The 57,671-nt window shown below is 59.1% G+C and carries 46 protein-coding genes and 2 pseudogenes (1 of these 48 running past the window's edge); 21 read left to right on the forward strand and 27 right to left on the reverse strand.

The window, feature by feature from the left end; translation table 11 throughout:
- The 3 genes and pseudogenes from K290_RS34830 to K290_RS0123840 all read right to left on the reverse strand — a co-directional run.
- Positions 1–192 (reverse strand): annotated as a pseudogene (locus K290_RS34830) (IS66 family transposase); the annotation flags it as partial.
- Between the two features lie 238 nt (positions 193–430).
- Positions 431–1,597, reverse strand: a complete 1,167-nt coding sequence (locus K290_RS0123835; RefSeq protein ID WP_028754183.1) for a M20 aminoacylase family protein — start codon at positions 1,595–1,597, stop codon at positions 431–433.
- Between the two features lie 211 nt (positions 1,598–1,808).
- Entirely contained in the window at positions 1,809–2,735 is a 927-nt protein-coding gene (locus K290_RS0123840; protein WP_028754184.1) for an alpha/beta fold hydrolase, read from the reverse strand.
- 168 nt (positions 2,736–2,903) lie between these two features.
- On the opposite strand from K290_RS0123840, the gene K290_RS0123845 reads away from it, so the two are divergent.
- The 3 genes from K290_RS0123845 to K290_RS0123855 all read left to right on the forward strand — a co-directional run bounded on the left by K290_RS0123845 (position 2,904) and on the right by K290_RS0123855 (position 5,596).
- Complete coding sequence (locus K290_RS0123845) at positions 2,904–3,374, forward strand: winged helix-turn-helix transcriptional regulator (RefSeq protein ID WP_028754185.1); 471 nt, start codon at positions 2,904–2,906, stop codon at positions 3,372–3,374.
- A gap of 195 nt (positions 3,375–3,569) precedes the next feature.
- Positions 3,570–4,832, forward strand: a complete 1,263-nt coding sequence (locus K290_RS0123850) for an adenylate/guanylate cyclase domain-containing protein (RefSeq protein WP_028754186.1) — start codon at positions 3,570–3,572, stop codon at positions 4,830–4,832.
- Between the two features lie 245 nt (positions 4,833–5,077).
- A complete protein-coding gene (locus K290_RS0123855) occupies positions 5,078–5,596 on the forward strand; it encodes a DUF992 domain-containing protein (RefSeq protein WP_028754187.1) in 519 nt (172 codons plus the stop codon).
- 132 nt (positions 5,597–5,728) lie between these two features.
- Here K290_RS0123855 and K290_RS0123860 read toward each other — a convergent pair whose 3' ends face one another.
- The 4 genes from K290_RS0123860 to K290_RS0123875 form a co-directional block, all read right to left on the reverse strand.
- On the reverse strand, positions 5,729–8,911 hold the full coding sequence (locus K290_RS0123860; RefSeq protein ID WP_028754188.1) for an ATP-binding protein: 3,183 nt from the start codon (positions 8,909–8,911) through the stop codon (positions 5,729–5,731).
- A gap of 116 nt (positions 8,912–9,027) precedes the next feature.
- Entirely contained in the window at positions 9,028–11,040 is a 2,013-nt protein-coding gene (locus tag K290_RS34835) for a hypothetical protein (protein WP_154668656.1), read from the reverse strand.
- Positions 11,041–11,162: 122 nt separating this feature from the next.
- A complete protein-coding gene (locus K290_RS0123870) occupies positions 11,163–11,789 on the reverse strand; it encodes a nuclear transport factor 2 family protein (RefSeq protein WP_028754189.1) in 627 nt (208 codons plus the stop codon).
- Positions 11,790–11,881: 92 nt separating this feature from the next.
- A complete protein-coding gene (locus K290_RS0123875; RefSeq protein WP_051264192.1) occupies positions 11,882–13,291 on the reverse strand; it encodes a gluzincin family metallopeptidase in 1,410 nt (469 codons plus the stop codon).
- A 373-nt stretch (positions 13,292–13,664) separates the two neighbouring features.
- Here K290_RS0123875 and pepT point away from each other — a divergent pair, with 373 nt between their 5' ends.
- Positions 13,665–14,897 (forward strand): peptidase T, encoded by a 1,233-nt coding sequence (pepT, locus tag K290_RS0123880; RefSeq protein ID WP_028754191.1) that lies wholly within the window; start codon positions 13,665–13,667, stop codon positions 14,895–14,897.
- Between the two features lie 63 nt (positions 14,898–14,960).
- Here the strand turns inward: pepT and K290_RS0123885 are convergent, their stop codons facing one another.
- The 11 genes from K290_RS0123885 to K290_RS0123940 all read right to left on the reverse strand — a co-directional run bounded on the left by K290_RS0123885 (position 14,961) and on the right by K290_RS0123940 (position 28,912).
- Complete coding sequence (locus K290_RS0123885; protein ID WP_028754192.1) at positions 14,961–16,055, reverse strand: LLM class flavin-dependent oxidoreductase; 1,095 nt, start codon at positions 16,053–16,055, stop codon at positions 14,961–14,963.
- An 89-nt stretch (positions 16,056–16,144) separates the two neighbouring features.
- A complete protein-coding gene (locus K290_RS0123890; protein WP_028754193.1) occupies positions 16,145–18,028 on the reverse strand; it encodes an MFS transporter in 1,884 nt (627 codons plus the stop codon).
- A gap of 529 nt (positions 18,029–18,557) precedes the next feature.
- Positions 18,558–19,757, reverse strand: coding sequence for an MFS transporter (locus tag K290_RS0123895; protein WP_028754194.1), 1,200 nt, complete (start codon positions 19,755–19,757; stop codon positions 18,558–18,560).
- A gap of 334 nt (positions 19,758–20,091) precedes the next feature.
- The gene (locus K290_RS34840) at positions 20,092–20,463 is read right to left on the reverse strand and encodes a hypothetical protein (RefSeq protein WP_051264193.1); all 372 of its coding nucleotides are present in this window, start codon (positions 20,461–20,463) and stop codon (positions 20,092–20,094) included.
- A gap of 66 nt (positions 20,464–20,529) precedes the next feature.
- A complete protein-coding gene (locus tag K290_RS0123910) occupies positions 20,530–21,654 on the reverse strand; it encodes an NADH:flavin oxidoreductase/NADH oxidase (RefSeq protein ID WP_028754195.1) in 1,125 nt (374 codons plus the stop codon).
- Between the two features lie 126 nt (positions 21,655–21,780).
- Entirely contained in the window at positions 21,781–22,737 is a 957-nt protein-coding gene (locus K290_RS0123915; protein ID WP_028754196.1) for a S1C family serine protease, read from the reverse strand.
- A 320-nt stretch (positions 22,738–23,057) separates the two neighbouring features.
- The gene (locus tag K290_RS0123920; protein ID WP_028754197.1) at positions 23,058–23,474 is read right to left on the reverse strand and encodes an organic hydroperoxide resistance protein; all 417 of its coding nucleotides are present in this window, start codon (positions 23,472–23,474) and stop codon (positions 23,058–23,060) included.
- 241 nt (positions 23,475–23,715) lie between these two features.
- Positions 23,716–25,476, reverse strand: coding sequence for a cytochrome c biogenesis protein DipZ (locus K290_RS0123925; RefSeq protein WP_028754198.1), 1,761 nt, complete (start codon positions 25,474–25,476; stop codon positions 23,716–23,718).
- Between the two features lie 183 nt (positions 25,477–25,659).
- Positions 25,660–26,982: a sensor histidine kinase gene (locus K290_RS0123930; protein ID WP_028754199.1), complete on the reverse strand. Its 1,323-nt coding sequence runs from the start codon at positions 26,980–26,982 to the stop codon at positions 25,660–25,662.
- The gene (locus K290_RS0123935) at positions 26,979–27,719 is read right to left on the reverse strand and encodes a response regulator (RefSeq protein WP_028754200.1); all 741 of its coding nucleotides are present in this window, start codon (positions 27,717–27,719) and stop codon (positions 26,979–26,981) included. The genes K290_RS0123930 and K290_RS0123935 overlap by 4 nt, the downstream gene beginning before the upstream one ends.
- 140 nt (positions 27,720–27,859) lie before the next feature.
- Complete coding sequence (locus K290_RS0123940; RefSeq protein WP_028754201.1) at positions 27,860–28,912, reverse strand: alpha/beta fold hydrolase; 1,053 nt, start codon at positions 28,910–28,912, stop codon at positions 27,860–27,862.
- Positions 28,913–29,321: 409 nt separating this feature from the next.
- On the opposite strand from K290_RS0123940, the gene repA reads away from it, so the two are divergent.
- The 3 genes from repA to K290_RS0123955 all read left to right on the forward strand — a co-directional run bounded on the left by repA (position 29,322) and on the right by K290_RS0123955 (position 31,957).
- A complete protein-coding gene (repA, locus tag K290_RS0123945) occupies positions 29,322–30,497 on the forward strand; it encodes a plasmid partitioning protein RepA (protein WP_028754202.1) in 1,176 nt (391 codons plus the stop codon).
- Positions 30,494–31,525 carry a plasmid partitioning protein RepB gene (repB, locus tag K290_RS34845; RefSeq protein ID WP_037136126.1) on the forward strand — a complete coding sequence of 344 codons (1,032 nt, stop codon included), beginning with the start codon at positions 30,494–30,496 and terminating at the stop codon, positions 31,523–31,525. The genes repA and repB overlap by 4 nt, the downstream gene beginning before the upstream one ends.
- An 81-nt stretch (positions 31,526–31,606) precedes the next feature.
- Entirely contained in the window at positions 31,607–31,957 is a 351-nt protein-coding gene (locus K290_RS0123955) for a hypothetical protein (RefSeq protein ID WP_028754203.1), read from the forward strand.
- A gap of 54 nt (positions 31,958–32,011) precedes the next feature.
- On the opposite strand, the gene K290_RS0123960 is transcribed toward K290_RS0123955, so the two are convergent.
- A complete protein-coding gene (locus tag K290_RS0123960) occupies positions 32,012–32,518 on the reverse strand; it encodes a hypothetical protein (protein ID WP_028754204.1) in 507 nt (168 codons plus the stop codon).
- A gap of 372 nt (positions 32,519–32,890) precedes the next feature.
- Between K290_RS0123960 and K290_RS0123965 the strand changes: the two genes are divergently transcribed.
- The gene (locus K290_RS0123965) at positions 32,891–34,450 is read left to right on the forward strand and encodes a B12-binding domain-containing radical SAM protein (protein WP_028754205.1); all 1,560 of its coding nucleotides are present in this window, start codon (positions 32,891–32,893) and stop codon (positions 34,448–34,450) included.
- Between the two features lie 199 nt (positions 34,451–34,649).
- Positions 34,650–36,611, forward strand: coding sequence for an elongation factor G (locus K290_RS0123970; RefSeq protein ID WP_028754206.1), 1,962 nt, complete (start codon positions 34,650–34,652; stop codon positions 36,609–36,611).
- A 139-nt stretch (positions 36,612–36,750) separates the two neighbouring features.
- On the opposite strand, the gene K290_RS0123975 is transcribed toward K290_RS0123970, so the two are convergent.
- The 3 genes from K290_RS0123975 to K290_RS0123985 form a co-directional block, all read right to left on the reverse strand.
- Positions 36,751–37,752 (reverse strand): ABC transporter substrate-binding protein, encoded by a 1,002-nt coding sequence (locus K290_RS0123975; protein ID WP_028754207.1) that lies wholly within the window; start codon positions 37,750–37,752, stop codon positions 36,751–36,753.
- A gap of 617 nt (positions 37,753–38,369) precedes the next feature.
- Positions 38,370–40,931, reverse strand: coding sequence for a GcvT family protein (locus K290_RS0123980; protein WP_028754208.1), 2,562 nt, complete (start codon positions 40,929–40,931; stop codon positions 38,370–38,372).
- A gap of 257 nt (positions 40,932–41,188) precedes the next feature.
- The gene (locus K290_RS0123985) at positions 41,189–41,797 is read right to left on the reverse strand and encodes a hypothetical protein (RefSeq protein WP_028754209.1); all 609 of its coding nucleotides are present in this window, start codon (positions 41,795–41,797) and stop codon (positions 41,189–41,191) included.
- On the opposite strand from K290_RS0123985, the gene K290_RS0123990 reads away from it, so the two are divergent.
- Both K290_RS0123990 and K290_RS34850 read left to right on the forward strand, forming a co-directional pair.
- A complete protein-coding gene (locus K290_RS0123990; protein WP_028754210.1) occupies positions 41,796–42,401 on the forward strand; it encodes a helix-turn-helix transcriptional regulator in 606 nt (201 codons plus the stop codon). The genes K290_RS0123985 and K290_RS0123990 overlap by 2 nt on opposite strands.
- A gap of 116 nt (positions 42,402–42,517) precedes the next feature.
- Positions 42,518–42,826 (forward strand): MliC family protein, encoded by a 309-nt coding sequence (locus K290_RS34850; RefSeq protein WP_183932646.1) that lies wholly within the window; start codon positions 42,518–42,520, stop codon positions 42,824–42,826.
- A 67-nt stretch (positions 42,827–42,893) separates the two neighbouring features.
- On the opposite strand, the gene K290_RS0124000 is transcribed toward K290_RS34850, so the two are convergent.
- From K290_RS0124000 to K290_RS0124020, 5 genes and pseudogenes are all read right to left on the reverse strand, one after another.
- Positions 42,894–43,172 carry a hypothetical protein gene (locus K290_RS0124000; RefSeq protein WP_202595639.1) on the reverse strand — a complete coding sequence of 93 codons (279 nt, stop codon included), beginning with the start codon at positions 43,170–43,172 and terminating at the stop codon, positions 42,894–42,896.
- 201 nt (positions 43,173–43,373) lie between these two features.
- Positions 43,374–45,419, reverse strand: coding sequence for an SPFH domain-containing protein (locus K290_RS0124005; protein ID WP_028754212.1), 2,046 nt, complete (start codon positions 45,417–45,419; stop codon positions 43,374–43,376).
- Between the two features lie 366 nt (positions 45,420–45,785).
- Positions 45,786–46,376, reverse strand: coding sequence for a substrate-binding domain-containing protein (locus K290_RS38460; protein WP_342427030.1), 591 nt, complete (start codon positions 46,374–46,376; stop codon positions 45,786–45,788).
- A gap of 94 nt (positions 46,377–46,470) precedes the next feature.
- Positions 46,471–47,097, reverse strand: a pseudogene (locus K290_RS38040) (pyrroline-5-carboxylate reductase); the annotation flags it as partial.
- Complete coding sequence (locus K290_RS0124020) at positions 47,098–47,817, reverse strand: GntR family transcriptional regulator (protein ID WP_028754213.1); 720 nt, start codon at positions 47,815–47,817, stop codon at positions 47,098–47,100.
- Positions 47,818–48,016: 199 nt separating this feature from the next.
- On the opposite strand from K290_RS0124020, the gene K290_RS0124025 reads away from it, so the two are divergent.
- From K290_RS0124025 to K290_RS0124070, 10 genes are all read left to right on the forward strand, one after another.
- Positions 48,017–48,850 (forward strand): substrate-binding periplasmic protein, encoded by an 834-nt coding sequence (locus tag K290_RS0124025; RefSeq protein ID WP_028754214.1) that lies wholly within the window; start codon positions 48,017–48,019, stop codon positions 48,848–48,850.
- 68 nt (positions 48,851–48,918) lie between these two features.
- Positions 48,919–49,716 carry an amino acid ABC transporter ATP-binding protein gene (locus K290_RS0124030; RefSeq protein ID WP_028754215.1) on the forward strand — a complete coding sequence of 266 codons (798 nt, stop codon included), beginning with the start codon at positions 48,919–48,921 and terminating at the stop codon, positions 49,714–49,716.
- Positions 49,713–50,375 carry an amino acid ABC transporter permease gene (locus tag K290_RS0124035; protein WP_028754216.1) on the forward strand — a complete coding sequence of 221 codons (663 nt, stop codon included), beginning with the start codon at positions 49,713–49,715 and terminating at the stop codon, positions 50,373–50,375. Before K290_RS0124030 ends, K290_RS0124035 begins: the two co-directional genes overlap by 4 nt.
- Positions 50,376–50,384: 9 nt before the next feature.
- Positions 50,385–51,050, forward strand: a complete 666-nt coding sequence (locus K290_RS0124040; RefSeq protein ID WP_028754217.1) for an amino acid ABC transporter permease — start codon at positions 50,385–50,387, stop codon at positions 51,048–51,050.
- Positions 51,051–51,080: 30 nt separating this feature from the next.
- Positions 51,081–51,959, forward strand: coding sequence for a dihydrodipicolinate synthase family protein (locus tag K290_RS0124045; RefSeq protein ID WP_028754218.1), 879 nt, complete (start codon positions 51,081–51,083; stop codon positions 51,957–51,959).
- A gap of 89 nt (positions 51,960–52,048) precedes the next feature.
- A complete protein-coding gene (locus tag K290_RS0124050) occupies positions 52,049–53,083 on the forward strand; it encodes a proline racemase family protein (protein WP_028754219.1) in 1,035 nt (344 codons plus the stop codon).
- 20 nt (positions 53,084–53,103) lie between these two features.
- Positions 53,104–54,354: an NAD(P)/FAD-dependent oxidoreductase gene (locus K290_RS0124055; protein WP_028754220.1), complete on the forward strand. Its 1,251-nt coding sequence runs from the start codon at positions 53,104–53,106 to the stop codon at positions 54,352–54,354.
- Positions 54,355–54,384: 30 nt separating this feature from the next.
- A complete protein-coding gene (locus tag K290_RS0124060; RefSeq protein ID WP_028754221.1) occupies positions 54,385–55,875 on the forward strand; it encodes an aldehyde dehydrogenase family protein in 1,491 nt (496 codons plus the stop codon).
- Positions 55,872–56,906, forward strand: a complete 1,035-nt coding sequence (locus K290_RS0124065; RefSeq protein ID WP_028754222.1) for a proline racemase family protein — start codon at positions 55,872–55,874, stop codon at positions 56,904–56,906. Before K290_RS0124060 ends, K290_RS0124065 begins: the two co-directional genes overlap by 4 nt.
- Positions 56,907–56,915: 9 nt before the next feature.
- Positions 56,916–57,671 carry the 5' portion of an SDR family NAD(P)-dependent oxidoreductase gene (locus K290_RS0124070; RefSeq protein WP_028754223.1) on the forward strand. The gene runs 9 nt beyond the window's last position, so 756 of the gene's 765 nt are visible here — the first part of the coding sequence; it begins with the start codon at positions 56,916–56,918; its stop codon lies beyond the right edge, outside the window.

Here is a 57,671-nt window from a genome sequence, read left to right on the forward strand (position 1 = left end):
CTCGACTTTAAGCCGGGTGTTTTCCAAGCGAAGGGCGGCGTTTTCCTCGCGCAGCTGGATGTTGTCGGCCTCAAGCTTCGCGAGCCGGGCTTCCGCCTGCTGCGACCGCTCCAACAGACCGGACACCAGACTGCGCAACGCATTCAGCGACAGCGTGCCGGCATGCTCGGGGGAGGGGAGCCGTTTCGTCATGGCAGAATCGAATCATGATTTGCCCCGGCAGGAGAATCCCCAGGCTATCAATCAATTCTCAAAACGCTGGGTTATGCACACTTCTATGCTCGCTCACCGAAACGCTGCCACCGATTTTGCCCCACGTACACGATTTACGGTCCTCGGGTATCGTTGGAGCTGGATCAGGATTGAGACCACCCGGGTTTGAAGTGGTCTCCAAGCTTCGATCTGAAGCGATTGAAGCTCCTGCGTCTAACTACGATAGTTGCTGCGCAACCAGGGCAGCCCAATAATCGATGCCGTAGGCGATCGCATTGTCGTTGAAGTCATAGACCGGATTATGCAGATCGGCACTGTCGCCGTTGCCGAGCCAGATGAGTGCGCCGGGCCGCTTTTCGAGCATATAGGAAAAGTCCTCCGAGCCCATAGTCATCGGCCAGTGGCCATCGACGCGCTCCGCGCCGACGACGCTGCTGGCAGCGGCAATCGCAACCGAGGTCTTCTCGGCATTGTTGACGGTCACCGGATATCCCGGGCGCCAATCGATTTCAGCATGTGCGTCATAGAGCTTCGCTGTCCCCGTCACCACATCGCGAAACCGCTGCTCGACGGCCCGGCGTGTCGCCGGCAGCATCGTGCGGACCGTGCCGCCGACTTCAACTGCCGGCGGAATGACGTTCAGCGCTTTCCGGTCGCCACCGCTGATGAAGGTGACGGAGATGACGACAGGGTCGAACGGATCAGTAAAGCGCGACACGATCGATTGGAGTGCGACGACCACATGCGACGCGACAACCACGGGGTCACGGGCAAGATGCGGCGAAGCCGCATGACCGCCTCGTCCGTTGATGGTGATGACGAAACGATCGCCGGCAGCCATCATCGGGCCGCTGCGGATAGCGAACGAGCCGAGGGCGAGCCCCGGCTGATTGTGCATGCCATAGACTTCATCGATACCGAAACGATCGAGCAACCCCTCCTCCAACATGACGCGCCCGCCACCGCCGCCCTCTTCTGCCGGCTGGAAGATCAGAACGATCTTGCCCGCGAAATTGCGCTCGGCGGCAAAACGCTTGGCAGCACCGAGGAGCATGGCGGTGTGGCCGTCATGTCCGCAGGCATGCATCATGTTCGGTATCTTCGACGCATAGGGCAGGTTCGTCAGTTCGGACATCGGCAACGCGTCCATATCGCAGCGAAGCGCGATCGTCTTGCCATTGCCTTTGTTGCCCGAAATCACCGCCACGACCCCGGACTTGGCAATCCCCGTCACCACCTCACCGCAACCGAACGCCCTCAGCTTTTCCGCCACCATTGCCGATGTGCGCGGCAGATCGAAGAGAAGCTCAGGGTATTGATGGATCTCGCGACGCCAGATTTTGGCCTCATCCGCGATGATGCGTGATGCTTCGGACGGGTTCATGAATTGTCTCCTTCAGAAGAGTCTTACACCAGCTCAAATCGCTGCCGTGCCGGCGGAGCTGATCTGCATCAGAAATAGCGATGCGTAGCAGACGAGTATAGTCACCTTAGCAGGTAGCCCAAGGAGCGACGACAATTTGGCTGAGACAAATCGACCATCACGGTCTCCCGTCGGAGGCCGTCAATCGGATATCGAACGAGAGCTGCAGATCTTATGCCTGGGTCTGCCGGATGAATTCCGAAACGAGAGCCACGATCTCGTCCGGCGCATCCTCCAGGCAATAGTGACCGACCCCGGCGAGACGATAGACCGGTGCCGCGGGGAAAAGCTCGGTGAACAGCGGCAGGAAATGTTTGGCGCGAAGCGTCCGGTCCGCCTCACCCCAAATGGCGAGAGCCGGCTTGCTGCGAACTGCGCGCTCTGCCGCAACGTCGGGCGTTTCAAATTTGTGCATCTGCATAGCAAAGCCTTTGGCCCAACCGATCGCGCCGAGGCAATCGGCGGGGCCCGCGAAAGGCGCAGCATAAGCAGCAAGCCACGTGTCGGTGATAAGAGCGCTATTCTCGAAACCATTGAGCTTGAGCGTACTCAATATATTGAAGCCGAGCTGCCCCAGCACCTGTTCGAGGCTGCCGTCCGCTTCTGCCTTCGCGATCCATCGGAACCACGGTGAAGCGCCGGCATTCGCCACTACCCGATCGATGAGATCGGCCTGGCCGAACGGGGTTGGCCCGTTGGTCGAAATCACGCGACGAATGCGGTCGGGATGGCGGGCGGCAAGCCCCATGCCGAGCGGGCCTCCGAAGTCGTGCATGACGAGGGTAATGTCATTGAGATTAAGCGTCAGGACGAAGCGCTCCAGATTGTCGATGTGATCCTGCAACCAATAGCTGCGGTCTTGCGGCGTGTCGCTTTTGCCAAAACCCATGTGGTCGGGAACGACCACTCGGCAAGTGCCGCTCAGCGCGGCGATCAGATGACGGAACAGATAGCCCCAGGTCGGCTCGCCGTGGAGGCAAAGCACGACCTCCGCGTCACGCGGCCCTTCGTCGACATAATGCATCCGGAAACCGGAAGCGGAGGTGAAATGCGGTGCGAACGGAAAGGTGCCGCCGAATGTGGCGTCGGAATGAATCATAATAATATCTCCCTTTAAAGCAAGGCCCGCTCGGCATGATAGTTTCAAATTAAAACCATGTGGTCATATCGCTTGAGGTTTTAAATTGCAACCCTTATAGGAGCGCGAGAAGCCCGCGCTCTGCCCGATCTTTGGGCCCAGCATGCGGGGCATCGGAGTGACGTCACGATGGTCAAGAGAATCAGCCACAAGAATTCGAGCTGTGGCGTTGCCAGACCGCTGGATGCGATCGGCGACGGGTGGACATTGCTCATCGTTCGCGATGCTTTTGACGGCTTGCGGCGGTTCGGAGAATTCCAGAAGAGCCTGGGGCTCGCGAAGAACATTCTCGCGGCCCGTCTGCGCAACCTCATCGCTCATGGCATCATGGACACTATTCCCGCGTCCGACGGCAGTCCCCATCAGGAATATGCTTTGACGGAGAAGGGGCGCGGGCTCTTTCCCTTGCTGGTGGCTCTCAGACAGTGGGGCGATGATTTTTTTTTCGAGCCGGGCGAAGCTCATGTTCTCCTGGTAGACAGGATGCGCGGCCTTCCGGTGCGAAAATTGGAGCTTCGCTCTGATGATGGGCGTGTGCTGGGACCAGGGGATACTGTTGTGCAGCCTGCTCCGGAGCAAACGGCTAAGAAGCGCAAATAGGGTTGCTCTGTGCATAAGCAACGGACGCGCTCTCGCATCGAAATCGCACGAAGGCGGTATAGGTTCGCGCTCCGGTTTATAAAATCGCGGCCTGGGCCGATTGTCGTTCCAGGCAAATGACAATCGGCGTATATTCACGCTTCGGCATGGAATCGTTGCACGACGAAAGAGATCAGCTATCGTGAGGTATGGATAATGCAATTTTCACCGGAAGCGGCCACCGGCTCGCCTGTCGAGAGCCTTGGTATATGGCCGACAAGGCGGAGTGAAATCCTCGATTGGCTGATGCATGATACCCGCAACGAACGCTTCATCGACAATATTCTCGTGGATTTATGCGTGAGACTGCGGGCCGCCGGCATCCCTGTCGGAAGGGCGACAATGCATTTCAGAACGCTTCATCCACAGTGGCTTGGTGCACGAATCCTCTGGCGAACGGGGTTGGAGGAGGCAAGCATCAGCACCTTCAGCTACGGCGTCGAGACGACGCCGCAATTCCTGGCAAGCCCGATCAACGAAATATTCAACGGAGCCGCCGAGGTCCGCCAGAATCTCGAAAAGCTGGATAAGGCCGAACGACCGGCCTATTCGGTCTATGAGGAAATGCATGCCGAAGGATTGACCGACTATATTGCCTGGCCGATCTATCACACGCTCGGCAAGCGCCATATCGTCACTTTTGCCGCCGACATACCGGGCGGTTTCACCCAAGAGCATGTCAGCTTCCTGAAGGACCTGCTGCCGGCTCTGACGCTGGTGAGCGAGATCAGGCTGAAAAACATCCTGGCCCGGACGCTTCTGCGCACCTATGTAGGGCCACACGCCAGCGAGCAGATCCTTGCCGGTGCAACGACGCGTGGCAGCGGCACCACCGTCGGCGCAGCCATACTCATCTGCGATCTGCGCGACTTCACGACGATTTCGGACATGTGGCCGCGCGACGACGTAATCGATCTTCTGAACGGCTATTTCGACGCGATGTCGGAGCCGATCGAGAAACATGGCGGTGAGATCCTCAAATTCATGGGTGATGGAATGCTGGCGATTTTTCCGCTGAGCAATCCCATGGCATGCGCCAACCTTCTCCAGGCGATCAGCGAGGCGGAGGCTGCAGTCGGCGCACTGAATGAAGAAAATGGCCGAAGGGGACGCGAGGTGCTGCGATACGGCGTCGGCGTGCATGTCGGCGATGTGATGTATGGCAATATCGGTTCGCGGACCCGCCTCGACTTCACCGTCATCGGTCCTGCCGTCAACGTCGCGTCCCGGCTGGAGACCCTCACCAAGGAAGTCAAACGCCCGGTATTGCTGTCCAAAGCCTTCGTTGACATGGCAGGCTGTGAGATCGAGATGGAAAGCCTCGGTGCCTTCCCCCTCAAAGGTCTTGGCGAACCGGTCGATGTCTTCGCTTTTGCAACGAATGGAAACAGCGTAGCACGCCACAAAACCCAGCCGTAATGCCGGCGGCCGCCGTGCACTCGATCCGATTGTTCCGCGTTCCGGTGTGATAACGCTGATCGCAAAACGTGAAGCGGCTGGGGCTTTCGTCTTTTGCGTGATCGCTTATATTATGAATGGGATAACTAGGTCAGCCGCCTCATTTTTGTGGGATCGTTCTGCGATGACGGACGTTAGTTGGAGCCGACTCAGCGGCTCGACGAGCGGGTGCCCCGCACCCTGAATACTCTGACAAGGAGAGAAAGATGAAAAAATTACTCGCCACGGCATTTTCAGCAGCATCATTGATTGTCATGGGTGCGGCGACGGCGCGCGCGGCCGACCTGCAGACTACTTATGTGGAGCCCGATGAGCGCAATGGGGTAAAGATCGGCTATCTCGATTGCGAGATCGGCGGCGGTGTCGGCTATGTACTCGGCTCGGCCAAAGAGGTCGATTGCGTTTTCCATTCGACCGTCGGAAATAAGCGTGTGGAGCATTATAGCGGCGCCATCCGGAAAATGGGCGTCGATCTCGGCTTCACGACCCGCAGCCGCCTAGTCTGGCTCGTCTTCGCTCCGACAGCCGGCTATCACCATGGTTCGTTGAGCGGCCTTTATCAGGGCGCCACGGCCGAAGCGACCGTCGGTGCCGGGGTTGGGGCCAATATTCTCGTCGGCGGCACCTCCGGCTCGATCCATCTCCAGACGCTCAGCGTGACCGGCCAACTCGGGCTCAATGTCGCCGCAACCGGCACCTCGGTGACGCTGACCTCGACGGAATAAACAATCTCCATTTCCGTCTTGCGCGTACCGGATTCGAAGAAGGTACGCACAGGGCGAGATTACGGATTCATGATGGTCGCGGATCTTTTCGAACCGCGGCCATCATCCTTTTGAGCCGGACAGCCGGATGCTTCAAGCGTTTGGCTTGCGCGCTTTCAGTCCTTCGATCCGATTGAGGCTTTCCACCACTTTCGTTTCCCACTTTCGCGCTTGCTGCCTGCGGGCGAATTCGAGGGCGCTGTACAAACAACGCTCTGCCTCGGGATCCGCGACATCCAGGCGCGACAATGCCTCGCCCTTCAGACGCAGCAACTCGGCCGTGAAATAGTTTTCGCCGGTGCTGGCAACCAGTTCCAGTGCCTGGTTCAGGGTTGCGAGACAGGCGTCGGGATCGCCCGATTGCAGATAGCAGTCACCGAGAAGACCGAGGTAACAGGATTTGTCGATCTCCTGCTCTCCGAGATTGTCGCAGGTATGCCGCATCTTTTCGAGGCCGGACGGATCATTGTTCATGCGGACCGCCAGCCAGCCGTCGAAAAACGAGGCCATGTTCTGCCACATGCGAAAGCCGTTTTCCTCTGCAAGGACGGATAATTCGTCGACCATGCTGCGCAGCGGCCCAGTATCGCCACGAAACGCGTGGAGAATGCAGCCGTTGCCGAGACAGGCCGCAAGCCTATAGGCGGAATGTCGGCGCGCATCGGTTTCGGATTCCCGGTACAATTCGATGGCCGGTTGATCCAGGCCGATCAATTGCAAAGTCCACGCGAGATACGACATCGCCATGCTCGGAAAATCGCTGCCGATCTCATCGGCGTGCCCGATGTGGCGAAGCGCCGCCTCGAGATATTCGCGGGCTTGCGTGAAGTGGCCCTGTGCGAAAAGGCTCATGCCTTTGAACTGCATTCCAAGGACGGCCGCTCTGAGACTGCCGCGATTTCTGCCGATATCGATGAGCTGGTCGCTGGCCCAGAGTGCGTCCGCAAAGCGGGCGGAGTTGAAGGCGGTTCCGAAGATTCCGTCGAGCGCGCGGATCGGTGCTTCCGAATCCTTCAGTTTTTCGCTGAGCCGCAAGACGTTGCGGTAGGCGGCGCTGCCTCCTGCGGTGACATAGCCGAATGTAGCGTAGAGCACGTCGCCGCGCTCCAGTTCGAGGCGAAGCTCCTTCCTGTCGCGCTCGGGCGATTCCGGCAATTTGGCCAGGCATTCCAAGCCATTCGCGAACATGTTCGCCGCCTCGACCTTCGCCCATGTCTTGCCGACGTTGAGCCCTGCCGCAAGCCAGCAATCGGCGGCCCGCTCGAACAGCTCTGCTTCGGCGAAATGTTGCGCCAAGATTTCCGGATGCTCCGCCGCAAGCTTCGGCTGGATCTGCTCGATTGCTTCGGCGACCTGGCCATGGAGTTCACGGCATCGTTCCCGCAGCAAGGTATTCCTTGCCGATTCCTGCAGAAGCGCGTGCGCAAAAGCATAGTTGTGGCCGCCGGCCGATGGCTGCGGGACGACCAGGCCCGATTCGACGAGCCTCCCGAGCGTGGTATCGAGGATGGGGGATGCGATACCGCAGAGATGCGCAACAAGTTTCGCATCAAATTCGCGTCCAACCACAGCGGCGATCTGGGCGACGGCCTTCGCCGGGCCGATCTTGTCAAGGCGCGAGAGCAGTGACGATTGCAGGGAGCTCGGGACGGAAAGCGCGGATTTCCGCCGATCCGACGGTTCCGCGTCGGTAGATGCCGTTTCCAACATCGCACGGGCAAGCTCCTCGACAAAGAGCGGAACGCCCTCCGCCTTGGCTAAAAGCGACAGGCTCGTCTCGTCGGACAGGTTATTGCCTTCGTCGACATAGCGAACGAGCATTGCAGCATCGTCGTGGTTCAGCCGTTCCAAGCCGATCTTCCACAAAGTCTCCGGTTCCGTACCGTTGCTAAGCGATCTCTCGCGGGAGGTAATCAAGATCAGCATCGGAAACGAGACGGCTTCTCCGACGAGCTTTGCAACGACCTCGCGCGAGGAAGGGTCGATCCAGTGGGCGTCTTCGATCGACAGAAGAACGGGGTTGATCCGAGAAATATGATGGAGCCAGTCGATCAGGATCCGGTGCGAAACGTCGCGCTGGCGTATCGCAGTCAAATCGGAGACCGGGGCGCGTAGCTGTTCAATGGATAGCAGCTCGGCGAAAATAGGCAACGAGCTGGTGATGGGAACCTCGCTGATTGCAAGGACGGCCTCCAGCTTCTCCAGCGATACATCAGGCGCGTCGTCGGGATCGATGCCTGCATACCGCTTGAGAAGGCTTAGGAACGGAAAAAGAGCGGTGTTCGAATAGGCTCTGGAACATTGAAGCGTCAGTACCGTGCATTGCGGGATTTGCCGCTGAACCTCGAAGACCAGGCGTGACTTGCCAATTCCCGGTTCACCGGAGATCAGAAGCGCTTGGCCGCGGTTTTCGGAAATCACATCGCGCCAGAGGCCAAGGACATGCGTCATTTCCTCGCGGCGGTCGACGAGCTCCGTCAACCGCGTTCTCTTAGCAAAACGGTTCTCCAGATCCGTCGCCTTTTCGGCGCGCCAGACCTGCAGCGGTGCTGAAAACCCTTTGAGCGACTGCAGCCCAAGGTCCGCAAATTCGAATGCGCCGGCTGTGATCTCGTAGGTCTTTTGATCCGTTAGGATCGCCTGCGGCTCCGCCAGAGTTTGCAGCCGTTGGGCCAGGTTCGGGATCGAACCGAGGGCAACGGTCGATACGCCTGCGGGCGCTCCGACAAAGTCTCCGACCACGACCAATCCGCTCGCTATGCCGATTCGGACGCGCAGGGGCGGTCCATGCGGCACCTCGATCTGCGGCACGATGCGTAGGATATCGAAAGCGAGCCGCAAGGCGCGTTCGCCGTCATCTTCTTCGGCAATCGGATATCCGAACAGGGCTTGAAAAGCGTCGCCGATATAGTTTGCAGCAATGCCGTTGTGGCTTTTTACCGCCCGCGTGCAGGCTGCGAGATATGTCTGGGTGAGCCGGGTGAAATCTTCCGGATCGAGCTGGGTGGCATATTCGGTCGAACCGACGAGATCACAGAACAATATCGTCAACTGCCGCCGTTCGACCGCCGGCTGGGGCAGCACGTCGTCGGGCTCGCTGTTCAAGAGTTTGATGCCCGCCAGGATCTTCCGGCGCGGACCGAGAGGAATCCGCATGTCCTGCAGATCCTCTTCGGAGAGAAGGCGGAGGCTGTCGAAATCTATTTGGTTCTTGGCGAATATGTCGACGAGGTGATCGAGCCGCAGTTCGCTCAGCCATTTCTGTACATCGTCCATTGGATCCCCCAGTGAAACGGTGCATGCCTTTGCCACTTATCTTTGGGCATCCCTCCCCGAGAAGCTTAACATTTTTGGCAATCATTGCATAAGCAATTCAAAATATAAAAGAACCGTTAGTCACACCGAATATCGGCATAAAGCAGATTGCTCTCCTCGGCATATTTGACGCCGCTTTGATCGAAACAGAATCTCTTGGGGAGAACACGCGCCAGATAGCGGCGATTGCATTGCGCGGCAAGATCCAGCCTGAACTCTCGCGGGCTTGCGGAAGGCATCGGTTCGGTAAATTTCGCATGTCCGAAATAGGCAATGTTGCGGATCAGCATTACCCCGCCGGATTTACCGATCTCGCCGTCTAGGGCGACGAAACCCGCGCCTTCGGCTTCGGCGATCGTCGGATAGTCGTCCTCCGCCGGCTGCTCGGCGGATAAAGGGATTGCCATCGACTTCAGCGCCACATCGAAGCGCACGTCATCTCTCTCCGGCACGCCACCCAGATTGTTCAGATAGTTCCAGTTCAATCGAAGCCTACGCTCGCCATCCTTCTCTGCCGGCGAAAGAGAAAGTTGTGTAGCGGCAAAATCCGAGGGCTTGGTGCCGTTGCCTTGCGATTCCAGGCCCGGCGCGGGACATTCCGTGTAAAGCGGCCGATAACCGCACTCGGCTCCTCCGGCGTCCCAGAGGCAATTGCTGAGTCTGTGCCAATCATCGGAACCGATCTCCGGCATCGACGTCGACAGGTCATTGCCGTCGACGGGGACCATCCAGGGGTGGATCTTTCCCTGCCCTGACTGGCGCGCCCACTCCGTCCTATGGCTATCGATCTGATGCAGTTTCATTTGTTCTGCCCGCAACTGCAGAAGCTGCGCCCAACGCGGCCGTGAAATCCACGGTTCCTGCGCAACGGCATCCGAGGCGAAGCGCTGACCGGTAATTTGCGTCGTCAGCGTGTGGCATGTGGTGCAGTTGCCGCCGGGATCGACGACCGATTTTGCGCGACGGATTGCTGCGGCGTGTGTGCTGGTGTAGCCCGAGCCGATGATGCGGAAGGGCGAATTATCGCTGCGCGACATTTTAGGCAGATAGTCACCCAGGCTGAACGCAGGGTCCCTCTCCTTGCCGGCGTCCGATGAAAATCCAACCCTTGCCATGCCGATATGCGGATCGACGACAGAAGCACGCTTGTTGTCGTGACAGGCCGAGCAGGCGATCTGAAATGTCGGATCATATAGAGCTTCGGCTGCAGCGCGGCCCTGTCGATCGGAATAGGAGTGCCCGCCGGGCGGCACGAAACTCTGCGTCCAGTCGAAGTCCTTCCGCTTCTTCGTGCCGTCGAAAAACACGATTTCTCCGGTTTCTCTGTTGAATCCGATGATGCCCAGGCGGGAGAATTTCGGGTTTGACCTCTGCCAATAGGCATCAGGCTCGATTTCGAGGCTTGATGTGGATTTGCGGCAGAAGGAGAGCCATTCGACATTGCCTTTGACGACACGGCTCATCCGCGAATTCATGCCGCAATAGGTGACGCTGCCGGCAAGCGAAGGTTTGTCGCATCGCCCTATGGTGTCGGTCCATTTGACGATGGCGCCGGCCGCGTCACGATGTTCGAATTCCAGCGGATTTCCAGGCTTCGCCGGATTGGGCTTCAGGTCCACGACATTCCCATCGATTTGCAGGGGAATAACTTGCGCGACAGCGTCGGTGCAATCGCCGTCGGGTATCGGCCCGAAAACGGCGCGCGCCTCGTCGCCGAACCGCGTAATCACATCGCTGGTTTGAGAGGCGGGTGCCCATAGGAAATCGCCGTTCCAGCGCTCGACCGCCTTGGCGAATTTGTGGTCATCGTCTTCCTGGCCATCATTGCTGATCAGTTGAAGAGTAGCTTCCGCAGCGGTGGGCGCGGCCGGTGCCAATTGTCGGCAGAGCTGAAAAATCTGCAGTTCGCGTAGGTAGAGCCGATGGTCCTCATCGTCAGGCAGCGCTTCTGCGACAGGTTCCTGCGGGGGGGTGGGGGAGATGCAGCCGGTCAATCGGTCGCAACGCTCATTCTCGCCACAGCCTGAAGTGCCGAGCCTAAGGATTGCGTGGGATGCCATTCGTGCGGCAAGGCGGTGAATGGTGGCCACCTCCGCCTGGTCTCCCGCCGGCCGGCCCGACCCGGGCGGCAAACTCGCCATGGACGCGATCAAGATCGATCTCAGACCAATATGCCGCAAAATCATCTCCTCGGCATGTGGGGAGCTCACCGCTACCGCGCTCTGAAACTGATCTTTGGTCCATCCGTGATGAGGATAATACTTGAGAACTTCCAGCCGCTGCCGTCTTTCTTGAAGACGGTATGAAGGGCTCCGGTATAATCGACGACCGGCGTTTCGATTCCACCGAACTGGATGGTAACAACGACGGTCGTTTTACCCTGCACCGTGTTCGCGTCGATCGCATTCAAAAGCGTATTGCTCTCGATGTGCCTGGTCATGCTTCGGTTTTTATCCAATTCGTTCGAAAGATCTTCGAGATACTGTTCAAGCTGCAGCTTGTTTGTCTTCAACACGACCTGTTTTTCGATCGAGTTGCAAAGTTCATAGGTGACATCATCGCGCAGCATCTCGTCGACGCCGACGAGCGAGCCATCGTCCAGGGCCCAATTGTACCGATGGATGAGATCCATGATGAGCTGCCGATCGTCCGGAGGCGGATTGGTGACCGACAGCAGATAGTCGGTGCCCTGGTAGGTGCAGTCCGGCATGCTGGCTGCCGGATCGGACGGGTCCGATTGAGCAATCGCCGGTGCCGCTGATATCATGACCACGGTCAGGCCAAGCGCTAGTTTCGTCCGCAAAGCGCGGGTTGCAAAGTCTCCCCTTACGACTGCCATCCCATCCTCCCCACCATGATGGATCCCGGCAAAACCCCCGCGGAGCCAAGCTGCTGCACGCTGCAAACCCCTTCTTTCACTCGCATTGCCGGCTAATGAAACAATCGCCGCTGCAATTTCAGGCCGCCATCTGTGCGGACCAGTTCGTGCGTCTTGCTTCGGCGTCTGCCATAAGGCTTGAAGCCCCTGGCGCCATAGTCGTTGTAGTCGACCTGCCCCGTGAGAAATAACTCGTCGACGAAAGCCTCGGTGGCAGTCGCCAGGCTTGCCGGCTCAACCGACTTTCCGTCCCTCCCCGCGCTGCGCGCCACGAAACCCTGCCGCGGTGAGATCATGTCGACATACAGATCCTCGGCAAGGCCGTAACGCAAAGCAGGAAGAACCATCGTAAACGATTCAGCAAATCGGCTATCATCCGCCATCTCATCAAATTCCGCTTGAAGAGCGTCCGGGGATGACTGAATGGTTACGGCCGTTTCCATCGACAAAATGGAATGGCTGACGAATGCGCCCAAAAATATTCCGAGATAGTTCTGATTTTTCTGAGCGCTTTGAAGGGCGATGGCGGTGGCAACCTCCGCAAAGTAACCTGACACTTGATTTGCCTTTGTCGCGGCGCCGGCCAAGATGTCTCTCATGTCCTCAGTGACGGCGAGCAGCTCGTTTGGCGTTGGCGCATTGGGATCGACGGCAGAGAGGGTCAGCATGTCGGCTAGCGCTTCGAACAGCGCGCCGGTAAATACCCTCGAAAAAGAATGCGGATTGGACGAGAGACTTGTCGTCAGAGCGCTGGAAGGAAGGCTGGACGGGTCGCAATAGCTGAAAAAGCTCGACGCATTGCGAAGACAGTTGGGATCGGCGTCTTTTGGATAAAGCGCATGCACGGCAGTCCCGAACTGCTCCCCGATCCGCGAAAGTCTGGAGTCACCGCAGAGGTTGCCATATGTCTCCACCAATATGGCCTGGCGTAATGACGGCAACTGCAGTGCACATAATATGGCGCTCATATCGCCGAAGGTTTCATGAAAGGACGCGACCTCTTGAAGGTGAGCTGTCCACAGACTTGGTCTGATCGCATCGAGGATGGCGTGCCCCAATTCGTGGCAGACCACATCAGGGCTCGCACAGGAATAGACTTTTCCGCAAGCCGAAGGTCCGTGATAAAAATTCAAGGCATTGCGGTCGTAGTCGGCTTCCAGATCTTCCCATCGATCAAGATGCACTTCGAGAGTTTCGCCCCTTTGCCACCATTTCGGTTGCGGGACTATCGGTGCCCAGAAATTGGCGCCACGTTTCAGCGCCTCTGCGGCGGTCCAATATCGGAATGCGGGGGAATTGATGTCATTGCTGACAGGCGGCACGGCCCCCGGAAACAAAAACTTCAAAGGCGGGAGCGTGACGTCCGGTTTCGGGGCGATGGTGAATACCCCGCTTGCTGGATCGTCCTCCCATATGGTGAGGTCCGTGATAACGGGTGGGTTGTTCAACGGCGCGACACTCATAATCTGCTCCTGTTCAATCTCGACTTCCGGCAGAGGTATGTTCAGGTCTGGATTGAGGATTCATATGCCATCGATCGCGGACAACGCGCGCCGCCTGAGCGGCCTTTTCGGCATGGGTATAAACACCCTTTAGGTGCTGCGAATTTTAAATGCTATCTAAGGTTATCTCAATCGGTCAAACGGGCTAGAATCCCTAATTACTTCGATTGAGACGCGTGCGGACGATCCCGGCGAGAGCGGGAGTATAATCGCCCGATCACAAGCACGGTTTGTTCCACAGAAACGCCTCGACAAAACAGAAATGCATTCACGACCTAACCGACCGAGGCTATAGCTGAGTTATCGCTGATAGGCAGATAGTGGACCCGAGCTCATGACAGATACCGTTTCCGACCGCTTCCTTCGCTACGTCGTTGTCGACACGCAATCGGATCCCAAGTCCTCAACACAGCCCTCCACGGAAAAGCAGAGGAATCTTGGCCGTATCCTGGTCGAGGAATTGTTGACGATCGGTATCTCGGATGCGCATCTCGATGACCACGGCTACGTCTACGCAACCATCCCCTCCAATGTCGATAAGCCGGTCCCGGTCATCTGCTTCTGTTCGCATATGGATACGGCTCCCGACTTCACCGGAACGAACGTCAAGCCACAGATCCTGCGAAATTATGGTGGCGGCGACATTCAGCTTCCAGGCGATCCGCAGCAGATCATTCGCGTCAGCGACAATCCGGTTCTGCACGACCAGATCGGCAACGACATCATCACGTCGGATGGTACGACGCTGCTCGGTGCGGACGACAAGGCGGGTCTCGCGGAGATTATGACGGCGGCCCAGTTCTTGGTCGACAATCCGAACATCGAACATGGAACGATCAAGCTCCTGTTCACGACGGATGAGGAAATCGGACGCGGGGTCGACAAGGTCGATCTGACGAAGCTCGGCGCCGAGTTCGCCTATACCGTCGATGGCGAAACGGCCGGCCATATCGAGGATGAAACTTTCTCTGCCGACGGCGTCGAAATCACCATTCAGGGCGTCGCGATCCATCCCGGTTTTGCCAAGGGCAAGATGGAGAACGCCATAAAAATCGCCGGCGACGTCATCAGCCGGCTGCCGAAGGATATGGCGCCGGAGACGACGGGCGGCAGGGATGGTTTCATTCACCCGACGGGCGTGACCGGTTCGATGGAAAAGGCGGCCCTGAGCTTTATCGTCCGCGACTTCAACGATGACGGTCTTGCCAGCAAAGAGGCCATGCTTGAGGCGATCGTGAAACAGGTGATGGCTGGCTATCCCGGCTCCGCCTATTCCTTCAAGGTCAAGCAGCAGTACCGCAACATGAAAGCCATTCTCGACCGCCATCCTGAAATTGTCGATAACGCGATCGAAGCCGTCCGGCGCGCCGGCATGACGCCTGTGCGTGGCAGCATCCGCGGCGGCACCGATGGTTCTCGCCTGTCGTTCATGGGCCTGCCCTGCGCCAACATCTTCGCCGGCGGCCATGCCTTTCACTCTCCGCTCGAATGGGTCAGCCGGCAGGACATGGAAAAGGCCGTCAAGACGCTTGTCGAGTTGGCAAAAATCTGGGCGGAGCGTGCTTGAACGCCCGGCGGACGCAATGATCTCGCCGTCATGCGTCGCCACTCACCCCATGACGGCGCATTTTCATTCGATACGAAGCCCCGCCTTTTTCAGAAGCGGGATGACCCGGTCGCAGAAATAGGGCAGTTCCTGCGTATAGTTGACGAAGGACAAGGCGATGCCGACATAGCCTTGGGCTGATATGCCGATCATCTCCTCGACGATCTTTTCCGGCGTGCCCATCAGCGGATAGCTGCCGGCGCCGCCGGCAAAGCGCTGGCGGTATCGGTCGTAGGCTTCCCGATCATGCGATTGCGAGAACTCTTTCTTCCCCGCCATATGCTGATCGACGGCGGCGTGATCGGCCATGGTAACGGCATAGCGGGTGTAATACTCCTCCGCCTCCTGCTGCGTCTGGCGACAGACCACATGGCAGACGGTGTAGACGCCGACGTCCCTGCCCTGTTTCTCTGCCCGTTCGCGTATATCGATTACGTGCTTTCCGGCATCGGCGATCTCGGTGAAGGTGGTGAAGAGATAATCGCAATTCGCCGCCGCAAAGTCGCGGCCGGGGCCACCAAAAGCGGCATTCATCGTCACCGGCCGCGGCATCTGCAGGCTCGCCGGACGGCTGACGGCTTCCTTCAGCGTATAGTAGGTGCCGGCGTAGTCGACCGGTTCGTCGGAGGCGTAGACCTTTTCGACGATCTCCAGCCATTCTGCCGCCTGATCGTAGCCCTTCTCGACCAAGGGAACGCCGAACATGCCGAATTCCTTCGGGTTCCAGCCGCAGACGATGTTGAGGCCGGCTCGTCCCTGGCTGATGTGATCGACAGTCGCCAGCGACTTGGCGGCATAAAGCGGATGCACCAGCGGTACATGCACGGTCATGAAGAGGCCGATCTTCTCGGTGGCAGCCGCCAGCGCCGCCGCCCAGGTGAAGGTCTCGAACGACCATTCGCGCACCCGGTTTTTGCCGCCGAAGCCGCGCCAGCGGGCAATCGGCAGAAAAAATTCCAACCCCGCACGGTCGGCGATTTGCGCGGCGGTCAGATTGTCCTGCCAGCCAGCCGTCCAGCGTTCCGGCACATCGGTGATCGCCAGGCCGCCGTCGGCGTTGGCGGAGAATACGCCGAGCTTCAGACGGTTTGAACCCTTCAGCGGATGCGTCTTGATCATCTTTCCCTCGGCGGCGGCGACTGTAAATTACCAAACGTCAGAAACAAGAAGCCCGGCGGGATGTCTCGCGCCGGGCTTTCAGTGCATCGTTACTTGATCGCGTTGAGATCAACGCCCTTCGTGTCGCGGATAAAGATAAGGCCAACGACAAGGCTCATCGCCGCAACGGCGATCGGATACCAAAGGCCGTAGTAGATATCGCCCTTGGCGGCACTCATCGCAAAGACCGTTGCCGGAAGCAGGCCGCCGAACCAGCCGTTGCCGATATGATAGGGCAAGGACATGCCGGTATAGCGGATGCGAGTCGGGAACATCTCGACCAATATCGCGGCAATGGGACCATAGACCATGGTCACATAGATGACGAGAATGGTGAGAATGGCGATGGTGAGCGGCCAGTTTACCGCATTGGGATCGGCGACCATCTTAAATGCACCGCCGTTCGCTATGGTGTAAACGGGCATTTCCGTCGCCCCCGCGGCTTGATCCGCCGTGAGCAGCTTTGCCTTCACGAGGTCGGCGACCGGAGTAACCGTCTTTTCCCCGGCGCGGATCGTCGCTGCATTGAGGCCGAGTTCCGGGTTTGCGGCAATGAAGCCATCCAATTTGACATCGGGCACTTTGGCCGGATCGCGCGCGAGCGGGAAGCCGGCCTTCTGCAGAGCAAGGTTCAGATCATGCGTGAACGCTGCGCTCTTTGCCGCAGCGTCAGCACCGGCGGTGACGGCATTGTATGAGGTGACGGTCGTATCACCGACGGTGACCGTCGCCGGCTGGCCGGCCGGGCCATCGACGATGGCATAGGGGACAGAACTCTTTGACAGAAACGAAGTCGCAATGTCACAGGAGTTGTTGAATTTCGCCGTGCCGACCGGGTTGAACTGGAAGGTGCAATCGCCGGGCGACGCGGTGACGGTGGCGCGGATCGTCTGCTCCGCCTGGGCGAGAGCCGGGTTTGCCGCGCGGGTCAATGCGTTGAACAGCGGGAAATAAGTCAGGATAGCCAAAGCAAGGCCGGCCATGATGATCGGCTTGCGGCCGATCTTGTCGGATAACCAACCGAACACGACGAAGAAGCCGCTGCCGATGACAAGCGCTATGGCGATCATGATATTGACCGATTGGCCATCGACCTTCAGCACGTTTTGCAGGAAGAACAGCGAATAGAACTGGCCCGCATACCAGACGACCGCCTGGCCAGCGGTAAGGCCGAGAAGCGCGAGCAAAGCGATCCTGGCGTTCTTCCATTGCCCGAAAGCCTCCGACAGCGGTGCTTTGGAGCCCTTGCCCTCTTGTTTCATCTTTTGGAATGCCGGCGATTCACTGAGAGATAGCCGAATCCAAACCGAAATGCCAAGAAGGACGCAGGACAGGATGAAGGGGATACGCCAGCCCCAATCGGCAAAGACGCTTTTGCCCAGCCAATTCTGCACCACCAGGATGACGATGAGCGACAGGAAGAGCCCGAGCGTTGCCGTCGTCTGAATCCAGGATGTGTAATAGCCACGCCGGTCGTTGGGCGCATGTTCGGCAACATAGGTCGCCGCGCCGCCATATTCTCCGCCAAGCGCCAGGCCCTGCAGCAGGCGCAACGCGATCAAAATGACCGGGGCGATGATGCCCCAACTGGCCGAACCCGGCAGGACGCCGACCAGGAAGGTCGACAGGCCCATGATCATGATCGTGACCAGAAACGTATATTTGCGGCCGACGAGATCACCGATCCGTCCGAAGACCAGCGCGCCGAACGGCCGGACAAGGAAGCCCGCCGCAAAAGCGAGCAGCGCGAAAATATTGCGAGTCGCCTCCGGATAATCACTGAAAAAGGCCGCACCGATGAATGTGGCCAAGGAACCATAGAGATAGAAATCATACCATTCGAAAACAGTTCCGAGCGAAGATGCAAAGATCACCTTCTTCTCTTCTCTGGTCATACCTCGACCAGAAGCTTCACCTACTGAGGTGGTTGCCATTTTTTGTTCCTCCCAGTTGCACCAAGGATATGGACAGCCACAGCCGTGCCATACCCTCCCATGTTGGCATTGCACTTGGTTTTCGGGCCTGTCGGCCCGGCAAACCTTGCGCCGGCAAATGTCCTCCAGATTTCCTCCCCAAGAGGTCATCCACCTGATGCACGAGAGAAGTGTTGACCAAAAATTGAAAAATGCAATGCCAACAACTTGCCCCCACTGTCTAAAACTGTGTGTAAGGCGGCGAGAGGGGCAAGGTAATCCTGCAAAGCGACAGCCTCGGATCGCCGAGATCGCCCGCAAATCCATTCCGTCAATTCCGGATTGGACGGCGTTAAAATCCGGATTGGACGAAACAAAAATCCGAATTGGACGGAATATTCCTTTGCCTGAAGAAGCTAGCCGGCAGCCCTTTTTATTTTCGTCCAGGACGAGGTTGATCCTGCCATTCGGCGAACGGCTCTATGCGGCCCCATCTCATGTCTATGGGGACCGTGATCGTTTCCGTCATATGTGTTGATGGCGCACTCGACTATGCCGGTTGAAGCCCGATGCGCCGCAATGGCGGAAAGGCGAGCGCGATGGCGACCGCGCCGAGGCCGACCATGGACGACCCGATAAAGAGCCAGGAATAATTTGCAAACGTATCGAAGATCCAACCGCCGGCCAGCGGGCCAAAAGCCATTCCAATGCTCGACAGCATCGTCGCCGCGCCGAAGACAGTGCCGATGACGCGCGGGCCGAAATACTCGCGTGCAAGCACCGCATAGAGCGGCATGACCCCGCCATAGGCGCTGCCGAAGATGACCGCGAGCGCATAGAATTCGCTGAGTTGGCTGACGAGGAGATAGGTTGCGAGCGCAGCCGCCTGTACCAGCAGACCGGCGACCAAGACCGGCTTGACGCCGACCCTGTCGGCAAGCGTGCCATATAAGAGGCGGCCGCCAAGCCCCGCCAACCCCTCGACGCTGTAGATGCTGACTGCCGCCATCGGCGCCACGCCGCAGATCGTCGCATAGCTGACCATATGGAAGATCGGCCCCGAATGCGCCGCGCAGCAGGCAAAGAAGGTTCCTCCGAGAACGAGAAATTGCGGCGATCGGAATATCTGTCCGAGCGGTACGTTCGGGCCTTCAGCCGCGGGATCGGCAGCCGGACCGCCTGCAGCAGAGGGAGCGCGTCGCACAAGCAGTGCCGCCGGCACCAGCAATATCCAGGCCAGAAAACCGATGAGCATCATGGCCGTCTGCCAATCATAGGCGGAGATTAGCCAGCGGGCGAATGGCGAAACGGTCATCGGGGCAACGCCCATGCCGGCCGAGACCAGCGAAACGGCAAGGCTGCGGTCTTCCTCAAACCATGCAGTGGTGGCAGCGATCATCGGCGCGAAAAACGCGCTGGCGGCGAGACCGACGAGAATGCCATAGGTCAATTGAAACTGGAGGAGCGATCCCGCGCGGCTCGCCAGCACAAGCGCAAGCCCCAACAAGACCGCGCCTATCAACACGACGATACGTGGGCCGAAGCGGTCGCTTGCCGCGCCCCACAAGAACCCGCCGAGACCCATGACCAGGAAATTGAGCGTCATCGCGCTCGCAATGCCCGCATGCGACCAATTGGTGGCCGTCGCGATCGGCACTTGAAAAATAGCCAGTGAAAACATCGCGCCAAGCGCAACGCAGGTCATCAGCGCGCCGGCGGCGACGATGACCCAACGATAGGAAACGCTCATATCCGCTTAACCCCTATTAGCGATTGATCTTCGTGCGGCATCGGCGGCCCTGCTCCGCAGTGCCATCCATTTCCTAAAGACGCTCGAGCTGGCGTGATTTCGACACGCCCCGTTCATTTATTCTTGAGCATGCACCTGGGGTGAGGCAGATCGATGTGCAAAGGCATCGCGGCCGACAACCTCGACGCCTTGCATGAACAGCCCTCGCGATGTTTCGGGTATCAGCATCGATGCGTTCGATTCGGCAAATATGATCATAAGCCCCGCGACCGTTGCCGTCATGTCGGTGCTGGAAATGATACGGACCGCGGTTTCGCTTGGCTAGCGGATCCACCTATGTCAAGTTCTCGCGCCGCCACTCTTCGACGCGCTCATCCATATCGATGCTGCCCCTTTCCGCCAGGATGTTCAGGGCGGTGTCGTGCTGCTCCTTGCTCACTTCCTGCACGGTCAGGAGGACGCCACCGCGCCGGAGCGCCTCCGCGTAGTTCTTGCGCTGCTCTTCGGTAAAGAAGAACCCGGTCAGGGCGTCGATGAAGCCGATGTGATCGATGGGTGGTACATTGGGCCGGTTTCCGGGCGTCATGGTGATGGCATCTTTCGGTATACCGGCTTCCATGAGTTCGTCGGACGCCTTTTCGGCGTCGGACTCATCGTCAAAAAATGCGCTGAGCGCGTGCGAACCGGGTTTTCCTGCGATTTCCATGGTGTTTCTCCATCGCTGTTCTGATGTCATAACGATGGTGGCAGTTCGCAGTTCCCCCGGCCCTTGCTATGCGCGGACGGCGGTAACGCCCAGCTCGAACAGGTCCTTGAATTGGCGCGGCTGACTGCGCAGATATTGGTTGGGCGCCCGCACCTGAGCTCCCAATTCCGCAGCCGCGTGCCATGGCCAGCGGGGATCGTAGAGAATGGCGCGCGCCAGCGCGATGATGTCGGCATCTCCGGTCGAGACGATCGCTTCGGCCTGCGTCGGCTCGGTTATCAGCCCGACGGCGACCACCGGCATGCGGACGGCGGCTTTGACGGCGCGGGCAAGCGGCACCTGATAGCTCGGTCCGATCGGAATCTGCTGCGCCGGGTGAAGGCCCCCGCTGGAGACATGAATCGCATCGCAGCCGCGGGCGTCGAGCACCTTGGCGAAAGCAACGATCTCATTGATGGTCAGGCCGCCTTCGACCCAATCCGTACCCGAGACCCGCATGGTGACCGCTCTATCGGCCGCAAAGGCGGCCCGCACCGCATCGAATACCTCCAGCGGAAACCGCATCCGGTTCTCCAGCGAGCCGCCATATTCGTCCTCTCGCTTGTTCGAAAGCGGCGAGAGGAACTGGTGCAGGAGATAGCCGTGGGCTCCGTGAAGCTGAATGAAGTCGAGCCCGAGTCGACCCGCGCGGGCGGCCGAGGCTGCGAAGGCGTCGCGAATCCGCCGCAGCCCATCACGATCCAATGCGGTCGGCGGAACCCGTCCCTCGGTAAAGGGGACTGCCGAGGGTGCCTCCGTCTGCCAGCCATGCGGTTCGCCGGGCGCGATCTGCGCCCCTCCGAGCCAGGGCACTTCGGTCGACGCCTTGCGGCCGGCATGGCTTAGTTGAATGCCGATCGGCATGTCCGACCAGCGCCGGATGCCCTCAAGCGTCCTGCGCATTGCCGCTTCCGTTTCATCGTTCCACAGCCCGACATCCGCCCAACTGATGCGGCCTTCCGGAAGAACCGCCGTGGCTTCAATGGTCAGCAAGGCTGCCCCGGAGAGGGCAAGCTGGCCGAGATGAATGAGGTGCCAATCGTTCATGCATCCATCCTCTGCCGAATATTGGCACATGGGTGCAATGACGATGCGGTTGGCTAGGTCGAGATTGCGGACACGGAGCGGCGTGAAAAGGGCAGATTGGGCCATGATGGTATCCTCTGTACGGTGCGGCGCGTGTGCACATGGTTGCGCGGACGATCGGCTCTTCTTAACACCTCGGGCGGTTCCGGCGAAATTACCGAATTGACCGGCCTTTTCGTTTTCGCCGAATACCTATGATCGGGCAACCGGCAGCAGGGTTCGCTTCTCAATTCGGCCTGCGACCGAGAAGACCAGTAGATCGGTGTTTTGACCGATCTTTTCGCCGCTCAACAATCTTACGATGTCGTCGACGCCGCCAACCGGTGTGCCGTCGATCGCCAGAATGTAGTCGCCGTCGCGTAAGCCTGCACGCTCGGCAGGACCGCCGGGTTCGACGCGTCTGACGCGCACCGAGGTTGCCTGGCCTGTGCCGGCCTCAAGGGCAATCCTCCGCGGCAGTTCGATCGTATCGCCGGCAATGCCGATGAAGGCGCGCCTGACCTGGCCGTAGCGCAGTATTTCCGAAACCACGAAGTTCGCCGTATTGGAAGCCACCGCAAATGCGATGCTCTGCGCACCCTGGATGACGGCCGTATTGACTCCGATGACCTCGCCGCCCGACGATACCAGCGGTCCTCCGGAATTGCCCGGATTGAGCGCGGCGTCGGTCTGAATGACGTCGTCCATCAGACGCCCGCTCGCAGACCGCATCGAGCGACCAAGCGCCGATACGATGCCGGCGGTCACCGTCCACTCGAAGCCGAGCGGATTTCCGATGGCAATCGCGATATGGCCCCTGCGCAGACGCTTGGAGTCCCCGAGGCGCGCCCAGGCTCCGACGCCGGAATTCGCTCGGATGAGGGCGATATCGGTGTCGACGTCGCGTCCAAGGACGCGTCCTTCGGTGACGGAACCGTCAGGTGCGGTGATGCGGACGATCTTGGCGTCGTCGACGACATGGTTGTTGGTGACGATCAGCCCATCCGGCGAGACGGCAAAGCCGGACCCATGTCCGCCCCTGCCGCCAACCCGCTCGATCCGGCTGACCGCCGGTCCGACCATGTCCACCGCACCTGCTATGGATTGAGAATATGCATCTATCAGTGCCCCGTCGTCTGCGGGCACAATGTTCTTATCTATAAAACCCATCGTTTGATCCTCAAACAGCGGCGCCCATCGTCGCTGCCGCCGGCGAACCGATCACAGAGATGCCCTGGTTCGCCATGGCGCTGTCTTTAGAATTAGATGGATGGGCATCCGCTTGCGTTCAAGTCGGGATGCAAGACATCGGTCGCGCACGAGTTAATCGTCGCCATATTTTTTAAGGGCGAAATCGTTTTGAATAGGCCATCCATCCGTCAATGCCAGCAAGCGAGAAGCTTGATATGCAATCACACGCCGGTGGCAGTGGCCATGCCGGCGTGCGATGGTGATCTTATATCGACGCAGCGATTGCTGGGCGGATATGCTCAGACGACGTTGATCACGACATCGATATTGCCGCGGGTGGCCTTGGAATAGGGGCAAGTCTGATGCGCAGCCTCCACAAGCGCCTGAGCGACATCGCGCTCCAAGCCCGGCAGGCTGACGTTGAGGCGGGCCTGCAGGAAATAGGCGCCGTCGACAAGGCAAAGATCCACCTCGGCATCGATAGCGGCATCAGCCGGAACGGCGACCTTCATCTTGCGGGCGGCAAGGCCGATCGCACCTTCGAAACAGGCCGACCAGCCCGCCGCGAACAGTTGTTCCGGATTGGTGCCGGCGCCGGAGGTGCCGGGGGAGGAAAGCTTGATGTCCAGGCGGCCATCGGAGCTGCGCGACGCGCCGTCGCGGCCGCCGGTGGTGTGGGTCTTGCCGGTGTAGAGGACTTTATCGGTCTGGGTCATGATGTTGGTTCCTTCGAAGCGGTTGATGGCGCCCTGGTGAGGGGCAATGACTGCTCACCAGCCATTGCCCGCATAAAGCGGTGTCGACGTATCCGGCATATGTCCTGATTGAGCGGAAGTGTAACGGAGTGTGGGGTGGCGGCGGCTTTGTACATTGCCGTACAAAGAGGTTGGCAGACGGTTGCTAGGTCGCCGGGCGGCCGCCGGTATAACCAGACGCCACGCTGCATCGTCCTGCTCTTCACCCAAAGGTGAAAACGTAGGCTTCGACACCGGGATCGAGGAAGCGGACCGTGAAAGTCCGCTCGCTGACATCGCCGGCTTGGCGCACGAGCTGATAGAGGCGTGTTTCGGTGATCGTGCCGTTCCCTTCGGCGTCGGTGTCGGCGCCATGGCTTGCGCCGGGCCGCTTACCATCGACCGTGACCTGAAACCGCACCGGCTTGCCGCCGGCGCTGGGGCCGAGAACGAGGTGCAGGTCACGGGCGCTGAAGCGATAGGTGATGCCACCGCCGGCCTTGTTTAGCGTCGCTTGTTCGGGACCGACGGTCCAGTTGCCGGAGAGGCCCCATTCGTTGAGACCGAGTTCGCCGACCGTGTAGTCCTGGGCGGCATTCCCGTTCAGACCTTCCGGCGACACAAAGTTCGAGGCTTCCTTGTAGCCGATATAGGTCTCGCCGGATCTGATATTGCCGAGATCGGGGGCTGCTTCGGACCCACGCGCATTCGGCGTGACCATGCTGTTTTCGGGCATCTCACTGCCGGCGTCCGCCAGCAGCTCCTGGATAACTTTTTCCGAGGTGTCGTACTCCCCTTCCCCGAAAACATGGTGCCTGATCTGCCCCTTGGCATCGACGAAATAGAGTGCCGGCCAATAGCTGTTCTGGAACGCCTGCCAGATCCTGTAGTTGTTGTCGATGGCGACGGGATAGCCGATGTCGAAGTCCTTGAGGGCTCCCCTCACGTTATCGATGTTCTTCTCGAAAGCGAATTCCGGTGCGTGCACGCCGATGACGACGAGCCCCTGATCCCGGTATTTTTCCGCCCAGGCCTTGATGTAGGGGATGGTGCGGATGCAGTTGATGCAGGAATAGGTCCAGAAATCCACCAGCACGACCTTGCCGCGAAGCTGCTCGGCGGTCAGCGGCGGCGAGTTCAGCCATTGGGCGGCGCCATCCAGCGAGGGAATCCGGCCCTCGATGGGAAGCTTGCTTTTGAAGTGGGGCTTTGCGGCGGTCATCATCGGTGTGTTGCTCGCCACCATTGTGGCTGCAGCCTCTGGACGATGGGCGTTGAGACTATCGAGAATGGCCTGCTCGAACGTCGAGGTGCTGGCATAGGACAAGTGCGCGAGAACCCCCGTGTCGAAGCCAAGCGCAATCGCGGCGACACCGGCGAGCACCGCCGCGCCGAGCGCCTGACGCAGTCTTTCGCCGGAGCCGAGCGAGCTTTTCATGGCCGCGAAGACTCGACCGCCGATCAGGAGTGCCGCGGCGAGCGATGTTGCCGCACCCGCCGCATAGGCCAGAAGCAGCAAAGTCGTATGGGGATTCGCTCCCTGAAGTGCGGCGCCAGTCAGGATCAGGCCGAGGATAGGGCCGGCGCAGGGCGCCCATAGCAGCCCGGTTGCTATGCCGAGAACCAAAGAACTCCCAACTGTCGAGCGTTCACCGGGCGAATTCATCAACCTGTTTCCCAAGGCCACGATCGGTCGGGTCAGGACTGTAGCAATCTGCGGAGAGACGAGGGTCACACCGAAGACGGCAAGCAACGCTATGGCGGCGTAGCGGCCGTATTCGTTTGCATGAACGGCCCATCCGCCGCCGATGGCCGCAAGCGTCGCGACTGCGGCAAAGGTCATCGCCATGCCGGCGAGCATCGGCAAGCCGCTTTTGACGAAGGGCTGTCCGGCACGGGCAAAGACGAAGGGAAGAACAGGAAGAATACACGGGCTGAGGATTGTCAGCACGCCCCCGAGATAGGCAATGACAAGAAGCGTCATCTTCGTTTCCTTTGAAAGCATTGATCGGGCGCCAGGGCGCAATGGCCGACGAGCAGCCATTGGCCGCATAAGGGGGAGCGGACGTATCCCGCATGTGTCCCGATCGGGCGAAAATGTAACGAAGTGTTCGACGAGAGATGAACCGCTACGTTCGGATACAAACGGATCGCGGTCTTCCGCTTCTCAGCGGATGGTGATTTCCGCCGATAGACCGCCGCCCACGCGGTTGTGCAATGCGAGCGAGCCGCCAATCGCAAGGGCTAACTGGCCGGCGATCGCCAATCCCAATCCGGTTCCCCCGGTTCCACGGCTTCGGGATTGTTCGAGCCGGAAGAAGGGTTGCATGACGGCCTCGAGCTGATCCTCTGGAATGCCGGGACCCCTATCCAGCACCTTAATGAGGATGGCCCCGGTGCCATCCTTCTGCACCGAAATTTCCGCCGTGCCTGCGAATTTGAGCGCGTTGTCGATGAGATTTGTCAGAACCCTTCGGAGGGCATGCGGCCGCGTGACGATCGCGCCATCGATCTTGTCGGCGACCATCACAGCCTTGCCGGTATCCTGATAGTCATAGGCAAGGCTCTCGACGAAAGAGCCGATATCAATGCGGGAGGGTTTCTCGGTATTTCCGTGGGCGCTGCGGGCATAGGCTACCCCTTCGTGGACGAGGCGCTCGATTTCGGCGAGGTCCTGAACCAGCTTTTCCTTCTCCGCCGAGTCTTCCGCGATTTCGGCCCGCAGCTTCATGCGGGTAATCGGCGTCTGGAGATCATGCGAGATCGCCGCGAGAATCTGCACCCTCTCCTCGAGATAATGGGCAATGCGATCCCGCATCGCATTGAAGGCACGCGCCGCATGGGCGACCTCGCTCGGCCCTGCTTCTGTCAAACGCGGCGTCTTCTTGTTCGGATCAAGAGCGTCGGCGGCATTGGCGAGATTCGCCAGCGGCCGGATTGCCTGCCGGACGACAAGCCAGGTGCAGAGAATGAGAAGACCGAGCTGCAGGAGAAGAACGAAGGGCAGCCATACAGCCATCGGCATGATGGGTGCGGGCTTGACGTCGATCGTCAGCGGATTGCCGTCACTTAAAGTGAGGTGGGCTTGGAGGCGTTTGCCGTCACCCGGTATCGACTCGAAGCTGATGGGAAAACGCTTGCCGACGGCATCCTGTATTTTTCCCGCAATCTGCCTGCCCTGATCCGTCATATCAGGCACGCCGGGAAGGCCCGGACCGAGCACAAACCGATAGGTTCCGCGATCGAGGCGATCCAGCCAATCGGCACGCTCGGCCGCCGGCAGCCGGTCGAGAACGGCGATCGAGGTCGCCACATCGCTCTCCAGCGTGTTGAGCATGACCGTCTTCGCTGAGATGTAGCGTTCCAGGAACTGGACGCTGAAGGTAAGCCCCTGCGCCAGCATCAGTCCGGCGAGAAGGATCAGGAACAGCCTTGATCCCAAGGTGCGGGGCCAAGACAGGAATCCTCGAAACCGCGCGACGGCGCTCATCGGCGCAGCTCGGATATTTCGATCGGCATTGCGAAAACATAGCCTTCGCTGCGGACCGTCTTGATATAGGCAGGCTCGCGCGCATCGTCGCCAAGGCGTTGGCGAAGCCGGCTGACCAAAAGGTCGATGGAGCGATCGAACAGCTCGGCATCCCGCCCCTGCGTCAGGTTCAAGAGTTGATCGCGGTTGAGGACGCGTTGCGGATGATCGATGAAGACGCGGAGCAGACGATATTCCGCGCCGCTAAGCGCGATCGCCGTTCCTTCGCGATCGAGTAGATGCCGGCCGGTCGTGTCGAGCTGCCAATCGCCAAAGGACAGGAGCTGACCGACTTCTGTCACCTGAAGATTTGGCGGCAGCATGCGGGTGCGGCGCAGGACCGCCTTGATGCGAGCGAGCAGTTCGCGTGCGGCAAAGGGCTTTACCAGGTAATCGTCCGCTCCCATTTCCAGGCCGATGATACGGTCCGTTTCGTCGTTGCGCGCGGTCAGCATCAAGATCGGCGTCGACTTGTGTTTGCCGGCACGCAACTCGCGACAGAGAACCAGACCGTCATCGCCCGGCATCATCACGTCGAGTACGATGAGATCGACGGCGTTTGTTTCCAGAAACGCCCGCATATGCCGGCCGTCCGCCGCGACGGTGACACGCAGTCCATTCTTCTTAAGATAGCTCGAAACCAGCTCTCGGATTTCACGATCGTCATCAACGATCAGGATGTGGTCGATGTGATCCATCGTCGGGTGCCCTCTTTTGTCCAGGACGGTGCTACGGCAATTTTGAACGGCAGCCAGATGTCTCCTGAACACATCGTTGCCGGCAGCGGTATTCTATACCAGTGCCGGCGACCTGCTCGGACGATTAGTTCTGCGGAGGGTTAAAATCTGTCGACGTCGATGATCGCCTGGGCGAAAGCCTGCGGCGCCTCCTGCGGCAGGTCGTGGCCGATGCCGCCGTCAACAGTCCTATGCTCATACGTGCCCGTGAATTTGTTGCGGTAGGCTGCGGGTTCGGGATGTGGCGCACCGTTTGCATCGCCTTCCATAGTGATGGTGGGCGCACTAATCGCTGGAGCCTTTGCCAGTCGCATTTCCAGATCGTCATATTGCGCCTCGCCTTCCGCCAGACCCAGGCGCCAGCGATAATTGTGAATGACGATGGCGACGTGATCGGGATTGTCGAAGGATGCGGCGCTGCGGTCGAAGGTCGCATCGTCGAAGTTCCACTTTGGCGACGCGATCTGCCAGATCAGCCTGGAAAAGTCGCGCCGGTATTTGGCATAGCCTTCCTGGCCGCGTTCGGTGGCAAAATAGTACTGATACCACCATTGAAGCTCGGCCTTTGGCGGCAGCGGATTCTTGCCGGCTTCCTGGCTGCCGATCAGATAACCGCTAACGGAAACCATGGCTTTGCAGCGCTCAGGCCAGAGCGCCGCGAGAATGTTGACCGTGCGGGCACCCCAATCGAAACCGCCAAGGATCGCTTTTTCGATTTTCAGCGCATCCATCAAGGCAAGGATGTCGACGGCGACAACGGACTGCTGGCCATTGCGGGCCGTGCTGGCCGAAAGAAAGCGCGTTGTGCCGTAGCCACGCAGATAGGGAATGATCACCCGGTAGCCCTGAGCTGCAAGCAAGGGCGCAACGTCGACGAAGCTGTGGATGTCGTAGGGCCAACCATGCAGAAGAATGACCGGCGGACCATCGGCAGGGCCGGCTTCTGCGTATCCGATATTCAGCACGCCCGCGTCGATCTGCTTGAGAGGACCAAAGGATGTATTCGTACCCGGCTTGATCGCGGGCAGGGCCGTTGGCTTCGTCTGGGCCGACTGTGCTTGCGCAACGCCGAACATGCCCAGCTGCGCGGCGGCGATGGTCATGGCTGCGGTGCCAAAAAAACGGCGACGATTATGGTTGATATCTTCGGACATTAATTTCTCTCCAAATATGGCCTCGGGTCGTCATGAAGAAACTGCCTCCATGTATCTGCGATGTGTCGCGATACCTTCAGCTTTGAATAGGGATGTAGCTTTCAGGGCTCGGGACACAATTGGTTACAAACGATGTGGGTCGGGCGAGGGGCATTGGTGCATGATACGGTTAGCGATCCATTACCAAGCTCGCTTGCTGCCTAGAAACGTTCCCCGCGGGGAACTTCTTAATTTCCGAGCAAAAGTTCCCCGCGGGGAACCCGAGCGGTTGCCGCCGGTGATAGAATCACGCTACCTCGATAACCTACGCAAAATGCCGGTAATATCGGCATTCCGCGTAATTAGGTGATTATTCGTAAAACATTAACCATCCAGGCGCTTAGTAGGCTTGCCAAAACAGGAGAGTGCCGTGACACGACATCTGAGCAGCCTTGCCTTCATGCAGACATTCTCTGCGAAGCTCGACGTTGCGCTGGGCAATCTCAGCCTCGCGCAATTTCCCCCGAATGCCCGCCGGACGATGCGCAAATTCAGCTCCTCGGAAGTTGCCGCGCTGCTCAACGTTACCGAGGCCTATATCCGGCAGATTTCACTGAAAGAGCAGGGGCCGTCTCCCGAGGTCGCAAATGGCCGACGCCTCTACACGATGGAGCAGATCCTCGAGCTCAGGATGCACCTTGCGCAAAACGGCCGGAAGAAGTGGATGAACCCCCGGCGTGCCGGCGCCGAACAATGCCAGATTTTGGCGATAACCAATTTCAAGGGCGGCTCCAGCAAAACCTCGACCACCATTCATCTCGGCCACTATCTGGCCTTGAAAGGGTACCGTGTGCTTGCCGTGGACCTCGATCCGCAGGCATCGTTGACCAGCCTTCATGGAAGTCTGCCCGATTTCGATTACCGCGATGGGGACACGCTCTATTCGGCCATTCGTTTCGAAAATCCCGTTCCCACCGAGCAGGTCATTCATCAGACCCACATTGCGGGTTTCGATGTCATCTGCGCCGGTCTTGAATTGACGGAATTCGAAACCGCCGTCGCTCTGGAAATGCGCAAAGCCGGCGGCACGAGCTTCCTGCTGCGGGTTTCGCAGGCATTGGAGCAGATTGCGGATCGCTACGATATTATCCTGATGGATTCGGCGCCATCTTTGAACTTTCTCACCCTGTCGTCCCTCACGGCGGCGACGGGCGTACTGATACCCGTTCCCGCGCATATGTTGGATGTCGATTCGACCGCAAAATTCCTCGAGCTTGCCGGATCCTATATGCAGATCCTCGAGCAGGTGGGGACCTCTGCGCAATGGGACTTCGCCAAGTTCCTGATCACCAAATTCGAGCCGAACGATCATCCGCAAGCGAATATGACGGCGCTGATGCGGCAGGTGTTCGGCGAAGATCTTCTTTTGAATTCGGTGATCAAGTCGACCGCCGTCGCCGATGCTTTGACCTGGAAGCAGAGCCTTTACGAGGTGCAGCGGGCAAGATTCACTGCTCCGAAGACCTATGACCGGGCAATCGAATCGATCAATGCCGCGAATGCCGAAATCGAAGAGCTTTTTTGGAGAGCATGGGGGCGCAAATGAGCAGAAAAGATTCCAAAGGCATGTTTGCCAATGTCTTGGTCGGGCTCGCCGACGAGGTATCCACGCCGTCGCCTGCAACATCGCCGTCGCCGCATCTTCTCAAGGTCGCAGCCGGCGTTCGACAGCTTCAGGAGCGCGGCGAGCTTGCCGACAAGCTGTTGCGGAACGCGGATCATATTATCGAACTCGACGTAGATGCGGTTTTGCCCTCGCAGATCCGCGATCGGTTCGACGGCGCTTACGAAGCAGAGCGGCTCCAGGATCTCGTAGAGTCGATGCGTGAGCACGGACAGACTACGCCCGGCCTGGTTCGGCCCGTTGGCGGGGAGGGCGGCAAATTTCAGATCGTCTTCGGGAGACGCCGTCTTGCTGCCGCAAAGCTTCTCGGCGTCAAGTTCAGAGCAATCGTCCGCGATCTTTCCGACGAGCAGGCGATCGTCATCCAGGGCGAAGAGAATGCTAACCGCGATGACCTCTCCTTTATCGAGAAGTGCGTCTTCGCCCTTAGCCAGGAAGAGGCGGGGTTTAAACGCGAAGTCATCTGTGCGTCGCTGGCGACGGGAAAATCGCACGTCTCCGAAATGCTTCAGATCGCAAGAAGCTTCCCGAAAGTGGTTCTGGCGGGCATTGGCGCTGCTCCGGAGACCGGCCGCCGACGCTGGGCGCAACTGGCTGAGCGTTGGAGCGCAAATGCCGATGCTGCGGGGATCGCGGAACGTATTCTGGCGGAGCCGGGCCTGCAGCCGCTTTCCAGCGACAACAGATTTGCTGCTGTGCTGAATGCGGTTTCCCCTGTCAAGAAAGCCTCCGCCTCCGCCTCCGCCGCCGATCGCGTCCAAGAAGTTGTTTCCAAGGGATTGACCCTTGCCGTGGTCAATTACGCCAAGGCGGGAACCAGGCTTACGTTCACGAAAGCGGTGCCGGACGATTTCGTGAAGTATCTGCTGCATCGCATCGAAGGATTGCATGAGGAATATCTCGGCGAATCTCAGAAGGCGCAGAACCAAAGCAAGCGGGAAACTCGATAGGTCTGGACATAACGCGGCGAGGGTGCTTGGCTGATCAAATCTTGACGAGTTGCTCGTCATTTGAGGGGATCAAGAAGCGACATGGCACCCGAAACCGACGACCAGGAGAAAATCGATTCGACCTTCCGCAACGGATCGCTGACGGCCGTTGGCATCATTGCCGGTTTCTCGCTGAGTTTCCTCAATAGCTGGGTTTCCAATCCGAACGACTGGGGTCGCATCGATATTCTGCCGATGACGGTCCTGGTCATTGGCATTGGCCTGCAGGTGAAAGTCTTCGCCGATTTGCTCGCAAGGGATTCGCTGCTGGCAGTCAAATACGACCGCGCGCGCCGTCTTTTTCTAATTGCAGTGCTCATCGTGGCGGCCGGGATCGCAATCGCTCTTGTAAACGATATTCTCGGCCTCAGCAGTCAGAAAATGCTGGGTTAGCCCGATTTTCTGCGAATGAAAAGACCTCCTTCCGATCGGAGGTCTGCCCTGACGCTATGGCCGACGAAGAGTGATATCGCTCGTTATCACCGATTTTCCGGTTTTCGGATCGCGGTCGATCGTTCGCAGATCGAGACTGTTGCTGCCGATTTTTTGTATCGCCATGTTTGCCGCCCGGTCCCCGTTGACCTCTTTTGCCCAGTGAACGGTAAGATCGATGGTATTGCCCTGGCGCTCTCCTGATAATCCAGAGCGTCCCCCTGCCGGGCCGACATACACGCCGCTATAGCGCGCGCCATTCACCCTAAGATCGGCAGAGATCGCACGGCTTATGATGAGAAAGCTCCGGCAATTGCCGCGCATGGAAAGCGAAGGCCCGGTCGCCGTTACTGCAAACGAACATGCGACATTTATCGGTGACGTTCCGATCCGCCGGATGACAGTTCCCTTGCCGGTCCAATTTCCCTGCAAGGATTGCAGGAAATTGCTTTCGTTTGCGGCGGCTAAATTTGGCAAAAGGCCGATCGACAAAATCAGGAGGACACGAGCGTAGCACGACATGAGAGAACCCCCGAAAGACGAATTTTCCTGAACGCCTATAGGTCTGTATAGTTCCGTGCACCTTGGACGCGGATACTCATCCTCATCGACAATGGCCCGGAAAGACCGAGCGAGCAAGTTGGACCACTCTTCTGGCTTCCATCTGTGCTAAGTTGAAATTGCCTTCGGCAACCCTCAGTGACCGCTTTTTGGGCTTTCGCTAATTTAATTTTGAGCTCATCTACGGCTGTTAAGACAGCATTCTGCGGTGCCGCGAGAGGCATGGCTCCGTTCCGGTTGGGACAGCGGAACCAAACATCAGGCCGATCCAACGAAAGAAAGCCGTAGCAGAATACCGAACTAGGTCTTCCAAGTCATGGAGCGGTGGGTTCAATGGCTCATATCATCATCATCAATCCGCGTTTCGAGACCTCCTATTGGGGCATGGAACACGCGCTCCCCTTGTTTGACGTAAAGGCGAACCTGCCGGTCGCCTGCCTGCCTCTCCTGGCGGCGCTCACGCCCGCCGAACACACCGTCACGCTTGTGGACGAGAATGTCGAGCCGATCGACTACGATCTCTGCGCGCAAGCCGATATCGTCGCGCTCACGGGCATGATCGTCCAGCGGTTTCGGATGAAGGAAATCCTGACCGAGCTTAAGCGTCGCAATTGTTTTATCGTCGTCGGAGGGCCGTGGGTCACCGTCAAGGAGGACTATTTCGAGGGACTTGCCGACATCACATTCATCGGCGAGGCCGAGGAGACCTGGCCGCAATTCCTGCTCGAATGGACGGAAGGCCGTCATGGCAGGCGCTATGAGCAATCCGACAAGACGGACATGAGCAAGGTGCCGATCCCGCGTTTCGATCTTTTGAAAATGGACGAATATGCGCTCGGGAGCCTCCAGTTCTCACGAGGCTGCCCGTTCACCTGCGACTTCTGCGACATTATCGTTGTGTTCGGGCGAAAGCCGAGGATCAAGACCAGCGCACAGATCATCGCCGAGATCGAGGCGTTGCTGTCAGCCGGAATGGACACGGCATTCATCGTCGACGACAATCTCATCGGCAATAAGAAGGCGATCAAGGAGGTGCTGCGCGACGTCGTGGCCTGGCAGGAGCGCAATCACTACCCGATGACGTTCCTCACCGAAGCCTCGATCGATCTTGCCGATGATGACGAGCTGATGCAGCTCATGGTCGATGCCAATATTCGTATCGTCTTCATCGGCATCGAGACGCCGAACGAAGCGGCGCTGCGCGAGACCAAGAAGCTCCAGAATCTCAGAAAAGGCGGGACGATGCTGGAGAAGATTCACACCATCCAGCAGACTGGCATGGAAGTATGGTGCGGCATGATTTTGGGCTTCGACAGCGACGACACGACGATCTTCGACGCTCAACGTGTCTTCATCAAGGATGCGCGGATCGTCAATGCCATGATCGGCATGCTGGCCGCCATTCCCAAGACGCCGCTCTATACGCGTCTTGAGAAGGAAGGACGGCTGGATCACGAGGATCCTCCGGCCTTCGGCACCAATGTCATTCCCCTCAATCTTAGCCGGGAAACTTTGCGCGACGGCTATCTTGCCGTGCTGAGCGATCTTCACCAGCCCGCCGCCTATTTCGATAGGCTCGACGCGCTTTATCTCGATGCCCGCATTCAGCCGGAGCGCTCGCGCCTGCGCCATCTGCGCCGCCATCCCATCCGCCTGATTGCTTTAAATCTGACCTGGGCGTTTGAGGCCGCCGGTATCTTTGCGAGATTGATGCGCAGGGTCCAGGATCCAAGCCTGCGCCATATCTATCGCCAACGCCTCTGGAAACTGCTGCTACGCCGTCGTTCTCCGGTGATCCTGCAGATCTATGCCATCAAATGCGCGATGCACTATCACGCACATAAAATGGTCCAGCAGATGCGATCGGGCGGCGACATCGTCAATTCATTCTGATCGGAAACCCAAATGGGGTAGGGCGCCGATGACGGGATCGCGCCCGCCGGCGAGGCGCGCAACACTTTCGACTTTGCTGCGAATACAATCCAATCTCACCGATTCTCAATAAGAAAATTGTGCCTCTGGCGCCTTGCCGCGGTTCGGGGCATCCTGTGGTGGCCGAAAATTGTACTTTATGGCAGTTGGAGGAATATCGATGCGCTGCTTTACCGTACTTGGACCCTCACAGACCGGAAAATCGACGGTCGTTGAAAAGCTCAGCTCGCTGGAGGGGCCGCCTAGAAAATCCAGCTCCCCATACGGGCTGAACTTGACGGAATTTACCTTTGCAAACGAAACCTGGTGTGCGTTGGATGCGCCGGGACCTAATGAAGCGCTGCCGCATGTACAGCATGCGCTTCTTGCCAGCGACGCCTGCATCCTGTGCATTTCACCGGCGCCCGACGAGGCTGTGCTCGCCGCGCCCTATCTGCGCGTGATCGAAGCGTCGGGGACGCCTTGCATCCTCTTCATCAACCGCATGGACGAGCCGAGGGGACGGCTGAGGGACGTGATCGCCGCGCTTCAGGATTATGCCGATCACGCGCTTCTGCTTCGCCAGATCCCGATCCGCGAGGGGGACAGAATCGTCGGTAGTTGCGATCTGATTTCGGAGAGGGCATGGCAATACCGGGAAGGTCAGACGTCGGCACTGATCGCAATTCCCGAAAGTACCGCCGAACGCGAGCATGAAGCGCGCACCGAGCTGCTGGAGCACCTGTCCGAATTCGACGATTGGCTCCTCGAGGAATTGATCGAGGACCGGGAACCGGCGAGCGACGCGCTTTATGCGATCTCGTCGCGCGTTCTGAGGGAAAACAAGATTATCCCGGTGCTGATCGGTGCTGCAAGCCATGGAAATGGCATGATGAGGCTAATGAAGGCGTTGCGCCACGAGGCGCCCCCCGTATCGGCTCTTCGGCAGCGTCTTGCGCGTGCGGGCGCCGTCGACGAGGGAAGGCTGACAGCCGTGAGCTTCCATGCCTATCATCGTCAGAATATCGGCAAGACGGTGCTGGTGCGTGCGCTTAATGAGGGATTGCGGCAAGGCGCATCACTGGGCGGCTCCAGCCTCGGCGCCGTGCAGGATCCCGCAAACGGACGATCCAATTCAGCGGTCATACCTGCGCCCGGGGATGTCTTCGCGGCGGTCAAGTCCGACCATCTGCCCGTCCCGTCGCTTTTGACATCAGACGCGACGGTCATGCCGCCCGAGTGGACGGAGCCACCCACGCCGATGCTCGAACGGATTCTCGTTCCGGGCAGCGAACGCGATGAAAACAAGCTCTCCGAAACATTGGCGAAACTTTCCGAGACGGATCGGGGCCTGATCGTCCTACAGGAGGAAGGCACCGGCGCTCAGCTCGTGCGCGCCCAGGGACCTGTGCATCTGCGCGATCTCTGCCGAACCCTGGCCGATGTCTTTCATATCGATGTGACCGACCGGACGCCCAGCCCGATCTACCGCGAGACAATCGCGAAATCATCGGATGTTCATTACCGCCATCGCAAACAGACGGGCGGCGCCGGGCAATTCGCGGATGTGAAGCTGAACATCCATCCCAACGCCCGCGGCCAGGGTTTCACCTTCAACGAAACGGTCAAGGGCGGCGTCGTTCCGCGCAACTACATCCCCGCCGTCGAAGCGGGCGCGCGCGAAGCGATGGAGAAAGGGCCGCTCGGTTTTCAGGTCATCGATGTCGGCGTAACGCTGCAGGACGGCCAGCACCATGCTGTCGACAGTTCGGAACACGCCTTCCGGACCGCGTCGAAAATGGGCGTGCGGCAGGCGCTTTCCGAAGGAGCGACCGTCTTGATGCAGCCGATCTTCCGCTGCGAAATTCACATACCGTCGGTCTATTCCGGCAATCTCGTCCAGATCGTCTCGGCCCTCAAAGGCCAGGTCCTCGGCTTCGATCGCGATGAGACGGCGAAGGGATGGGACATTTTCCGCGCACTCGTTCCGGGCAGCGCGCTCGATGATCTGGCGCGCGCGCTACGCTCGGCGACGCAGGGCATCGGCTATTTTTCCAAGGCCTTCGATCATTTCGAAGAGCTTTATGGCAAGGAGGCGGACGCCGTCATCAAGGCGCACGAGACATTCCGAGCCGAGCACTGAGCGGCTCGTGACAGGTGAACATAGACGGAGCGGCCGTGGTGACGGCCGCTCCCCTTTTCTCATGCAGGGCTGACAAGTCTTTTGACTTTGTCGGCAGCCAAGAAAGCGGTGCGCATGGCGCGCACCACATGATCTGCGCTTACAAAGAAGCTTCGATTTTCTTGGCCGCTTCCGGCGAAACCCACTTCGTCCAAACGTCCTTGTTTTCCTTCAGGAAGTGCTTGGCGCCGTCTTCGCCGCTCGCCTGATTGTCCGTCATCCAGGCCATCAGCTTGTTGACGGTCTCGTTGCTCCAGGAGCGCTTCGAAAGGTAGTTCATGACATCCGGACCAACCTTCTCGGAGAAGGGCTTTGCAACAAGCGTGACGACATGGTCTGTGGGCCAGGCGTTCGGCTTCGGATCGGGGCAGTCCGCAACGGTATTGCAGCGCTTCCATTCCGCAGGATCGCTCGGCACGCCTGCATCGAGCTTCACCATCGCGTATTTGCCGAGAAGAGCGGTCGGGGCCCAGTAGTAGCCAACCCAGCCCTCTTTGCGCTCGTAAGCTTTGGCAATCGAGCCGTCGAGGCCGGCGGCCGAGCCGGTGTCGACGAGCGTGAAGCCTGCCTTTTGAGCATTGAAGGCTTTATAATACTGCGAGGTGACGATCGTGCCGCCCCAGCCCTGCGGGCCGTTGAAAATGGCTCCCTTCTTGGAATCTTCCGGATCGGGGAAAATTTCGGGATGCTTCAGCATGTCCGGGATTGTCTTGATATCCGGATGAGCGTCGGCGATGTATTTCGGAATCCACCAGCCCTGCACACCGCCGTCGGGTAGAGGCGAGCCAACTTGAACGATGCGCCCTTCCTCGGTTCCCTTCTTGACGACTTCGGGCAAAAGATCGATCCAGGCTTCCGGCGCGATGTCGGGCTGACCCTTTTCCGCCATGGAGGTGATCGTGGGGACGGTGTCACCCACAGTAATTTCGGCGCTGCAGCCGTAGCCTTCGTTCAGAATGATCTTGTCGAGGTTCGATAGCACCTCCGCACTTTGCCAGTTCATGCTGGCGATGGTGACGCTCCCGCATTCTGCGGCGCTTGCGATCGAAGCTCCGCCGAGCAGGCCAAACATCAGGCATGTGGACGCAAGTAGTTTTTTCATTGTCGCTCCCTCTTTTTACGGCATGTCTTGAACGAGCGGGTTTCGCCGCGTGAACCCGCTTCAACGGTCGTCAGGAGTGGTCCTCCTGCACTGACCGATCCCTGTAAAGCAACCGACGCGCAACGCCTGCCAACCTGCATTTCGCAACTGCATATGCGCTGTGATCAGCGCATATGCAGTTTAGCAGAGTTTGAAGGGCATGGCTCAAAACCGTGCTTATGTTCGCCGATCTGATTGATGCTGCTGTTGGCGGCAAATGTTCAACCAGCCCACACAAGGCATCAGGCTGCTTGAAAGCTGGGCATTCTATGCTGGCCATCATTGAAAGGGTACTGACCTTTCCCACGTCGACGAATGTGGATCACCGCTTTTGCCATCGTATATAGCGCGTCTGAATCACACATAGGAGTTTTGCGACAATCCGGTGTTATTTCAAGACATTGACAACGGGAGCAAGCAATAAGTCTTCCTCGAAGGCACGAGTCTCGATCTGGATTTCGAATGGCGCTCGAATTAGGCCCGGCGCAAGGCCGGTGTTTGGCTGACGCCGCCGAGATATGGCGGCGTCAGAAATCGCTCCAATGCGTGTTGTCGAAGTGCTGGCCCCTGCGAAGCACCTAGCTTTTCGGCTTCAGGCTTTCAGGGTCATAGATCGGCTTGTAACCGATGCCGACCACCTCGACCGGATAGGTCTCGGCAAAATATTCGATGTTCAGCCTGCGTCCTTCCTGGCAATAGCTCCACGGCAGGTAGGCGAGCGCGATGTTCTTGCCGATAGTGGGACCAAAGGCGATCGAAGTCGTATAGGAGCGGCGGCCGAGCTCATCCACCAGGACCTTGCCGGTTTCCGGATCCATGACCGGGAGGTTGCCGAGCGGATAGCGGGCGACACCCTGGCTGTCGACGTTGTCGATCATGACGAGCGTGCAGAGCACGGCCGGTTGATGGTCGCGCGCCTTGTACTCCAGATGTTTCGCCTTACCGCGGAAGTCAGCTTCCTTGACCTTCGGGCGGGCAAGGTCGCATTCGAGCAGGTTGTACTGCGTCAGGAGGTCCGCGTTCTGCAGGCGCAGGCTTTTCTCCAAGCGGCGCGAATTGGCATAGGTTTCGACGCCGAAGGCCATGATACCCGTTGCACGCAGCGCATCCCAGACGGCAAGCCCATCCTCGTAGGCCATGTGCAGTTCCCAGCCCTGCTCGCCGACATAAGAGATGCGGAAGGCAGTGACCCGCTTGCCGGCGATTTCGATGGGCTTGATCGCGGCAAAGGCGAAGTTTTCGGGATCGAGTCCCGCCGGATCGGCAACGACCTTCTTCAGCGTGGCGCGGGCGTTCGGACCCCAGATGCCGATGGTGACGAACTTTTCGGAGACGTCCGTGACGGTGACGTTAAAGCCCTTATCCTCGGCAATACGCTTGATGTAGTGGAAATCGCGCGGGCCGGCGTCGGCTCCGTCGATAACGCGGCAGCGATCGGCCATGCGGATGACCGTCAAGTCGGCACGCACCATGCCCTCGTCGTCGAGGAAGTGGGTATAGATGCCCTTGCCGATATTGGCGTCGCCGCCGATCTTTGCGGCGCAGACCCATTCCATGAGTTCGACATGGTCAGGCCCTTCGACATCGAACATGTAGAAGTGGCTGAGGTTGACGATACCGCAGTCCTCGCTCATCGCCAGATGCTCGGCATTGGAGACGCGCCAGAAGTGGCGATTGTCCCATTCGTTTTCGCGAACCGGAACCCGGTCGCCGTATTTCTCCAGCAGATGTTCGTTGGCGGCGTAGCCGTGAGCACGCTCCCACCCGCCGAGTTCCATGAAATAGCCGCCAAGCTCCTTTTCGCGCTCGTAGAAAGGCGAGCGCTTGACGTTGCGGCTCGAGGCATAGGGTTCGCGCGTATGGACCGCCGGGAAATAGATCTTCTGCGCGGCTTCGTAGCAGCGACTTTCGATAAATTTCTCTTCGAGCTGGTGCGGGTAGAAGCGCGAATAGTCGATGCTGGCGTGGTCGATCTCGGTGCGGCCATCGGTCATCCAGTCGGCGATCAACTTGCCGTATCCGGGACCGTCCTTGACCCAAATGGCGACGCAGTACCAGAGGCCACGCACCTTCTGGCTCTCGCCACAGGAGGGACCGCCGGCGGCGGACACTTGCAGGAGACCGTTGAAAGAGTGGCCTTCATTATAGCCGAGTTCGCCGAGAATTGGCGTCAGTTCCATGGCGCGTTCGAGCGGCTCGAGAATCTGCTCCATGTCCAGGTCGCGCTGCGACGGCGAGAGGCGTGCCTCGTGCTTTTCAAGCAATTCGCGCGGATGGCACATACGCGGATTGTCCTTCTCGTAGTAGCCCCACTCGATCTGTCCGCCTTCCGTGGTCTTCGGGTCGCCGGTGTCGCGCATATAGGCGGAGTTGCCCTGGTCGCGCAGCAGCGGATAGCCGATGTCCTTGCCAGTGCCTTCGAATTCGTTGTAGGGGCCGAAAAAGGTGAGGGGGTGGTCGACAGGCATGACCGGCAGATCTTCGCCAACCATTTCGGCGATCAAGCGGCCCCAGAGTCCGGCGCAGACAACGACGTGGTCGGCCATGATGGTGCCGCGATGGGTTACGACGCCCTTGATGCGGCCGCCTTCGACGATCAGTGACTTGGCCGGCGTGTTGCCGAACATTTTGAGCTTGCCGGATTTCTCCGCGGCGTCGACCAACTTGCCGGCGACCGTTTGCGAGCGTGGAACGACGAGGCCGGCATCCGGATCAAACATGCCGCCCATGACCTGATCTTCCTCGATCAGCGGGAACATCTGCTTGATCTCGGAGGGCGTCACGAGATGGGCGCGGGTGCCGAAAGACTTGGCCGATGTCACCTTGCGCTTGATCTCTTCCATCCAGGTATCGTCGCCGGTACGAGCGACTTCGAGACCGCCGATGCGGGCATAGTGGCCCATCTTTTCGAAGAAATCGATGGAGTACTGGGTCGTCCATACCGAGAGGTAGTCATGGCTGGTGGTGTAGCAAAAATCCGAGGCATGCGCCGTAGACCCGATGTCAGTGGGGATGCCCGATTTATCGATGCCGACAATGTCGTCCCAACCGCGTTCGATCAGGTGATGCGCGATCGACGCACCAACGATACCTCCGAGGCCGACGATGACGACCCTCGCTGTTTCGGGAAACGCTGACATTTTTACCCCTCTTCGTTTCTAATGAGGTTGAAATTCACTCTATGAGACCGGGTCTAGCAATGTTTTCGATGGACCATGCGACAGACTCCGACAGCAGATGTTCCATGCGTGCCATCCGAAGCTACGAGTCAGCCAGTCCCACTTCTGACATTTACCTCATGGCCAGGTCGTCCGCTGAGCGCAATATCCCATTCTTCGGTCAGAGGCACTAGAACTCTGAAGGCGACAAGCGCGCCGCTGTGCAAAAGGCGCCTTGCCTATCGCCCAAATCCATGTTCTTTCCACGATAGCCAAGTCTCTGGAAAATCGTTGCGTAGCCTTTCTATTCCGTTACCACCCCGACCCCGAGAAGCGAAATGAGCGTTGAAGCCGCGCCCGGCGCAGACGGACAGCCGCTTTTGTTTGATGCGGCCGCTTTCGCCTCGCCACAGCAGGGATTCGAGCGGTTGTGCGAGCTGATCGTCGACATTTGTGACGCAACGCTGCTTGGCGAAGCGGAGAATTTCCGGTTCGTGGCCACGACGCTGCATCTCGGCAGCGCGTTGCTGCTGGAAAGCCGATCGAGCGCCTTGCGCTATAATAGGACGCCCGAGCATATCGCTCGCGGTCTCGATCATTTTCAGCTCGTCATATATCTCGGCGGCGGCGCTGAGTTCATCGTCGGCGAGCGCACCTTCCTGCAGCGGGCGGGCGATGTCTCGCTGATCAATATGAGCAAACCCCATCTGACGCGCGAAATCCCGGGCGACGACGGTGTCGTTCAGGTCTTGAGCTTCATGCTTCCTCGCCCTTTGCTGGCGCCCCTGTTCGCTGCAATCGAAAACATTCCGGCGATTGTCTGCAAGGCGCGAGACGGCATTTGGCATGCTGATCGGCGAGCATATGCTGGCCCTGCGGCGTTGCGCGACGCAACTTACGCAGATGGAGCGCCAAGCGGCGGCACAATCCCTGACGCAGCTCGCAGCCGGCGGCATGGAGTGGCACGCCGACAGCGCAGACGTCCTGCCACGCCTATCTCAGGAGGCGCTGCGGACCAGGATCAAACGGCATATCGAGGAGAATCTCGGCGCAGATTCGCTCGACGTCGCCAATCTCTGCCGTCGCTTCGCGCTGTCGCGTGCGAGCCTCTATCGTCTATTTGCGCCGCAGAGCCCCGCAAGCTACATTCAGCAGCGCCGGCTTCACCGCGCCTTCGCCATCCTGGTTTCTCCGGCATTCCGCCCCTGGCGGATCATCGATGTCGCCATCGAATGCCAGTTCAGCTCGGACGCAACCTTCATCCGCGCCTTTCGTCGCGAGTTTGGCATCACGCCGGGGGAAGCGCGCGAGCGTTCATTGCGGAGCGCCAATGCACCTCCCGACGATCACCCGGCCGAGCCGCGCCCCGACGCGGAATCGGCCCGCTGGGTGGCCCAGCTTACCGGCGCCATGCCGCAACTTTCGGTGCTTCGTACCGAACGCCGGCGGTAGCCGCTCGCCTCAAGATATGAGACGGTGTGCAAGGCGCGATGGAATATACGGCAAAGCCGCCTTTTCCCGCTTCCGCTAGCGTCCGCGCTTTCTAACGCAAGGAGAAGGAGATAGGCGTGAATAGGATCGGCATGGCTGTGTTCGGACCGCTAAGTGCAATATTCCTGTTGAGTGCGGCCTGTGCTTTCGCGCAGGACCATGTCGGTATCGTCTATCGCTGCGACGACGGCACAACGTTGACTGCAAGCTTCATGAATTCGACCAAAGAGGCCCTGATCACGACTGGTGGAAACAGCTTCCGCTTGCCGCAGGCGATGTCCGGTTCAGGTGCCCGCTACACGGATGGCAACGTGCTCTTCTGGATCAAAGGCAAAGACGCGCAGTTGGAACTAGCCGGCAGATCGACGAACTGCCATACGCAATAATTCAAAAAATCGAACGAAAAAGGCGCCCCTCCCGGCGCCTTTGGAATGAGTTTTCCGGCAAGCGCGATCAGTTGGCGGTGGCCATGCCGGCTTGCACCTCGACGATCGCTTGACTGACCAGGCTAAGCGCGTTGACGCGATGACCTCCCTTATTGGTCGCTCCCTTCTGCAGCGATGATTTCGCAGCAAGCAGCGAATTGAGCGCCGACTGCATAAAAGGCTGATTGGAGCCCCATTGGGCTTCGGCGTGGCTCGGCTGCAGGACGATCATGGCACTCGTAGCAACCGCCATTCCAACGCAAAATGCGACCGCCGAGCGGCGCGACAGTAATGATAAAAATTTCATCAACGACTCCATTAAATCTAAATTTCGTGGCGAGAGATCAATCACTTACGTTGCGCAAAATACGTAGCTGCGAATGGGAGGCAATCACCGGAAAGCACATTTGTGAGGCCGGAAACAAAATTGATACGTTCAGAAAACTTCGCTGAGACACCCGGCAAATACTGGATGCGAAACGGGCCGGCATAGCCGGCCCATCCACAATCAATCCTGCTCGATCGGCACCGGCACAGCAGCCGGCGAACCCTGCCGTCCCAGGCGGTCGGCGACGAGCATCGACAGCATCATCTCGACAAGACCATTGGTGGCACCCTTTTCGCCACCGGCACCGCCGACCTGGATCTGCGGCACGAGCGGCAGCCTGCCGTTCTCGATCGCCTCGGCAAAGCGCATGAGCACCTGCGAGTTGAGCTGATAGTCCGGCCCGCCGAAGGCGGCGACCTTCTTCTCGGTGGCTTCGGCTTCCGCCAGGCCGACGGCGCGCACCTTCTCGGCATCCGCAAAACCGGTCGCCTTGATACGTTCGGCATCGGCAAGTGCGATAGCCTTGATCCGGTCGGCCTCGCCGAGGCCTGCGAGGCGCACTTTCTCGGCCTCTGCCTTGGCGGTGACCTGAATGGTTTCCGCCTGCTGGCGGGTGCGGGCGAGTTGCGCCTTACCCTCGTTCTCGCTGATCTCGATGGTCAGCGCGGATGTGGTGATCTTGGCCTGCTGTTCGGCGAGCGCTTCCTTCTCGCGCAATGTGCGCTCCTGGATCGCGGCAGCCTCCTGCAATTTATAGGTCTCGACCTTTTCGACGGCGATCTGGCGCTCGCGTAGCTGGATCAGGATCTGCTCTATGCTGTTCTGGCCATTATTGGCGCGCGGCGTGCCGATCAGCACTTCCTGCAGTTCGAGGCTGTAGGAGGCAAATTTCTCGCGCATTTCCTCGCCGGACTTGCGCTGGATGTCACTACGCTCCTGCAGGAGCTGGATCAGCGTCTTGGTCTGGGCGATGTTCTTGAAATAGGCCGAGACCATCGGATCGAGCGTCTGTTCGACCAACCGCTTGATATCCCCAAAACGCTGCACGACGAGCGGCGCCTTCATGTAGTCGATATGCACGACGACCGAGAGCGGCAGCATCGGCTCGAAGGCGTCCTTGGTGATCAGCGACACTTCGGAAAGATTCTCGTCCAGCTTATGTTCGCCGAACTGTTCCTTGGTCCATTTGAGCACGAAGTTGGTGGTCGGAACGATGACGATATTGCCGGCATAGGTGTTGAACGCATATTTGCCGGGCAGAAGAGGCGTCGACCAGACACCGCGTGCGCCCGTCTCGACCAGCTCGCCATGGCGATAGGACTTGCCGGAAATATCCGCGCCGCGCCGGCCGGTATAGGAGACAACGACACCCACCGTGCCAACGTCGATGATCGTCTTTTCCACCAGTTCGACGGTCGCGAAGATGCGGTTAAGGAAATAACTGCCGTCGGCCAGCACCTGCAACTGCCGGCCGCGATAACCGCCGGCGTTGAGAAACTTCTCCGGATCCTGGAAATTGTTGTGGAAGTTCGGATCCTTCGGGTCGTTGGCAACGGTCGGCGCGATGATCTCACCATCCGGAAGTGCGGGACCGTCATGGATGGTGATAATGCCGATCATGTCCTCGGCGTCGTGGATGACGACGGGCTCGAAGCCATTCCGTTCCGTGATCAGCTTCGACATGTCCGCAAACAGTTTTTGTTCCGACGAGCTCAGGTTGACGGCATAGGTCGATTGTGCGGTCAGCACGATGAACTGCGCGAGATTGATGGCATAGGTGCCTTCACGCAGGATCTTGCGTTGCGGACCCTTCTGGCCGCCCTTTGTGAGAAAGCCGCGCACGTCCTGGAAGTCATCCGCTTCGATATTCGAGGCAAGCGTCTGGGTCGGCGGCAACGGCTTGCCGTCACGGGCGAAGACATAGCCGATCTGACCCTGCGGAATGGTCACGAGATCGGCGCGGTGCATCGAATACTGGAACGGCATGAAGAAGTGCAGGCCGCCGCGCACGACTTCCGGCTGGAAGCCGGCCTCGCGGTTGAGCGCGATGAAGCCATTCTCGACGGAGCCGCGAAAACTCCACAGCTTTTCGAGAATGCCGAGCCTGTCGTTGGGGATATAGCGGATCACGCCGCTCAACCGAAACAGGATTGCCAGCACGATGACCGGGACGGCGATTTCGATTGCCATCCATTCCATCGGACTGAGATAGGGTAAGGTTTCCATCTTTTCTCTCCTATGGGCGCACGGGTTCGTCCACCCGACCGGCCGCCCGGTTGGTATTGGTTGATAGACGGGGGAATTGCGCAATTATACGCTCGACGCACTGAGGGCGTATCGAACGCTTGGGCTGCTCATTGTCTGGGAAAATGACCGTGCGTCCCCGAGTCCCCACAGGGGACGGCCTGGTCGTGAGTGCTCTCACATCGGAGTTGCCTTGATAGACATAACGATAGAGGACGTGGGGATTGCGCCTACAGGTTTAAAGACGCCCAAAGCGGAAATCGGATAAGTACTTCCAACGATGTCGCGATTTCGAGCATTCAATTCTACTGAATTAGGCCGTTTCCGCTCGATTGTTTCGGCAGCGCTTCACGTCCATATGCTTTCCGGCGTCAGAATATCGAACGGAACGATACGCTGCTCGATGGAGGGGGTATCTCTCAATTCCAGCCGTCGAAGCATGACATCGATCAGCTCCTGCGCCATTCTATCGGAAGGATGGCATAGCGATGCAGTAATGAGCCCTTCACTCAATCCTTTTCTCGTTTCCGGGCCAACGTCGCGTGAAACTATTTTGATCTTACTCTGTCTTTCCGAAGACAACTCGCGCACGGCCCGAAGAACACCGGAGATGCCGCCGCCCTTGACGAAAAGGCCGCAAAGTTCGCTTTCTGCAGCGAGGAGATTGTGGACGATCTGATATGCGAGGTCAGGCTCTTCGAACGTTAGCAGTGGTTCGCTGACATGCAACTGCGGAGCATGCTCGCGCATGTAGGAACGAAAGCTTGCGTCCGCTATGTCCTGACATTGATAGCGATTGCTTCCGATCAACGGAAATACTTTCCCTGGCATATTTGCGGCCTGGTTTATGAACCAGGCTGCTGTGCGCCCTACTTTCCAATTGTCGGTCCCCACGAAGCCGGCGCGGCTCGCCGCAGAAATGTCGGTCACGAAGGCCACCGCAGGAACCCCCTTGCTCCGCAACTCGTCTATCGCTTGGCTGATCTGCGGTGATCATTGCGACGGCATCGGCAGTCTCTCCCATCTTCAACAGATTGGCGGAAACAGCCAAACTGGTAAATAGCGGCGCGATGTAGGCCTGCCCCTTCGATCGATGAAGCCCATTCTTTTCCAGCCATTCGGTTGTAAACTCCATCACCCCGAAGAAGGTCGACATCATGGCGCTGGCCGCGGCAAGGAGGTCGTATTCTTTTCGGGATTCGCATTGAATGGCGGCGCCAAGCGCATCGAACAGGGCCGCTATTTCCCTATCGGCAGGGTAGATGGCGGTCACGCCCTGGCGATCTGCGACGAATGGCAACGGGATCGCCTGCACCAGGTCGACATCGGCACCGATCCAGTCGAGCAAGCTTTGGCGCTCCAGCGTGGCGACAACACTGACAATGCTTTGCCCATCTCTGAAACGAAGCTCACGGATGACGCTCTCGGCAATCTGCGGGCGTATGGCGAGGACGACGATGTCGCTGTGATCGACGACCGTCTGATTCTCGGACGCCACAGCTACGCTGTCGAACTTGGCGGCAAGCCTTGCTGCGGTCTCTGCATTGCGAGGCGAGAGATGGATCTCGGATACATATGCCGGCTTGGCCAGGAGGCCATGCACCATGGCTTCCGTGATCGCTCCGGTTCCGACAAAGCCGATTGCTTTCATGTTCGCCATCTACTCCGCGGCTCGCGCGGGTCCGAGCGGGACGTCGGTCGTGTAGTTCTCGCGCATGAAGTTGATGAAGTTGTCCTGGAATTGCCGGGTATGGGCATGGGCAAGCTCATCGGCCAGATCGACGTTCTTATCCCGGATTGCCTCCAGCATCAGGCTATGCTCGTCCGTGAGGAGATACCCCTCATGGGTGCGTTCCAGATATTCGAAATGCAGGTGCAACATGCGCTGACCCTGGGACAGGAGCTTGTCATAGAAGGAGGCCAGATACTGGTTCTTGCCAGCATAGGCGATTGCCATATGGAACTCCTTGTTCGCCTCCGACATCGCCAGGTGATTTCCGGTTTTCACCGCGGTCGCAAACGCCTTTTCCCGTTTGGCAATGAGCTTGAGGTCGGTATCGGTTCGCAGTGCCGCCGCCAGCCGCGTGTTCATCCTCTGGGCAATGTCGAGTGCTTCCACATATTTCGGAAAGGTCGCCACCTCGATGGGCGCAACGATTGTGCTGCGATTGGAAAGCGTCACGACCAGCTCTTCGGCGCCCAAGCGGATCAAGGCTTCGCGTACCGGCGATCGCGACATGTCGAAGCGCTCGGCCAAGCTCATTTCGTCGAGGAGCTGACCCGGCGGCAAGGTCAGAGCGAGGATCTCGTTTCGCAGCGTGTCGTAGACGCTTTTCCAGCCGGTTCCCCGGATGCGTTTCACTTCAGTCTCGTCAGACACTTAAGTCCCTTTCATTCGCAGATACTGCATTGGGCCAGAAAAGCAGAGTGTCGGCAATGTAAAATTTTTGCTTGACTTTGTCGACACGCTGTTGACATAAATTTGCTAGTCGACACGCAGCCGACAGAAAACAGAAAAGAAACGGCTAAAGCCGACGAGTGGAACCGCGCGCTTCGCGCACAGCAAAAGAGGAATGCCGATGCTTTCGAAGTTGATCACGTCCGCCTTGCGGGCGCTGCCCGCGCTCGCCCTGATGGGAGGTCTTTCTGCAACCGCCGCTTACGCCCAGACTGCCGACGGCTATTGGCAGGGCGTGCAGAAGGCGGGCGTTTTGAGGTGTGGCGCGGCCGTCGCGCCGCCTTATGTCATGCGCGACCCGGCAACGGGCGAGTATTCGGGCTTCTTTGCCGATCTCTGCAAGGAATTTGCCGATGTTCTTAAGGTGAAGCCGCAATTCGTTGATACGACCTGGGATAATATTGTTGCCGGTCTTCAAGCCGGAAAATGGGATGTCTCGCTGGCGCTGAACCGGACGCCGGCCCGCGCTATGGCCGTCCAGTTCTCGATCCCGGCGATGGAGTATCAGATCTCGCTCGCCTATAATAAGAACAATCCGAAGATTCCGGCGACGGCAGCTTCTGTGGCCGACCTCGACAAGGCCGGCGTGACGATCGCCGTCATGTCCGGAACGGCCCAGGACAAGGCCATCTCCGGCGCAGTGAAGAACGCCACCATCATGCGCCTTCCGGGCAATGATGAGACGCGCCTGGCCCTTACCTCGAAGCGGGCCGACGTTCTGGTCGACGCCTCCGATACCAACCAGCTTCTGACCCAGGCAAATCCCGATTGGGCCGTGGCCCTCAATCCGAAACCTGCGCTTGCCAAGCAAGGGGTATCCTTTGGCCTGCCGCATAACATGTCGGCCGCAGACGTCGAAGTCGCGAACATCTTCCTCGAAGAAAAGGTTGCCACCGGTCACGTCGACGAACTGATCCACAAGGCCGTCGAAGAAGTCCTCAAGGGGGCAAAATAAGACCCGCCCAGCGTCGGCGCTTCGTCGCCGACGCACTCTCTCGCTTTTCAGACAAACCGAGATCGGCCATGACCACCTCCTTCAACCTTCCCCTCGTGAAAATGCAGGCGCTCCACAAGAGTTACGGCAACGGTGTTATCCAGGTGCTGAAAGGCATCGACATCGAAATGAAACCTGGCGAACGTGTCGTTGTCATCGGCCCGAGTGGCGGCGGCAAGAGCACGTTGCTCCGGGTGATGATGGGCCTGGAGCAGGTAGACAGCGGGTCGATCAGCTTCGATGGGAAGGCCTATATTTCGTCCGAAGGCCTTGGCAAGAAGACCCTCATCGATACGGAAGTCCGCCGGTCGATCGGCATGGTCTTTCAGCACTATACGCTCTTTCCGCATTTGAATGTGATTCAGAACCTCGTTCTCGCACCCTGCAAAGTACGGGGGGAGGCAAAATCGAAGGCGATGGCTCGTGCCCAGTCCCTTCTCGAGCGTTTCGGACTTGGTGCCAAGGCCAATGCGTACCCCGCCCAGCTCTCCGGAGGTCAGAAACAGCGCGTCGCCATCGCCCGGGCGCTGATGCTGGATCCCAAGCTGATGCTCTTCGACGAGGTTACGTCGGCGCTCGATCCCGAGCTTGTCAGCGAGGTCGAGCAGGTGATCCTTCAACTGGCATCCCAGAACATGCCGATGATGATCGTCACCCATGACATGTGGTTTGCGAAGAACATCGCCTCGCGCGTGATTTTTTGTGCCGGCGGTGTCGTCGTCGAGGACGGCCCTCCAGAACAGGTGCTCGGCTCGCCCAGGGAAGAACGCACCAAGGAATTCATCGACCGCGTTTTCCACATCAAGCAGCAGGGGGCAGTTGCGTGAGTTACACGTTCGACTTCAACGCTGTATCGATCGCGCCACTGCTGCAGGGATTGTGGGTTTCCCTGGAGCTGACCGCGGCGGCCAATGTCATCGGTATCGTCTTCGGCTTTGTGCTCGCCCTTCTGATCATGAGCCCTCACAGGCTTGTCCGATTGCCGTTCATGCTGTTCGTCGAATTTTTCCGCTGCACGCCCGCCATCGTTCAGATCGTCTGGATATTCTATTGCGTTCCGATGATCTTCGACGTCTTCCTCGACCCGATCACAATGGGGGTGCTGGCGCTCGGGCTGAATCTCATGGCGTTCAATGCCGAGGCCTATCGGGCGGCGATCCAGGCGGTTCCGCGAGAGCAACTCGACGCCGGCATCGCGCTTGGGCTCTCACCATTGCAGCGAGTGCTCTACATCATCTTCCCGACTGCATTCCGCGCCTCGATCCCCGTCTTGCTGACGAACGGCATCGTCATCTTCCAGCAGAGCGCGCTGGTTGCGATCGTGGCGATCCAGGACCTCATGTACCAGGGAAAGACGCTCGCGACCGAAACGTACCGGCCGATCGAAACATTCACGGTCGTGGCGCTGATCTATTTCGCCGTGTCGTTTCCAATCACGCAAATCGTCGGCTTCCTTGAACGCCGCCGGCAGCTTCTCGTCAGCTAGGGGGCCAGGATGACACTCGATTTCTCGATCCTTCTCCGCTTCGAGCACGCGCTTTTGCTCGGCCTTTGGATGACGGTCAAACTGACCGTGATCTGCATCGTGCTTGGATGTTCTCTCGGCTTTTTGGTGGGGCTCGCCAGAACCTCCCGCAATGTCGCGCTGCGGGCCGTCTCCAGCATCTATGTCGAATTCTTTCGCGGCACGCCGGTGCTCATCCAGCTCTTCTGGATCTTCTTTTGCCTGCCTCTGCTGCTGGGTGTCGAGCTATCGAACCTAACCTCGGGCATCATAGCGCTGACCCTCTACATGGGAGCGATCACCAGCGAGACCTTCCGCGCCAGTCTGAAATCGATCGGGCCTGAGCAACTGGATGCCTGCGTTGCGCTCGGGCTTCCACGAAATACGCAGATCATCAATGTCGTGCTGCCTCAGGCCGTCTTGCGCGCGATCCCGACGCTGCTGTCGAACTGCGTCAGCCTGTTCAAGGAGAGCGCCTTGGTTTCCGCTGTTGGCATGGTCGATCTCATGTTCGTCGGCCAGAACATCTCGAACAACACGGCAAGACCCGTCGAGGTGCTGACTGTCGTCGCCCTGATCTATTTCGTCATCGCCTTTCCGCTAACACGAGCCGTCTCCCTCATCGAGACGCGCATCCTGAAGAAACTCGCCATCTAAACGCACTCGCTTCATCCACAGGAGACTTCCATGAAACTGTCCGGCGTCATGCCTGCGCTCATCACCCCCTTCGATGCGAATGGGAGGGTCGATTTCAAGGCCTTCGAGCGGCACCTCACTGCGCTGCGCGCCGCCGGAGTAACCGGATGGGTTCCGATGGGTTCGACAGGCGAATATTCTGCGCTGTCGAACGAGGAGCGTGACGACGTATTGAGGTTCGTCAAGGACTTCGCGAGGGAAGGTGAAGCCCTGATTGCCGGCACGAACGCGTCCGCGAGCCGTGAGGTCATTGAAAACACATTGCGGGCCAAGGAGATCGGCTACGACACCGTTTTGCTGGCGACACCCTTCTACACACGCCCGACGCAGGACGAACTGCTCGCGCATTTTCGTAGGGTGCTCGATGCCACCGACATCAACCTCGTGCTCTACAGCTATCCCTATAAGGACGGCGTCGAGATCGGTTTCGACATCCTCGATGCGCTTGCGGACGATCCTCGGGTTCTCGGCATCAAGGAAAGCTCCGGTTCCCTCCAGCGCGCGATCGACATTCATTCCCGGTACAAGGGCCGTATCGACCTGATCTCCGGATCGGACGATATCGCTCTTGATTTCATGTTCTGGGGCGCGAATGCCTGGATCTGCGGACCGGCCAACTGCATGGCCAAGGCCTGCGTCGATCTCGATCGAACCTTCCGCTCGGGTGATCTCGCCGCCGCACGGGAGAAGATGATCGTGCTCTATCGTGCGATGAACATCCTAGAGAGCGGCAAGTTCGTGCAGAAGGTCAAATATGGCTGCGAGCTTCAAGGCCTGCCCGTTGGCAACTGCCGCGCCCCGCTGGGTGAACTGAACGCCGAAGAAAAGGCCGAGTTCAGGGCCGCCATGCAGCCGATCCTCAACTGGTAGATTCTATTTTTTGACGACGAGTTCTGGCCGCTTCGTCGGCCGGAGCCGCAACAAATCCGGTTTGGCTGAAATAGTGGGAGGCTTGGACTATGCGGTTCAAAAAGGTTTTGTCCGTCGTCGATTGCCATGCAGAAGGCGAGAGTGGCAAGGTGATCGTCGGCGGTGTCGGTCAAGTGCCGGGCCAGACCATGTTTGACAAGCGGGTCTATCTCAAGACCCATATGGACGATATCCGCAAGATTGTCCTTTTCGAACCACGTGGAGCCGTCTGGCACAACGCCAATATTGTTTTGCCCTCCAATCATCCCGAAGCGGACTTCGGCTATGTGATCCTTGAAACCACCGAGTATCCGGCAATGTCGGGCTCGAACACCATGTGCGTCGCGACTGTGTTGCTTGAGACGGGCATTCTTCCGATGCAGGAGCCGGTGACGCTTTTGGTCTTGGAATCGCCCGCCGGCCTCATCAGGGTCCGGTGCGAATGTGCAGACGGAAAGGTCACGAGCGTCCGGCTCTTGAACCAACCTGCTTTCTGCTACCATCTCGATAGCAGCATCGAAGTCGAAGGTCTCGGAACAGTTCGCGTGGCTATTGTCTACGGCGGAATGACCTACACGATGGTCGACGCTGCGGCTCTTGGATTTTCGATCGATCCTTCCGAAGCCCGGGATCTCTGCGAAATCGGGCAGAAGCTTAAATTTGCTGCGGCCGAGCAGCTCGCTGTGGCGCATCCGGAAAATCCTGCGATCCCTGGCATCACCAATACCGAGTTCATGGGACCGCTTCGCAGGGAGAACAATGGGCTGGTCTCCAAGAACTGCGTCGTTGTTTCCCCTGGTCGCTGCGACCGCTCGCCGTGCGGCACCGGTTCCTCCGCACGCCTTGCCCTGTTGCATGCCAAGGGTCTGATCGCGCCAGGCGAGACCCTTGTTCATGAATCGATTACCGGCAGTCGTTTCACCTGCACCATCGACGGATTGGCCAAGGTCGGAAAATATGACGCGGTCATACCCGCGATCGCCGGACAAGCATGGATCACCGGCCTTTATCAGATGGGCATGGATCCGACCGATCCCTATCAAGAGGGGTTCACCATGGCTGACACCTGGATGACGACTGTCTGATGCATCGGTGTGGAACGGATATGAGTGCAAGCAAAACGCCTTTGGTGGTCGTCGGTGCCGGCATCATCGGCATAGCCATCGCCTACCAACTCCAGCGGCGAGGCGAGAGCGTGACGATCGTCGATAAAGACAGCACCGGCACGGGGGCGTCTTACGGAAACATGGCGAGCATCGCAGTAACCGAATTCATGCCGGCTTCGCGGCCAGGCATCTGGGCTCAAATGCCCAGGTGGCTCATGGACCCGGAAGGACCACTCCGCATTCGGCCCGCCTATATGCCGAAACTGGTCCCTTGGTTCATGCGCTTCCTTGGAAACAGCCGGCCATCGAAACTTAGGGAACTGGAGGCTGCGGGGGCGGCACTTTGTGGCCGTGTCTATGAGGACCTAAACGCACTGCTCAAGGAAACCGGCCTTGAAGACATGCTGGGCGCCGAGGGCTGCCTCAGCCTCTACACAGACGAGGCGGAGTTCCGCGCCGATCGCGAGCATATCGAGATTCTCGAACGCTTCGGTTTCCGCCATGAAATCCTCGGCGGCAACGCCATCCGCGATCTCGAACCGGCGCTGACCACAAAGATCGGCAAGGCGGTTCTATTTCCCGACAATCGCTCGATTGCCGATCCTTACAAATTGGTCGTTGCCCTGTCGGAAAAATTCCTGGCCCTCGGAGGACGGATCGAACGGGGTGAGGTCGCGGGTTTCGAGCAGGCAGATACCGGCGTTACGGCGCTCCGGACCAAAGACGGGCGCAGGATCGAAGCGGGCAACTTGGTGCTCGCCGCCGGCGCCTTCACCGGACGCCTGTCCGCTATGCTGAAAGAGCCGATCCCGCTGGAGACGGAGCGCGGTTATCACACCCAGATCATGGCGCCGCACATTTCCATGCGTCACTCGATCATCTGGCCGGCGCGCGCCTTCATGGTGACCCCGACCGCGGGCGGCATCCGGGTTGGCGGCACGGTCGAGATGGCCGGCCTCGATGCGCCGCCGGATTATCGCCGCGCCAGAGTGCTGGTCAAGCGCGCCAGGGAGGCGCTGCCGGAGCTGAGAGCGGAACAGACGAGTGAATGGATGGGCCATCGTCCGGCTCTGCCGGACACAATTCCAGTCATGGGGCGGTCGGCCAAGCGCAGGAATGTCTGGTACGCCACGGGTCACGGACATCTCGGTTTGACCTATGCAGCAACGACCGGCCGGTTGATGGCCGACCTTATCACGGGCGTCGAACCGCCCGTGGACATGAAACCCTATCGCGTCGACCGGTTTTGAACCAAGCGCGGCAAGCAAAGAGGGAAGAACATGCGAAGCGAACTCTATATCGACGGACAATGGGTGAAGCCGATCAAGGGCGGCACATGCGACGTCGTCAACCCGGCCACCGAAGAGGTCATACAGACAATCGCTGCGGCAACGGCCGAGGATGTCGACGTCGCTGTGAAGGCCGCCCGCCGTGCGTTCGACAAGGATGGATGGCCGAAGCTTTCCGGTGCCCAACGCGCGCAATATCTCAGGGCGATCGCCAGCGGCATTCGCGCCCGTCAGGCCGAGATTGCCCGCCTTGAGGTCCTCGACAACGGCAAACCCTTGCCCGAGGCCGATTGGGACATTGCCGATGCGGCTGGCTGCTTTGATTTCTACGCAGGACTGGCCGAGCAACGCGACAATAATCCTGAGGAGACGATTGCCCTTGCGGACGATCGCTTCACATCGAAGGCGGTGAAAGAACCTGTCGGCGTCGCGGGTGCGATCATTCCCTGGAACTACCCGCTGCTGATGGCTGCCTGGAAAGTCGCTCCCGCACTCGCAGCAGGATGCACGATTGTCCTCAAGCCCGCAGAGCTGACCTCGCTCACCGCATTGGAGCTTGCTGCCATCGCCGACGAGGCCGGGCTACCTCCGGGCGTCCTCAACATTCTCACCGGTTCCGGATCCGTAGCCGGACAGGCTATCATCGATCATAAGGGAGTGGACAAGCTCGCATTTACAGGCTCCGGCCCGGTCGGCTCCAAGATCATGGCTGCGGCGGCCCGCGATATCAAACGGGTGAGCTTGGAGCTTGGCGGCAAGTCGCCATTCGTCGTATTCGAAGATGCGGATATCGACGAGGCGGTCGAATGGGTCATGTTTGGCATCTTCTGGAACCAGGGACAGGTCTGTTCCGCGACGTCCCGCGTTCTCGTGCAGGAAGCGATCTACGAGCGCTTTCTTGCGCGTCTGATCGAGGAAACGAACAGGATTAGGATCGGCAACGGCCTGGAGGAGGGCGTGCTGCTGGGGCCGCTGGTTTCGAAACGGCAGTACGAGCAGGTTCTCGCAGCCATAGAATCCGCACGCAACGCCGGCGCAACGGTCGCTTGTGGCGGTAACCGGCCGGAAGGGTTCGACAAGGGCTATTATCTCCGTCCAACCGTGCTGACGGATGTTCCCCTCGACTGCGACGCCTGGGTCGAGGAGATCTTCGGGCCAGTCGTGTGCGTGAGACCCTTCAAGATGGAGGAAGAGGCGATCGAGCTTGCCAATGATTCCCGCTTCGGCCTCGCCGCAGCGGTCATGTCGAGGGACGATGTCAGGGCGGAGCGTGTCGCTGCCGCTTTCAGGGCCGGCATTGTCTGGATCAACTGCTCGCAACCCACATTCACGGAAGCGCCCTGGGGCGGTTACAAGGAGTCCGGAATCGGCCGTGAACTCGGCCGCTGGGGCCTCGACAATTATCTCGAAACCAAGCAGATCACGAAATACGTCAGCGAAGATCCCTGGGGCTGGTACATCAAACCGGAGGCTGCTGAATGAGCCGGAACCGGACGCTCGATCTTCTTCAGGTTCACCGCCAGGGCGAGATCGGGAAAGTCATCGTCGGCGGAGCCCCCGAAATTCCAGGCGCGACGATGCTCGACAAGATGAACCACATCAACGCGGTGGACGACAGCCTTCGGCGGTTCGTGACGTTCGAACCGCGGGCCAATGCGGCCATGTCGGTGAACCTTCTCATTGCGCCGACGCGATCCGACGCCGACGCCGGCTTCATCGTCCTGCAGGCGGATCGTGCGCATCCGATGTCTGGAAGCAACTGCATCTGCGTGGTGACCGCACTGTTGGAAGGCGGGCAAGTGCGGATGCGCGAACCCGAGACGGTCGTTCGCCTCGACACACCAGCCGGACTGATCATCGCGCGCGCCATATGCCGCGACGGCAGATGCATCTCGGTCAGCCTCGACAATGTGCCGAGCTTCGCGGAAGCATTGGACAAGGAAATCGACACGCCGAAATGGGGCCGCATCCGGACGGATATCGCATTTGGCGGCGTCTATTATGCGCTCGTCGACGCCAACCAGCTCGGTCTTGATATCGCTCCGCAAAACGCTCGCGCCCTTGCCGAAGCGGGCATCGAACTGAAGGCGTTACTGTCCGAACACGTCGACGTCGCCCATCCGATCCTCGCTGGTGTCGACGAGATCACCTATGTGATGTTCCGTCGACGTGACGCGGATGGCGCTGTGAGGACCTGCACCACGCTGCAGCCCGGACGTGTCGATCGATCGCCCTGCGGCACCGGCAGCTCTGCAAATCTCGCTACACTTTTCGCGCGCGGCGAAGTCGGTATTGGCGATCATAGGACCTCGCGCTCGATCATTGGCGGAGAATTTCTCGTCGAGGCGGTCGGCGAGGCGGAAGTGGGAGGCCGGCGCGCCGTGCTCCCCCGAATAACCGGCCGGGCTTATATTTATGGTCGGGAACAGCTCCGCATGTCTGACGACGATCCGTTTCCAGGCGGTTTCGCGCTGTCCGATACCTGGGGGCCGCAAATTGGTTCATTGCGATAGGAGGTGACGATGACAGGAGACTTACCACTTGAGGGGCGGACCATTCTTGTGACCGGCGCAACGGGCGGCATCGGCGCTGCTATCGTCGAGCGGCTTTCGGCCGAAGGAGCAAGGCCTATCGTCCACTATAGCGGTGATCGGGCAGGGGCCGAATTCCTGCTGGACAGGCTCGGCGGAAATGGCCTCCTGATCCAGGCGGATCTTTCAGCCGCGGACGGTGCTTTCAAGCTTTGGCGCGAGGCGCTCGAAGCAGCGGGCCGAATTCACGCGATCGTCAACAATGCGGGTATCCGCACCGAGGTCGGGATCGACGCCGATGTTTCGGAGTGGCGCGCCAGATGGCAGAAGGAATTCCAGGTGAATTTCTTTGCTGCGGCGGATCTGTGCAAGGAAGCGATACTCCACTTCAAGGCAAAGGGCGGCGGCCGTATCGTCAACATCGCCAGCCGCGCCGGTCAGCGTGGTTATGCAGCCGATGCGATGCCTTATGGCGCCACCAAGGCGGCGCTCGTCAATCTGACCAAGTCGATTGCCCGCAGCTTCGGGGCCGAAGGGGTAACGGCGGTTGCGATTGCTCCCGGCTGGGTACGCACGGACATGGCGGCGGATTTTATTGCTGCGCATGGGAAGGCGGCGGCCGTTGCGGACATTCCGATCGGCGAAATGGCCGAGCCGTCCGAGGTGGCTGAACTGGTCGCGTTCGTTCTGCGGCCGAGCCAGGCGTCGCTGAACGGCGCGACCCTCGATGTCAACGGCGGAAGCTAC

The sequence above is a fragment of the Rhizobium leucaenae USDA 9039 genome (assembly GCF_000426285.1).
GTDB classification, from domain to species: Bacteria; Pseudomonadota; Alphaproteobacteria; order Rhizobiales; family Rhizobiaceae; genus Rhizobium; species Rhizobium leucaenae.

What these genes read in the sequence shown, in the direction of transcription:
- K290_RS0123975 (WP_028754207.1), bottom strand. Translation starts at nt 37,752, where the DNA reads ATGAAAAAACTACTTGCGTCCACATGCCTGATGTTTGGCCTGCTCGGC.
- repB (WP_037136126.1), top strand. Translation starts at nt 30,494, where the DNA reads ATGAGCAGAAAAGATTCCAAAGGCATGTTTGCCAATGTCTTGGTCGGG.
- K290_RS0123870 (WP_028754189.1), bottom strand. Translation starts at nt 11,789, where the DNA reads ATGGCAGTCGTAAGGGGAGACTTTGCAACCCGCGCTTTGCGGACGAAA.
- K290_RS0124040 (WP_028754217.1), top strand. Translation starts at nt 50,385, where the DNA reads ATGACACTCGATTTCTCGATCCTTCTCCGCTTCGAGCACGCGCTTTTG.
- K290_RS0123990 (WP_028754210.1), top strand. Translation starts at nt 41,796, where the DNA reads ATGCTGATCGGCGAGCATATGCTGGCCCTGCGGCGTTGCGCGACGCAA.
- K290_RS0123850 (WP_028754186.1), top strand. Translation starts at nt 3,570, where the DNA reads ATGCAATTTTCACCGGAAGCGGCCACCGGCTCGCCTGTCGAGAGCCTT.
- K290_RS0123970 (WP_028754206.1), top strand. Translation starts at nt 34,650, where the DNA reads ATGCGCTGCTTTACCGTACTTGGACCCTCACAGACCGGAAAATCGACG.
- K290_RS0123885 (WP_028754192.1), bottom strand. Translation starts at nt 16,055, where the DNA reads ATGATCAAGACGCATCCGCTGAAGGGTTCAAACCGTCTGAAGCTCGGC.
- K290_RS0124065 (WP_028754222.1), top strand. Translation starts at nt 55,872, where the DNA reads ATGAGCCGGAACCGGACGCTCGATCTTCTTCAGGTTCACCGCCAGGGC.
- K290_RS0123910 (WP_028754195.1), bottom strand. Translation starts at nt 21,654, where the DNA reads ATGGCCCAATCTGCCCTTTTCACGCCGCTCCGTGTCCGCAATCTCGAC.
- K290_RS0123960 (WP_028754204.1), bottom strand. Translation starts at nt 32,518, where the DNA reads ATGTCGTGCTACGCTCGTGTCCTCCTGATTTTGTCGATCGGCCTTTTG.
- K290_RS0123875 (WP_051264192.1), bottom strand. Translation starts at nt 13,291, where the DNA reads ATGAGTGTCGCGCCGTTGAACAACCCACCCGTTATCACGGACCTCACC.
- K290_RS0123935 (WP_028754200.1), bottom strand. Translation starts at nt 27,719, where the DNA reads ATGGATCACATCGACCACATCCTGATCGTTGATGACGATCGTGAAATC.
- K290_RS0124000 (WP_202595639.1), bottom strand. Translation starts at nt 43,172, where the DNA reads ATGAAATTTTTATCATTACTGTCGCGCCGCTCGGCGGTCGCATTTTGC.
- K290_RS0123920 (WP_028754197.1), bottom strand. Translation starts at nt 23,474, where the DNA reads ATGACCCAGACCGATAAAGTCCTCTACACCGGCAAGACCCACACCACC.
- K290_RS0123925 (WP_028754198.1), bottom strand. Translation starts at nt 25,476, where the DNA reads ATGACGCTTCTTGTCATTGCCTATCTCGGGGGCGTGCTGACAATCCTC.
- K290_RS0123985 (WP_028754209.1), bottom strand. Translation starts at nt 41,797, where the DNA reads ATGCCAAATGCCGTCTCGCGCCTTGCAGACAATCGCCGGAATGTTTTC.
- K290_RS0123860 (WP_028754188.1), bottom strand. Translation starts at nt 8,911, where the DNA reads ATGGACGATGTACAGAAATGGCTGAGCGAACTGCGGCTCGATCACCTC.
- K290_RS0123940 (WP_028754201.1), bottom strand. Translation starts at nt 28,912, where the DNA reads ATGTCCGAAGATATCAACCATAATCGTCGCCGTTTTTTTGGCACCGCA.
- K290_RS0123965 (WP_028754205.1), top strand. Translation starts at nt 32,891, where the DNA reads ATGGCTCATATCATCATCATCAATCCGCGTTTCGAGACCTCCTATTGG.
- K290_RS0124055 (WP_028754220.1), top strand. Translation starts at nt 53,104, where the DNA reads ATGAGTGCAAGCAAAACGCCTTTGGTGGTCGTCGGTGCCGGCATCATC.
- K290_RS0124045 (WP_028754218.1), top strand. Translation starts at nt 51,081, where the DNA reads ATGAAACTGTCCGGCGTCATGCCTGCGCTCATCACCCCCTTCGATGCG.
- K290_RS0123915 (WP_028754196.1), bottom strand. Translation starts at nt 22,737, where the DNA reads ATGGGTTTTATAGATAAGAACATTGTGCCCGCAGACGACGGGGCACTG.
- pepT (WP_028754191.1), top strand. Translation starts at nt 13,665, where the DNA reads ATGACAGATACCGTTTCCGACCGCTTCCTTCGCTACGTCGTTGTCGAC.
- K290_RS0123895 (WP_028754194.1), bottom strand. Translation starts at nt 19,757, where the DNA reads ATGAGCGTTTCCTATCGTTGGGTCATCGTCGCCGCCGGCGCGCTGATG.
- K290_RS0123930 (WP_028754199.1), bottom strand. Translation starts at nt 26,982, where the DNA reads ATGAGCGCCGTCGCGCGGTTTCGAGGATTCCTGTCTTGGCCCCGCACC.
- K290_RS0123835 (WP_028754183.1), bottom strand. Translation starts at nt 1,597, where the DNA reads ATGAACCCGTCCGAAGCATCACGCATCATCGCGGATGAGGCCAAAATC.
- K290_RS0124050 (WP_028754219.1), top strand. Translation starts at nt 52,049, where the DNA reads ATGCGGTTCAAAAAGGTTTTGTCCGTCGTCGATTGCCATGCAGAAGGC.
- K290_RS0124030 (WP_028754215.1), top strand. Translation starts at nt 48,919, where the DNA reads ATGACCACCTCCTTCAACCTTCCCCTCGTGAAAATGCAGGCGCTCCAC.
- K290_RS0123840 (WP_028754184.1), bottom strand. Translation starts at nt 2,735, where the DNA reads ATGATTCATTCCGACGCCACATTCGGCGGCACCTTTCCGTTCGCACCG.
- K290_RS0124060 (WP_028754221.1), top strand. Translation starts at nt 54,385, where the DNA reads ATGCGAAGCGAACTCTATATCGACGGACAATGGGTGAAGCCGATCAAG.
- K290_RS0123890 (WP_028754193.1), bottom strand. Translation starts at nt 18,028, where the DNA reads ATGGCAACCACCTCAGTAGGTGAAGCTTCTGGTCGAGGTATGACCAGA.
- K290_RS0123955 (WP_028754203.1), top strand. Translation starts at nt 31,607, where the DNA reads ATGGCACCCGAAACCGACGACCAGGAGAAAATCGATTCGACCTTCCGC.
- K290_RS0123855 (WP_028754187.1), top strand. Translation starts at nt 5,078, where the DNA reads ATGAAAAAATTACTCGCCACGGCATTTTCAGCAGCATCATTGATTGTC.
- K290_RS0124025 (WP_028754214.1), top strand. Translation starts at nt 48,017, where the DNA reads ATGCTTTCGAAGTTGATCACGTCCGCCTTGCGGGCGCTGCCCGCGCTC.
- K290_RS0123980 (WP_028754208.1), bottom strand. Translation starts at nt 40,931, where the DNA reads ATGTCAGCGTTTCCCGAAACAGCGAGGGTCGTCATCGTCGGCCTCGGA.
- K290_RS34840 (WP_051264193.1), bottom strand. Translation starts at nt 20,463, where the DNA reads ATGGAAATCGCAGGAAAACCCGGTTCGCACGCGCTCAGCGCATTTTTT.
- K290_RS0123845 (WP_028754185.1), top strand. Translation starts at nt 2,904, where the DNA reads ATGGTCAAGAGAATCAGCCACAAGAATTCGAGCTGTGGCGTTGCCAGA.
- K290_RS0124005 (WP_028754212.1), bottom strand. Translation starts at nt 45,419, where the DNA reads ATGGAAACCTTACCCTATCTCAGTCCGATGGAATGGATGGCAATCGAA.